Origin of the sequence: Petrotoga sp. 9T1HF07.CasAA.8.2 (assembly GCF_002895585.1) — a bacterium.
In the GTDB taxonomy this organism is placed as follows: Bacteria; Thermotogota; Thermotogae; order Petrotogales; family Petrotogaceae; genus Petrotoga; species Petrotoga mobilis.
In genome coordinates this window covers 57672-115342 of the sequence record NZ_AZRI01000010.1, presented here as the reverse complement: position 1 = coordinate 115342, position 57671 = coordinate 57672, and the positions used below count along the sequence as shown (strand labels likewise).

At 35.0% G+C, this 57671-nt stretch carries 66 protein-coding genes, 3 tRNA genes and 1 other RNA gene (2 of these 70 cut by a window edge); 56 read left to right on the top strand and 14 right to left on the bottom strand.

The window, feature by feature from the left end; translation table 11 throughout:
• The 3 genes from X925_RS02100 to X925_RS02090 all read left to right on the top strand — a co-directional run.
• A protein-coding gene (locus X925_RS02100) for a carbohydrate ABC transporter permease (protein WP_121514896.1) crosses the window boundary here: on the top strand, nt 1-513 show its 3' portion. Its footprint begins 378 nt before the window's first position; only the last 513 of its 891 coding nucleotides appear in the window; the start codon falls outside the window, past its left edge; its stop codon occupies nt 511-513.
• Nucleotides 510-1322 (top strand): carbohydrate ABC transporter permease, encoded by an 813-nt coding sequence (locus X925_RS02095; protein WP_012208653.1) that lies wholly within the window; start codon nt 510-512, stop codon nt 1320-1322. The genes X925_RS02100 and X925_RS02095 overlap by 4 nt, the downstream gene beginning before the upstream one ends.
• Nucleotides 1323-1572: 250 nt before the next feature.
• On the top strand, nt 1573-3711 hold the full coding sequence (locus tag X925_RS02090) for an alpha-galactosidase (protein ID WP_121958989.1): 2139 nt from the start codon (nt 1573-1575) through the stop codon (nt 3709-3711).
• An 89-nt stretch (nt 3712-3800) separates the two neighbouring features.
• On the opposite strand, the gene X925_RS02085 is transcribed toward X925_RS02090, so the two are convergent.
• From X925_RS02085 to X925_RS02075, 3 genes are all read right to left on the bottom strand, one after another.
• Nucleotides 3801-3877 (bottom strand) — tRNA-Met (locus tag X925_RS02085).
• Nucleotides 3878-3887: 10 nt separating this feature from the next.
• Nucleotides 3888-3964 (bottom strand) — tRNA-Met (locus X925_RS02080).
• 32 nt (nt 3965-3996) lie between these two features.
• Nucleotides 3997-4082, bottom strand: a tRNA-Leu gene (locus X925_RS02075).
• Nucleotides 4083-4209: 127 nt separating this feature from the next.
• On the opposite strand from X925_RS02075, the gene X925_RS02070 reads away from it, so the two are divergent.
• On the top strand, nt 4210-6654 hold the full coding sequence (locus X925_RS02070; protein WP_121958988.1) for a hypothetical protein: 2445 nt from the start codon (nt 4210-4212) through the stop codon (nt 6652-6654).
• Between the two features lie 5 nt (nt 6655-6659).
• Here X925_RS02070 and X925_RS02065 read toward each other — a convergent pair whose 3' ends face one another.
• The 5 genes from X925_RS02065 to ftsH form a co-directional block, all read right to left on the bottom strand.
• Nucleotides 6660-9056 carry an RND family transporter gene (locus X925_RS02065; RefSeq protein ID WP_158245385.1) on the bottom strand — a complete coding sequence of 799 codons (2397 nt, stop codon included), beginning with the start codon at nt 9054-9056 and terminating at the stop codon, nt 6660-6662.
• A 438-nt stretch (nt 9057-9494) separates the two neighbouring features.
• Nucleotides 9495-10184, bottom strand: a complete 690-nt coding sequence (locus tag X925_RS02055; protein ID WP_121958985.1) for a hypothetical protein — start codon at nt 10182-10184, stop codon at nt 9495-9497.
• Between the two features lies 1 nt (nt 10185).
• Nucleotides 10186-11466, bottom strand: a complete 1281-nt coding sequence (locus X925_RS02050; protein ID WP_121958984.1) for a S41 family peptidase — start codon at nt 11464-11466, stop codon at nt 10186-10188.
• Between the two features lie 40 nt (nt 11467-11506).
• Nucleotides 11507-11776: a metal-sensitive transcriptional regulator gene (locus X925_RS02045; RefSeq protein WP_012208646.1), complete on the bottom strand. Its 270-nt coding sequence runs from the start codon at nt 11774-11776 to the stop codon at nt 11507-11509.
• A 36-nt stretch (nt 11777-11812) separates the two neighbouring features.
• Entirely contained in the window at nt 11813-13705 is a 1893-nt protein-coding gene (gene ftsH / locus X925_RS02040) for an ATP-dependent zinc metalloprotease FtsH (RefSeq protein WP_121958983.1), read from the bottom strand.
• Nucleotides 13706-13959: 254 nt separating this feature from the next.
• On the opposite strand from ftsH, the gene X925_RS02035 reads away from it, so the two are divergent.
• The 6 genes from X925_RS02035 to X925_RS02010 are packed head-to-tail and all read left to right on the top strand — an operon-like array spanning nt 13960 to nt 20424.
• Nucleotides 13960-14961: a TolC family protein gene (locus X925_RS02035; RefSeq protein WP_121958982.1), complete on the top strand. Its 1002-nt coding sequence runs from the start codon at nt 13960-13962 to the stop codon at nt 14959-14961.
• Complete coding sequence (locus X925_RS02030; protein WP_121958981.1) at nt 14958-16316, top strand: TolC family protein; 1359 nt, start codon at nt 14958-14960, stop codon at nt 16314-16316. The genes X925_RS02035 and X925_RS02030 overlap by 4 nt, the downstream gene beginning before the upstream one ends.
• Nucleotides 16313-17392: an efflux RND transporter periplasmic adaptor subunit gene (locus X925_RS02025; RefSeq protein ID WP_012208642.1), complete on the top strand. Its 1080-nt coding sequence runs from the start codon at nt 16313-16315 to the stop codon at nt 17390-17392. Before X925_RS02030 ends, X925_RS02025 begins: the two co-directional genes overlap by 4 nt.
• Nucleotides 17389-18087, top strand: a complete 699-nt coding sequence (locus X925_RS02020) for an ABC transporter ATP-binding protein (RefSeq protein WP_103065594.1) — start codon at nt 17389-17391, stop codon at nt 18085-18087. Before X925_RS02025 ends, X925_RS02020 begins: the two co-directional genes overlap by 4 nt.
• On the top strand, nt 18074-19282 hold the full coding sequence (locus X925_RS02015) for an ABC transporter permease (protein ID WP_103065593.1): 1209 nt from the start codon (nt 18074-18076) through the stop codon (nt 19280-19282). The genes X925_RS02020 and X925_RS02015 overlap by 14 nt, the downstream gene beginning before the upstream one ends.
• Nucleotides 19283-19296: 14 nt before the next feature.
• Nucleotides 19297-20424, top strand: a complete 1128-nt coding sequence (locus X925_RS02010) for a family 1 glycosylhydrolase (RefSeq protein ID WP_158245384.1) — start codon at nt 19297-19299, stop codon at nt 20422-20424.
• A gap of 12 nt (nt 20425-20436) precedes the next feature.
• Here the strand turns inward: X925_RS02010 and X925_RS02005 are convergent, their stop codons facing one another.
• The 5 genes from X925_RS02005 to X925_RS01985 all read right to left on the bottom strand — a co-directional run bounded on the left by X925_RS02005 (nt 20437) and on the right by X925_RS01985 (nt 24690).
• Nucleotides 20437-20904: a metallophosphoesterase gene (locus X925_RS02005; RefSeq protein WP_121958979.1), complete on the bottom strand. Its 468-nt coding sequence runs from the start codon at nt 20902-20904 to the stop codon at nt 20437-20439.
• Nucleotides 20901-21956, bottom strand: coding sequence for an S-methyl-5-thioribose-1-phosphate isomerase (gene mtnA / locus X925_RS02000; RefSeq protein ID WP_121958978.1), 1056 nt, complete (start codon nt 21954-21956; stop codon nt 20901-20903). The genes X925_RS02005 and mtnA overlap by 4 nt, the downstream gene beginning before the upstream one ends.
• Before the next feature lie 314 nt (nt 21957-22270).
• The gene (locus tag X925_RS01995) at nt 22271-23080 is read right to left on the bottom strand and encodes a protein-glutamate O-methyltransferase CheR (protein WP_121958977.1); all 810 of its coding nucleotides are present in this window, start codon (nt 23078-23080) and stop codon (nt 22271-22273) included.
• A 15-nt stretch (nt 23081-23095) separates the two neighbouring features.
• Nucleotides 23096-23863: a hypothetical protein gene (locus X925_RS01990; RefSeq protein WP_121958976.1), complete on the bottom strand. Its 768-nt coding sequence runs from the start codon at nt 23861-23863 to the stop codon at nt 23096-23098.
• Between the two features lie 71 nt (nt 23864-23934).
• Nucleotides 23935-24690 carry a YebC/PmpR family DNA-binding transcriptional regulator gene (locus tag X925_RS01985; RefSeq protein ID WP_103065587.1) on the bottom strand — a complete coding sequence of 252 codons (756 nt, stop codon included), beginning with the start codon at nt 24688-24690 and terminating at the stop codon, nt 23935-23937.
• A 483-nt stretch (nt 24691-25173) separates the two neighbouring features.
• On the opposite strand from X925_RS01985, the gene X925_RS01980 reads away from it, so the two are divergent.
• From X925_RS01980 to rplQ, 46 genes are all read left to right on the top strand, one after another.
• Complete coding sequence (locus X925_RS01980; RefSeq protein ID WP_121958975.1) at nt 25174-27219, top strand: transglycosylase domain-containing protein; 2046 nt, start codon at nt 25174-25176, stop codon at nt 27217-27219.
• A gap of 115 nt (nt 27220-27334) precedes the next feature.
• The gene (gene rplU, locus X925_RS01975; RefSeq protein WP_012208632.1) at nt 27335-27649 is read left to right on the top strand and encodes a 50S ribosomal protein L21; all 315 of its coding nucleotides are present in this window, start codon (nt 27335-27337) and stop codon (nt 27647-27649) included.
• A gap of 5 nt (nt 27650-27654) precedes the next feature.
• A complete protein-coding gene (locus X925_RS01970; RefSeq protein WP_121958974.1) occupies nt 27655-27951 on the top strand; it encodes a ribosomal-processing cysteine protease Prp in 297 nt (98 codons plus the stop codon).
• A gap of 4 nt (nt 27952-27955) precedes the next feature.
• Nucleotides 27956-28225, top strand: coding sequence for a 50S ribosomal protein L27 (gene rpmA / locus X925_RS01965; RefSeq protein ID WP_121958973.1), 270 nt, complete (start codon nt 27956-27958; stop codon nt 28223-28225).
• Between the two features lie 7 nt (nt 28226-28232).
• Nucleotides 28233-28793, top strand: a complete 561-nt coding sequence (locus X925_RS01960; protein ID WP_121958972.1) for an ECF transporter S component — start codon at nt 28233-28235, stop codon at nt 28791-28793.
• A gap of 13 nt (nt 28794-28806) precedes the next feature.
• Nucleotides 28807-29262, top strand: a complete 456-nt coding sequence (rplM, locus tag X925_RS01955; protein ID WP_012208628.1) for a 50S ribosomal protein L13 — start codon at nt 28807-28809, stop codon at nt 29260-29262.
• Nucleotides 29263-29277: 15 nt separating this feature from the next.
• Complete coding sequence (rpsI, locus tag X925_RS01950) at nt 29278-29685, top strand: 30S ribosomal protein S9 (protein ID WP_012208627.1); 408 nt, start codon at nt 29278-29280, stop codon at nt 29683-29685.
• 44 nt (nt 29686-29729) lie between these two features.
• Nucleotides 29730-31469 carry a DNA primase gene (gene dnaG / locus X925_RS01945; RefSeq protein WP_121958971.1) on the top strand — a complete coding sequence of 580 codons (1740 nt, stop codon included), beginning with the start codon at nt 29730-29732 and terminating at the stop codon, nt 31467-31469.
• Between the two features lie 322 nt (nt 31470-31791).
• The gene (iscB, locus tag X925_RS01940; protein WP_012208625.1) at nt 31792-33108 is read left to right on the top strand and encodes an RNA-guided endonuclease IscB; all 1317 of its coding nucleotides are present in this window, start codon (nt 31792-31794) and stop codon (nt 33106-33108) included.
• Nucleotides 33109-33170: 62 nt separating this feature from the next.
• Nucleotides 33171-34415 carry a sigma-70 family RNA polymerase sigma factor gene (locus X925_RS01935; RefSeq protein ID WP_012208624.1) on the top strand — a complete coding sequence of 415 codons (1245 nt, stop codon included), beginning with the start codon at nt 33171-33173 and terminating at the stop codon, nt 34413-34415.
• 15 nt (nt 34416-34430) lie between these two features.
• Entirely contained in the window at nt 34431-36551 is a 2121-nt protein-coding gene (locus tag X925_RS01930) for an ATP-dependent helicase (RefSeq protein WP_121958970.1), read from the top strand.
• A 204-nt stretch (nt 36552-36755) separates the two neighbouring features.
• Nucleotides 36756-37130: a 30S ribosomal protein S12 gene (gene rpsL / locus X925_RS01925; RefSeq protein ID WP_012208622.1), complete on the top strand. Its 375-nt coding sequence runs from the start codon at nt 36756-36758 to the stop codon at nt 37128-37130.
• Nucleotides 37131-37149: 19 nt separating this feature from the next.
• Nucleotides 37150-37617 (top strand): 30S ribosomal protein S7, encoded by a 468-nt coding sequence (gene rpsG / locus X925_RS01920; RefSeq protein WP_012208621.1) that lies wholly within the window; start codon nt 37150-37152, stop codon nt 37615-37617.
• 27 nt (nt 37618-37644) lie between these two features.
• Nucleotides 37645-39732 carry an elongation factor G gene (gene fusA / locus X925_RS01915; RefSeq protein ID WP_121958969.1) on the top strand — a complete coding sequence of 696 codons (2088 nt, stop codon included), beginning with the start codon at nt 37645-37647 and terminating at the stop codon, nt 39730-39732.
• 191 nt (nt 39733-39923) lie between these two features.
• Nucleotides 39924-41123, top strand: coding sequence for an elongation factor Tu (tuf, locus tag X925_RS01910; RefSeq protein WP_121958968.1), 1200 nt, complete (start codon nt 39924-39926; stop codon nt 41121-41123).
• Nucleotides 41124-41199: 76 nt separating this feature from the next.
• Nucleotides 41200-41511 (top strand): 30S ribosomal protein S10, encoded by a 312-nt coding sequence (rpsJ, locus tag X925_RS01905; RefSeq protein ID WP_121514869.1) that lies wholly within the window; start codon nt 41200-41202, stop codon nt 41509-41511.
• Between the two features lie 59 nt (nt 41512-41570).
• Nucleotides 41571-42212: a 50S ribosomal protein L3 gene (gene rplC, locus X925_RS01900; protein ID WP_121958967.1), complete on the top strand. Its 642-nt coding sequence runs from the start codon at nt 41571-41573 to the stop codon at nt 42210-42212.
• Between the two features lie 16 nt (nt 42213-42228).
• A complete protein-coding gene (gene rplD / locus X925_RS01895) occupies nt 42229-42894 on the top strand; it encodes a 50S ribosomal protein L4 (protein WP_121514867.1) in 666 nt (221 codons plus the stop codon).
• Nucleotides 42894-43190: a 50S ribosomal protein L23 gene (gene rplW / locus X925_RS01890; RefSeq protein ID WP_012208615.1), complete on the top strand. Its 297-nt coding sequence runs from the start codon at nt 42894-42896 to the stop codon at nt 43188-43190. Before rplD ends, rplW begins: the two co-directional genes overlap by 1 nt.
• A 16-nt stretch (nt 43191-43206) precedes the next feature.
• Nucleotides 43207-44031 (top strand): 50S ribosomal protein L2, encoded by an 825-nt coding sequence (rplB, locus tag X925_RS01885; RefSeq protein ID WP_103065578.1) that lies wholly within the window; start codon nt 43207-43209, stop codon nt 44029-44031.
• Between the two features lie 146 nt (nt 44032-44177).
• Nucleotides 44178-44471, top strand: a complete 294-nt coding sequence (rpsS, locus tag X925_RS01880; protein ID WP_012208613.1) for a 30S ribosomal protein S19 — start codon at nt 44178-44180, stop codon at nt 44469-44471.
• 12 nt (nt 44472-44483) lie between these two features.
• Nucleotides 44484-44933 carry a 50S ribosomal protein L22 gene (rplV, locus tag X925_RS01875; protein ID WP_103065577.1) on the top strand — a complete coding sequence of 150 codons (450 nt, stop codon included), beginning with the start codon at nt 44484-44486 and terminating at the stop codon, nt 44931-44933.
• A gap of 15 nt (nt 44934-44948) precedes the next feature.
• Nucleotides 44949-45581, top strand: a complete 633-nt coding sequence (rpsC, locus tag X925_RS01870) for a 30S ribosomal protein S3 (RefSeq protein ID WP_012208611.1) — start codon at nt 44949-44951, stop codon at nt 45579-45581.
• 169 nt (nt 45582-45750) lie between these two features.
• A complete protein-coding gene (rplP, locus tag X925_RS01865; RefSeq protein WP_012208610.1) occupies nt 45751-46176 on the top strand; it encodes a 50S ribosomal protein L16 in 426 nt (141 codons plus the stop codon).
• A complete protein-coding gene (rpmC, locus tag X925_RS01860; RefSeq protein WP_012208609.1) occupies nt 46176-46376 on the top strand; it encodes a 50S ribosomal protein L29 in 201 nt (66 codons plus the stop codon). The genes rplP and rpmC overlap by 1 nt, the downstream gene beginning before the upstream one ends.
• A 5-nt stretch (nt 46377-46381) precedes the next feature.
• Nucleotides 46382-46714 (top strand): 30S ribosomal protein S17, encoded by a 333-nt coding sequence (gene rpsQ / locus X925_RS01855; RefSeq protein ID WP_012208608.1) that lies wholly within the window; start codon nt 46382-46384, stop codon nt 46712-46714.
• The gene (gene rplN, locus X925_RS01850) at nt 46695-47063 is read left to right on the top strand and encodes a 50S ribosomal protein L14 (RefSeq protein ID WP_012208607.1); all 369 of its coding nucleotides are present in this window, start codon (nt 46695-46697) and stop codon (nt 47061-47063) included. The genes rpsQ and rplN overlap by 20 nt, the downstream gene beginning before the upstream one ends.
• Nucleotides 47064-47072: 9 nt before the next feature.
• Nucleotides 47073-47393, top strand: a complete 321-nt coding sequence (rplX, locus tag X925_RS01845) for a 50S ribosomal protein L24 (RefSeq protein ID WP_012208606.1) — start codon at nt 47073-47075, stop codon at nt 47391-47393.
• 68 nt (nt 47394-47461) lie between these two features.
• A complete protein-coding gene (gene rplE / locus X925_RS01840; protein ID WP_012208605.1) occupies nt 47462-48019 on the top strand; it encodes a 50S ribosomal protein L5 in 558 nt (185 codons plus the stop codon).
• A gap of 16 nt (nt 48020-48035) precedes the next feature.
• Nucleotides 48036-48221, top strand: a complete 186-nt coding sequence (locus tag X925_RS01835) for a type Z 30S ribosomal protein S14 (RefSeq protein ID WP_012208604.1) — start codon at nt 48036-48038, stop codon at nt 48219-48221.
• 14 nt (nt 48222-48235) lie between these two features.
• Nucleotides 48236-48640 (top strand): 30S ribosomal protein S8, encoded by a 405-nt coding sequence (gene rpsH / locus X925_RS01830; protein WP_012208603.1) that lies wholly within the window; start codon nt 48236-48238, stop codon nt 48638-48640.
• A gap of 12 nt (nt 48641-48652) precedes the next feature.
• Nucleotides 48653-49213 (top strand): 50S ribosomal protein L6, encoded by a 561-nt coding sequence (gene rplF, locus X925_RS01825; RefSeq protein ID WP_103065575.1) that lies wholly within the window; start codon nt 48653-48655, stop codon nt 49211-49213.
• Between the two features lie 30 nt (nt 49214-49243).
• The gene (rplR, locus tag X925_RS01820) at nt 49244-49612 is read left to right on the top strand and encodes a 50S ribosomal protein L18 (protein ID WP_121958966.1); all 369 of its coding nucleotides are present in this window, start codon (nt 49244-49246) and stop codon (nt 49610-49612) included.
• Between the two features lie 16 nt (nt 49613-49628).
• The gene (gene rpsE, locus X925_RS01815; protein ID WP_012208600.1) at nt 49629-50162 is read left to right on the top strand and encodes a 30S ribosomal protein S5; all 534 of its coding nucleotides are present in this window, start codon (nt 49629-49631) and stop codon (nt 50160-50162) included.
• A 3-nt stretch (nt 50163-50165) separates the two neighbouring features.
• The gene (rpmD, locus tag X925_RS01810) at nt 50166-50351 is read left to right on the top strand and encodes a 50S ribosomal protein L30 (RefSeq protein WP_121958965.1); all 186 of its coding nucleotides are present in this window, start codon (nt 50166-50168) and stop codon (nt 50349-50351) included.
• 32 nt (nt 50352-50383) lie between these two features.
• Nucleotides 50384-50839 carry a 50S ribosomal protein L15 gene (gene rplO / locus X925_RS01805; protein ID WP_121958964.1) on the top strand — a complete coding sequence of 152 codons (456 nt, stop codon included), beginning with the start codon at nt 50384-50386 and terminating at the stop codon, nt 50837-50839.
• Between the two features lies 1 nt (nt 50840).
• A complete protein-coding gene (gene secY, locus X925_RS01800) occupies nt 50841-52121 on the top strand; it encodes a preprotein translocase subunit SecY (protein WP_012208597.1) in 1281 nt (426 codons plus the stop codon).
• A 7-nt stretch (nt 52122-52128) separates the two neighbouring features.
• Nucleotides 52129-52776, top strand: coding sequence for an adenylate kinase (locus tag X925_RS01795; RefSeq protein WP_012208596.1), 648 nt, complete (start codon nt 52129-52131; stop codon nt 52774-52776).
• Nucleotides 52773-53525 (top strand): type I methionyl aminopeptidase, encoded by a 753-nt coding sequence (gene map / locus X925_RS01790; RefSeq protein WP_121958963.1) that lies wholly within the window; start codon nt 52773-52775, stop codon nt 53523-53525. The genes X925_RS01795 and map overlap by 4 nt, the downstream gene beginning before the upstream one ends.
• A 523-nt stretch (nt 53526-54048) precedes the next feature.
• Entirely contained in the window at nt 54049-54279 is a 231-nt protein-coding gene (gene infA / locus X925_RS01785; RefSeq protein ID WP_041534284.1) for a translation initiation factor IF-1, read from the top strand.
• Nucleotides 54280-54328: 49 nt separating this feature from the next.
• Nucleotides 54329-54445, top strand: coding sequence for a 50S ribosomal protein L36 (gene rpmJ, locus X925_RS01780; RefSeq protein ID WP_012208593.1), 117 nt, complete (start codon nt 54329-54331; stop codon nt 54443-54445).
• 30 nt (nt 54446-54475) lie between these two features.
• Nucleotides 54476-54841 (top strand): 30S ribosomal protein S13, encoded by a 366-nt coding sequence (gene rpsM / locus X925_RS01775; protein ID WP_103065573.1) that lies wholly within the window; start codon nt 54476-54478, stop codon nt 54839-54841.
• A 183-nt stretch (nt 54842-55024) separates the two neighbouring features.
• Nucleotides 55025-55414, top strand: coding sequence for a 30S ribosomal protein S11 (rpsK, locus tag X925_RS01770; RefSeq protein ID WP_103065137.1), 390 nt, complete (start codon nt 55025-55027; stop codon nt 55412-55414).
• Between the two features lie 19 nt (nt 55415-55433).
• Nucleotides 55434-56069, top strand: a complete 636-nt coding sequence (gene rpsD, locus X925_RS01765; RefSeq protein ID WP_103065136.1) for a 30S ribosomal protein S4 — start codon at nt 55434-55436, stop codon at nt 56067-56069.
• Between the two features lie 95 nt (nt 56070-56164).
• Complete coding sequence (locus X925_RS01760) at nt 56165-57226, top strand: DNA-directed RNA polymerase subunit alpha (RefSeq protein WP_103065139.1); 1062 nt, start codon at nt 56165-56167, stop codon at nt 57224-57226.
• Nucleotides 57216-57602: a 50S ribosomal protein L17 gene (gene rplQ / locus X925_RS01755; RefSeq protein ID WP_012208588.1), complete on the top strand. Its 387-nt coding sequence runs from the start codon at nt 57216-57218 to the stop codon at nt 57600-57602. The genes X925_RS01760 and rplQ overlap by 11 nt, the downstream gene beginning before the upstream one ends.
• 38 nt (nt 57603-57640) lie before the next feature.
• Here rplQ and rnpB read toward each other — a convergent pair.
• An RNA gene (gene rnpB, locus X925_RS01750) (RNase P RNA component class A) lies at nt 57641-57671 on the bottom strand; it runs 300 nt beyond the window's last position.

Genomic DNA, 57671 nt, shown 5'->3' with positions numbered 1-57671 from the left:
ACTGAAGGCCTTATTAACAATGTTTTATTAAGCCTTAATATAATTAAAGAACCCATCAGATGGTTGTTAGACCCAGTTTGGGCAAAAATCACATTAATAATTGCCATGACTTGGCGTTGGACAGGGTATAATATGATGTTATATTTAGCGGGACTTCAAAATATACCTCAAGAAATATATGAAGCCGCTGAAATAGATGGAGCGAGTAAAATTACCCAGTTTTTTAGAATTACCATTCCTTTGTTGAAACCTATAATTCTTTTTACTACTATTTTATCAACAATAGGAACCTTACAACTCTTTGATGAACCGATGATGTTAGCTTCAGGGGTGACAACGGGTTCAAGCGTTGGTCCTGGTAATTCTTTGCTTACACCATCAGTTTATATCTATAACGTAAGTTTTAAGTATGTTCCGAATTTTGGATATGCCTCTGCAATTTCGTGGGTTATAGTTCTAATAGCTGTAATTTTAACTTTGATGCAATTTAGAGTGGCAGGTGAGGAAAAATGAGTAGAAAAATCAGATACGCTTTAATATACTTGTTTTTAGCGATTGCGGCTTTTATTTCGGTGTTTCCTTTTTACTGGATGGTAGTTGGCAGCACAAATACATCTTTAGATGTCAATAAAGGAAAACTAACATTCGGAAATCAATTTTTCGTAAACATCCAAAATCTTATAACCAATTTTGATTTGGGTCGAGTTTTCTGGAACTCTATCCAAATATCTTTTTTCGTCGTTATTTTGTCTGTTGTTGCGTCTTCTATGGCAGGTTACGGGTTTGAAATGTATAAATCAAAAGGAATGAAATATATTTATGGTGGGACTTTGTTAACATTGATGGTTCCTTTTGCCGCTTTGATGGTTCCTGTTTTCAGGTTGATGACATATTTGAATTTAATAGATTCGCTTTGGGGAGTTATTTTGCCAATGATCCCATCAGTGTTTTTAATCTTTTTTTTCAAACAAAATTTTCAAACATATCCAAGGGAAATTATCATGGCGGCACGTGTTGATGGAGCAAGTGAATTAAGAATTTTTTTCTCCATAGTAATGCCTTCAATGAAAGCTACATATGCAGCCGCAGCAATTTATTCCTTTTTAACAAGTTGGAACGCATATCTACAGCCTTTAGTTATTATTCAAAGCCAAGAAAAGCGTACTATGGCTTTATTTATAGCTAATTTAGCCTCAGGTTACCAGCCTGATTTTGGTTTGGTTATGACAGCAGTAGTGGTTGCAACGGTACCAGCCCTAATTCTATTTTTTATGCTTCAGAGGTATTTTGTCCAAGGTGTTTTAGGTTCTGTAAAACAATAAGAATTTTATTTCGAAAAGTTAATTCAAATGTGGGAAAAAGTTCCCCACTTTCTTTCAAGAGTTTATTTTAGCAACTAGTAAATGCCTGTCACAAATTAAAAATCCGGGTTAATGTATTTTTTGAAGTTTATATAATGTGTGAATATGATAAAATTACAAGGTATTAGGAAGCGAAAATTATTGGGGGGGAAGCAGAAAGTTGAATTCTGCAAAAAAACGAAATCAAAAAACTTATTAAGGTGGTAATTAAATGCCTATAAATTTTGATAAAAAAACGAAGAGATGGTTTTTGGAAACAGAAAATATGGGTTACGTTTTTGGATTAGATGATCAAGGGAAAATTAAAAATTTGTACTGGGGATCAAAGTTGCCAAGGGTTCAAGACTACCCAGAAGTTAAAGATCTAATTTTAATGGACAGATACACGTGGAACGATGAGTTTTCTGTAAGAGGAGAAAAGAACAATGTAGAGCATTGTTTGAAAGTTGAGTATTCCGATGGTGTTAGGGATGTTGTGTTGAATTACAAAAGTTTTGAAGTGAGTGGTAATGATCTAGTAATCAGGTTAAGCGATGATCATTATAATTTGAGCGTAAATCTTTTCTACAAAGTCATAGAAAAGTACGATATCATAGAAAGATGGGTTGAAATCGAAAACAATTCTAATCAAGAAATAAAGATAGAAGATATGAAATCTGTCTCGTTGTATGTTGAAAATGATGAAAAAGCAAAATTAAATTATCTTACAGGTATGTGGGGGAGTGAATTTCATTTAAGAAGGGAAGAAATAAACGAGGGAAGCAAAGTTTTGGAAAGTAGGGTTGGGAAAACAAGCGCCTATCTAAATCCTTTTTTTGCGATCGATTACTCTGCTGATGAAGATCATGGAAAGGTATATTTTGGTGAATTAGCCTGGAGTGGTAATTGGAAGATAGTAGTGCAAAAACGTATATACGAAAGAATAGCTATAATCGGAGGTATAAACGACTGGGATTTTAGTTATATATTAGAACCCTCAGAAAAGCTTACTGCTCCTAAATTCGTGTTTGGTTTTTCAGACGAGGGTTTTACAAAGGCTAGCCAGAATATACATCATTACCAGCTCGATTATATACTGCCAAAAGATAAAGCACACAAATTAAGGAAGGTTTTATACAATTCTTGGGAAGCCACGACGTTCAATGTGAACGAAGAAAATCAAAAAATATTGGCTGAAAAGGCTGCAAAGATTGGTGTGGAACTTTTTGTTATAGACGATGGATGGTTTGGGGAAAGAAACGACGATCACGCTGGACTAGGCGATTGGTATGTGAACGAAGAAAAATTTCCAAATGGTTTGAAACCTTTAATAAGCTATGTTAAGTCCTTAGGAATGGATTTTGGCATATGGGTAGAACCAGAGATGGTTAATCCTGATAGCGAATTGTATAGGAAACACCCTGACTGGGTTATTAGTTTTCCAAATAGACCAAAATCACTTCAACGGAATCAATTGATGCTTAATTTGGCAAGAGAAGATGTGAAAAAGTTCATCATAGATTTCATGGATAATCTTTTAACACAGAACGATATAGATTTTGTCAAATGGGATATGAACAGACATGTTTTTGAGTCGGGATGGATGCAAGTGGAACCACGAAAACAAAGAGAAATATGGGTTAAATACGTGTGGAACTTATACGACATTTGGAAATATTTAAGAGAAAAACATCCACACGTTACTTTTGAAAACTGTTCCAGCGGTGGGGGAAGAGTGGATATAGGCTTAATGCAATATGCGGATCAAGTATGGACAAGCGACAACACGGACCCATTTGATAGGTTAGAGATCCAAGAGGGTTTTTCATATGCATATGCACCAAAAGTAATGATGGGATGGGTAACTGACTGGGGAGGAAAAGATACTTATCCTTTAACATACAGATTTCATTCATCAATGATGGGATCTTTAGGAATCGGTGCGGATTTAAATAAATTCTCTGAAAGAGATTTCGATTTAGCAAGGTATCAGGTTCAGTTGTATAAAGAGATAAGAGAGATAGTACAAGAAGGCTATCAATTCAGGCTTTCTTCCGTTACGAATGATAGATATTTTGCGGTGGAATATTTGAATAAAAGCAAAGATGAAGGTGTTTTGTTCTATTTAAGAAATCCCAGAAGGTTTGGTTTATTCGATAGGGTAAATGTCAAGCTAAAAGGTTTGGAAAACAATACCGTATACACTGTTTATGAAGGACTACAGGAAGAAGAAAAAGAGATAGTTAAATTATCAGGACTGGCTTTGAAAGAAAGAGGAATTATAGTTGAGGATTCCTCTAAAGATTTTTTCGAAAGTGGAAAGGTAACTCATTTTTATAGTCGGATATTGAGGCTTAGAAGGAGTAATTAATAATTCTCTAAAATATTATTTAAAATAAAACAAAAAAGATGGGGCTATTGAATAAATTACCCCATCTTTTCATTTAAATAATACATTTGTGGTGGCGGCGAAGAGATTCGAACTCTTGACACTACGGGTATGAACCGTATGCTCTAGCCAACTGAGCTACGCCGCCATATAACAAATGGTAGCGGGGGTAGGATTTGAACCTACGACCTTCGGGTTATGAGCCCGACGAGCTACCAGACTGCTCCACCCCGCACCAAGTAAGGTAGTATAATTAATTTAAAAGGGTGCCGAGAGTCGGACTCGAACCGACACGGGTATCTCTACCCAGCGGATTTTAAGTCCGCAGCGTCTACCAATTCCGCCATCTCGGCATTAATTCCAAAAATAAGTCTATCATAAAAAGGAAAGTTTGTCAATACCTCATCGACCATTTTAATTTTTTAAAAAATTATATTATAATTGAATGAGTATTTAAAAAATCAAAGGAGTGATTTGGGGATGACAATTAAAGGATTTAGAAAATTGTTTGTATTGATCTTTTGTTTATCGCTTTCTTTAACGATTTTTTCTTCTTCTGTTTATACACCACCTAAAGATCTTTATCAAGTAGAAACAGAGAATTATAGGTTTGTTTTTGAGAAGGACCTTTATTATTTTTACGAAGAGATCGCTGATACCGCGGAAGAATTGTATACAAAGTACACTTATTTTTATGGTTCAAATCCTGGTAAAATAACGGTTTATATTTTAGATGATGTTGATTTTACAAACTCTTTTGCCTCCACAGGTACCAATGTCTTAAGGCTTTACGTTAATCCTCCAGAAGATTTTTTGGCGTTGGGAGGAAACGTAGAAGATTGGAGTAAATTTGTTTTTTCGCATGAGTTGAATCACATTTTTTATGGGAGTGATGTTAGAGATCCTTTTATATCTTGGGTTCCTAGTAAATTGATTAAAAACACGCTTAACATGTATCATCAGCCGAGCTATTTGCATGAAGGTCTCTCTATTTACATGGAAAGTAAAGAGTTTGGAGGAAGATTTGAAGATGATCTTTTCAATATGTACCTAAGATCTGAGATACTGAGTAATAACTTCCCAAGATATTATTTGGGTTCAGGTTCTTCAATTGATATATGGAGCCCTGCTGGTTTTAACTATATGTATGGAACAATTTTGGTGAAAGAAATAGTGGATAATTACGGAGAAGGTGCTTTAAGACAGATAATAAGAGCCTTAAATACCAACGTTTTTTTGAATTTGGATGAAGCGTTTTATTGGGTAACGGGGAATAGTTGGAATAGATTTTTGATCGATATTAAGCAAAAATATCTTAAGGAATACGATCAATTAAAAGAAAAAGGTTACAAATTATCTTGGTTAAAAATCGATGATACTTATCAAGATACGGGGAATCTTAAAACTGATGGGGTTTCTCTTTACGGATATTTGGTTATGCCTGATCAAGCAAAGGGTATATACAAAGATAACGAGTTAATTAAAAAAGGAGTAAGTTCATTCGATGTAAATGCAAGAAGCGATCTTTTGTACTTAGTGACTACCTACAACATGGGATATTACACAAATAAGTTGTATTATGATTGTGACTGTCTAAACGGGGAAAGGCTCATAGATGAGAGGGTTAAAGCTTTTGGTTTTGTAGGAGACGATAAGATAGCTTATTCAAAATTAGACAAAGGCTTGACAGCTTTGTATTTGTACGATTTAAGGACTAACGAGACTAAAAAGTTAATAGATTATGGTAAGTATGTTTTTAACGATATTGTAGGAGAAGAAGATATAATTTATTTTTCTGCTAATTATAAGAACCAAACGGATATCTTTTCATATGATCTATCATCAGAAAAGATTTATCAAGTTACCAATGATGAAGTTAAAGAGCTTGGTTTATTTATCGATAATGATTTTATTTATTATTCAGCTAATTACGAAGATGGTATATACAATATTTATAGATTAAACACAACCAACAAAATAGTTGAGCGCTTGACAAATTATTTAAGCGGAGGTTTTGAACCAGTAGTTTTGAACGATAAGTTGTACCATTTAGTTTACGATCATGAGGGATACCATTTGAGTTATTTAGATTTAGAAAGTGCGGTTAAAGAAAGTTTTGTTTTACAAAGTCCAGTTGCACAAGTTAATTTTGAAAGTTATGAAATGAGTTATCCTGAAGATGTTGAAGTGAAAGAATATGCGTTTGAAAAGCCTTATATATTGCCGTTTCCAATTTTAGCCGTTGATATGGATGATAATATTTTATACGGAGCTGGAGCATTTTTTATCAGCGAGGCTATGAACTACATAGGGCTCGTAGATGCGTATTCAGACGGTAACGAAATTTACGGGGATTTATCTTTGACCTTTGATTATTATACGACTAACAGTATAACTCTGAGTTTGGACAAAGAAGATGTTTCGACAAGTTTCTATATTTCTAATAATTATCTTTGGTATTTGGGAAATACGATAAGCACATACCTGGGAGGTGGAATTTCATTTAAAAACACAACTTTTGAATCGTACGTATTAGATTCTGTTTTCCAAATAGGTCCCTACTCTGTTAACAATTACGATATTTATGAATTGGGGTTAGGAATCACGTATGATTCAAGTTCTGGTATAAAAGCAAATTTAGATAAGCCTTTTGTAGTATTTGATACGAAGATAGATCCTTACATTGGTTATGAGAATGAATCTATATACGCTGGAACCAACGTAGAAAAAATATTATGGAGGCCATATATATCCTTTGAATCAGGAAAGTATAGATTCGATGGAATAAAGGCAGGAGGAGATATCGAGTATAATTTTGGACAAGAAGAATTTGATTATCTCGCTTACGTTCAATTCGATCTGAGTATCTTTTATTGGTTGAATGTACCGTTGCAGATAAACAGTGATATGTTCAAACCAAAATAAGTTAATTACTTTTTTCTTTTCCAGAATTTCCTGAGCATTTCCCTGTTCACAATGAACATAACGGCTGTGAATAGCCAGGTAAAACCTAAGGACATAGACATCGTCAAACTAAATTCCTTTAAAAGTTCTCCTCTAGAAAATTGAAAACTCAAGAAAGAGAGCGCTGTTGTAGAAAGTGAAAAGGTTATAGATTTTAATATATTCCAAAAGTTTATCTTGTTATTACTGAACGTGTGGTATAGATGGAGAAATCCATCTATACCTATACCAAAGATTAAGGGAAAAGTTAGAACGGTTACGAAAGTAGCCCTTATACCTATTAAATACGACACACCAAAAGTAGCCAATACAGAAATTATAAGGCTAAACATGGCTTCTGACGGTTGAACAACATTTTTTCTAACAATGGCAGTTATAACCCATATGGAGATGAAAGATAGAAATAATGGTATATAAAATCTCTGTCTGATCATCTCCATTATTTTATATGTGGCTTTTGGTAAGCCTAGAATGTTTTCTCCCTTTTCCCCCAATGCGTCAAAGAAAATTTTTATTCCATTGTTACTCCAAAGGCTGAATTTGGGAGTTACTTCCAGAATAAGATATTTTTGACCATTCTTCTCTATTAAAAAGTTGCCTCTGAGGTCCTCAGGGAAAATATCCATTATGTTCAAAGTAAAATGGTAGAGGTCAGAAGAGCGTGCGGCTGCATCTATCAGTTTTAGACTGTCAGAATATAGATTATACTTTTTTAAAACGGATATCATTATTGGATTATTTATAACTTGAGATAAACCTTCTAACTGTGTTTTTATCTTAGAAAATTCTCCAAGATTTTCTTGAATTATGTCTGGCAAACTGTTGACAGATTCCACAACCCCCGTATCTAATAATTCTTTTTTGACTGTTTCAATATCTTCGTCAACTCTCATTAGATATTGCAATGTATCAAAGGAAATATTTCCAAAATGATCCAAAATTTGTTCTCCGACCTTCACAGATTCTGAATTGGAAGATATTAGTCCTGGAGGCGTATACGAAAAATTTGTGTAATTAATTAGACCCAAAACGCTTAATATCGAAACAGTTGGAATCGCTATAATAAAAATCATTTTTGAGTTTTTTGAAATAAAGTGAGGAAATTTTTTAAAAGCATTGTCTATTTTGACCGTAAAAGGTGAGATTTTTATGTTTACTTTTAAGGCGTAAATTAATGTTGGAACAAAAAAAATCATTATAATGAAAAAAACCAATAAACCCATTGAGCTAACGATTGCTAACTCGTTAAAAGCTGGTAATCCCATGAAAAAAAGCGTCAAGAAAACTATGACAGTAGTTATCATTCCAAAAAAGAGAGGTAAAAGAAGTCCTTTATAAGTTGAAGCCAATGCTGTAGTGAAGTCACCAATATCCTCAATTTCTTTTGAAAATCTCGTCATCACATGAATTCCATAGGCTATTCCCAAGCCTAGAGTTATTGCCATGACAAAAGAAGTCACTATATTCAATTCTCCAAAAGTTAACGTGATGAGCCCCATCGTTAAAAGTGTAGATACTATTAAACCTAGAAGTACTATTATAGTAGAAGTGAAATTACCGAATGCGAAAGCAAATAAAATAGTTATAAATATAATCGATAAGGTTGTTGTTAATCTAAAATCTTCCATGACGGTACGATTAGATTCGTATTCTGTGACGTAAGAATTAGTCAAACCTGTTTTTATGTTGAAAGTCTTTTCGATCTCCGTCAAAATTGAATCCACTTTTGGAACAATATAGTTGACATAATCTAAATCAGAGGAAGGTTTGTTGAAAGTAAGTCCCATAATCATAACTTTCCCATCAGGGGATAAAGTGTAGTAGGAACTGATTAAATCATTATTTCCATCAGTTTGAAGAATATTTTCTAAACCATAAATATCTTCCAAAAAACTATCCAATTTTTCAAATAATTCAAAGTTGTAGGTGAAATTTGTACTTAATAAACTGCCGAAACTTTGTAAGTTCTCATACATTGTGTATATCAAATCCGTTTGGCTTAAGTTTATGATGCCATATGAAAAAAGGAAGGATAGATCCGTTTGAACGAAACTCAAAAAGGTAGGTTCATTTAGCATCAAATCGTGAAAGGTTTCTGCAATTTGTGAAGGTTGGACACTATCGTTGATAAAAAATGCAGTAACCATAATATCTGAGCCTTCAAGAAATGATTGTTCTTCAAGAAGTTCAACAACGACTTCTGAGTCTTGAGGCAGTATTTTCAACAAGTCTGAATTAACCTTCAATTTTGTTGAAAAAAATCCAAAAATAACTGTAAAGACCAAAACTATCGCTATTATGTAATAAGCATTTCGGGTGATAAAATTTGCAAGTTTTAAAAAGAAGTCCCTTTTTTCTCTCACAGCAACCACCATACGAGGAAAAAGTCAAAAGCAACACCTATAATTAGAGAATAATAATTCTTCTTTTTTAAATCTATATAAAATCTTAAAATGATTACCCATAAAACAGAGAAATAGAGAAAAGGCTTTCCTAATAGACCTAATATAATAGGGGAAACGGAAGAAATATATGCATATAGTAAATTAGAATCAGAACAGAAAAGCATTCTTATACCGGAACTTAAATAAGAAAAAAGAAAAATAAAGATAAGTAATTTAAGTTTGGAAACGTCAAAACGTCCCACTTCAAGTAACTGCATATTTCTCAAAAATATCGGAGAGAAAATGTAAAATAGGGTTATAAGAAATGGGATAAAAAAGGATTTTTTTGTGACATTGAAAATATTTTTTGGGCTTATAAGAGAATCGAAAAAGTCTAAAAAAATATTTGGCATTTTTTCATCCTTCGAAGACAAGAACTGAAACATTTGGTTCAATATCTATATTCTCCTGTCTAAAAACATCCAATAGAGGGTTCACTGCGGGATTGTTAAGTAAATCCTCATCTACGATAACCCCACCGTATTCGTTCAACGAATTCAAAATATCCCTATTGAAAGAATATGATCTATAATCCTGTTGTGTGAATAAGTTATACCTGGATTTCATTATGTTTATTGTGTTTTCATCAAAGTTATCAAGGTTCAAAACATATATCTTTGGAGTTAATTCTAGGTATAAATTATCAGTTATAAGTTGGTAGTAAGCTAAAGTTAAACCATATAATGCATATTCGTTTCTTGATTCTTTGTATCTAACCCCTGTGGAGATAATCAAACTTCTGAAATCGTCGTAAGCGTTTTTAGTAACAGGTTTGATAGTTAGCTTGTTGTTTCTAAAATCAAAATTTAGAGTTCCTACAAAAACTCCATCATCCATTATATTACGAGTAATGATGGAAAGATCGTTTATATCATTTAATTGATCGTTTAAAAAAGAAATATCATAATTGACATTTTTTACTGTGAATTTGGGAGATTTTTCTATGTTGTAATTGGTACTTTCTATTCGACCCATTGTGAGGTATAAACCAATTGACAAAGAAAAGAATAATAAAAAAATAGATATAACCCATCCATAAAAACGCAACTTAGTTACCTCCAGTTAAAAAGTCCAAGGCAGTCTTCAGTTGCAGATCTTCTTCTATATTTAGTACAGGTTTTTCTGTAGTCGTATAGAAAGCCTCAGTTGCTTCTTCTTCAGATATTTCAGTCATAGAGATTACTTCCCTTTCTGGATTGCTTACCTCTATATCAGGTTTTATCCCTTTTAAATGAATATCTGCTCCGCTTGGTGTGAAATAATGAGCTATAGGTAACCAAATCTCTCCTCCCGTGGATAAGCTAAATGTGTTCTGTACTGCAGCTTTCCCATAAGTTGTTTCTCCAATGACGGTTGCTGCACCATTATCTTTAAGTGCCCCGGTTAAGATTTCAGATGCAGATGCAGAACCTCCATTCACTAACAAAACAATAGGGATATTTTGTAAAAAACTGTAATAATTACCAGGAATAGTTGGAATTGTTTCTTTTGTGCCATCAAAATACTTAACACTAACTACTTCACCGCTCTTTAAAAACATGGAAGTAATATCAACAGCTGATTGTAAAAGTCCACCCGGGTTATTTCTTAAATCGATTATTAATCCTTCTATGTTCTGATTTGATAGATTATTTAAAGCTTCACTCATTTCTTGAGAGCTAGTTTTAGCAAAATTGGTGAGTAATATGTAGCCTAAATTTTTATTTTTGTAATTTATCGTATTAAATTTTACCGTCTTAGTTTCGATTATTTCTCTTATTAACGTAATATTTTTTGGCTCTGTCCAAGAGTCTCGGTATATTTCTAAGGTAACTTCCGTTCCGGGTTCGCCCCTCATTAACGAAGCTGATTTGTTAAGGCCGAGTTCAGATGTGGGGGTACCGTCAACGGATAAAATGTAATCGTTAGGCATTATTCCCGCCCTTTGTGCAGGAGTTCCATTCATCGGTGAAACGATAATAACTGCATCCATTTCATAATCGTATCTAATAGTTAAGCCTACCCCACCGTATTTAGCTTCTATGTCTATTTGACTTTCTTCTGTCTCAACGGAATCAAGATACCAGGCAAAAGGATCATCAAGCCCTTTCATCATCCCTTCGATTGCAGAATCCACTATTTTGTCATAATCAACGTTATCTTTGTCATAATAATAATTGACGATGTAGTATAGCGTTGAGTAAATAGGTTCTTCGAACTTATCTAAATAGATCTGTGTTACAGAATCTTTTTGATAACTGTTAGAAACAGTGTCTGCAAAGATCCAGGAAGTAATAAATAAACCAAAAATTATTATTACGGATAGTAATTTTTTCTTTTTTTTACTCATTTAAGTCTCTCCTTGATAAAAATTTTTATATGGTCCACAATCATATTTCTCTAAATTTGGATAAAACTTGTATTAATTCGTCTAACATCTTTTCATTTCCAGATTCTTCATACTCTAATATACAACTTTTCGTGTAACCTTTCATTATTTCTTCAGCGGTTTTATTTAAAGCCCCCTTCACAGCAGATAACTGCGTTAAAATATCTGCACATCTCCTCTCTTCTTCCAACATTTTTTGAAGGCCCCTAACCTGACCTTCTATTCTTTTTAATCGTCTGATTAAATTATCTTTGTCGTAGTTTGAAGACATGAACACACCTCTCAAAATTAAAATGTCTATAAATATTTAGGCATAAGAAACAAAAAGATTCGTTTCTTTTACATCTTTATCTTTTAAAACGTAGTCATTAAGCTCCTCTATATCCATTTCCATCATTTTTTTGAACTCTTTTCCAGAGATATTCTCTTTATTGTACAGATAAATAGCTAAAAGGTCAAGTCTTTTCCTATTTTCTGACAGTAAGTTCTTAGCTTTTTCATAACTGCTAAGAATAAAATTCTTGATTTCTGAATCAATTTCTTTAGCCGTCTCTTGGGAAAAATTCTTCATTCGAGTTATTTCTCTTCCCAGAAATATTTCTCCTTCTTCTTCACCCCAAGCGATGGGGCCGATCTTTTCACTCATACCTAATTGGGCAACCATTTCCCTTACTAGCTCTGTGGCTCTCTTTAAATCGTTTCCTGCTCCTGTCGTGATTTCGTTGAATACAATTTCTTCAGCAGCTCTTCCACCTAACATACCGACTATTTTATCCTTTATTTCTGGTTCTGTGATTAAAAATCTATCTTCAGTCGGAAGTTGCATCGTGTAACCTAAAGCCGCTTGTCCGCGAGGAACTATAGTGATTTTGTGAACAGGATCCGCATAAGGTAAAAGATAACCTAATAAAGCATGGCCCAATTCGTGATAGGTAATAACTTTCTTCTCTTTTGGTGTTATCTTGCGTGATTTACGAGCAGGGCCAACGATCACCCTTTCTATTGCCTCTTGGAAATCATCGTTAGTTATGTGATCTCTGCTGTCTCTCGCTGCTAGTAAAGCTGCTTCATTTACCATATTTTCTAAATCAGCTCCGACAAAACCAGGGGTACTTTGAGCCAAACTTTTAACGTCTATATCGTCTGCGATTCTTTTTCCCCTTAGGTGGATCTTTATAATTTCTTCTCTTGCTCTCAAATCAGGTACATCTAAGAATATTTTTTTGTCGAACCTTCCTGGCCTTAAGAGGGCTTTATCTAAGATATCAGGCCTATTTGTTGCTGCCATTACAACTATGCCTTCTCGTGGATCAAAACCGTCCATTTCAACCAACAAAGCGTTCAAAGTTTGTTCCCTTTCATCATGGCCTCCACCTAACCCTGTTCCTCTTTGCCTTCCAACGGCGTCCAGTTCGTCGATGAAAATTATTGCAGGGCTATTCTCTTTTGCTTCTTTAAAAAGATCTCTGACTCGGGCCGCTCCCACACCTACAAATAATTCTACGAAATCGGAACCCGACATAAAATAAAATGGGACATCGGCCTCCCCGGCAACGGCTCTAGCTACCAAAGTTTTTCCTGTACCCGGAGGTCCTGACAAGAGAACACCTTTAGGCATTTTTGCCCCCAATGCACTGAAGTTTTTAGGGTCTTTTAGAAAATTAACTATATCTTCCAATTCTTCCTTAACTTCGTCGATTCCAGCTACGTCGTTGAAAGTAATTTTGTTTCTTTTAGAATCGTATCTTCTAGCAGGATTTCTCCTATAATTGGCTCCAGGTATTCCTTCTCCTGTTCCAGATCTTCTGAACATCCAAAACCAAAAAAACATTAGTATTATTAATGGCAACATATAGATAAGCATGGTAACCCACCAACTTGCTCCGGTGTTTTGAATATACTCAACCTTAATGCCATCATTTGCCAATGCCCTTACGTAAGCTTGATCCATAAGCAAAGTGGGGGCGTAAACCTGAAAAAGCTGCCCGTTTTTGGCTTTTGCTTGGATTAACCCACTTGTGTCGATCTGCAAACTAATGATTGTATCTTGATTTATTAAATTCACGAGATCGGTGTAACTTATCTCAGTTATGTTCGAAGTATTCAACTGAGAAATACTCATAAAGATAAGCATAGCTAAAATAAAATATATAAACAACGGTCCAATTAGGGACCCTCTTCTGTTTGGATTGTTATTCATGAAAGCCTCCTTATAAAAAATAGAATTTTATTTCACTTATATTTTATAATAATATTATAACATTTGCAAATGTTATAAAAAAATTTTCTCGTACTAACTTTTGAAGAAACGAATTGTCTACAATTAGAAGCTGTTAAAGAATTCATTATATTCTAAAAAAATGGATTTTTTAAGCTATATTTAAGTGAAAAATTATATACTAAAAAGACTTCGTGAATTTATTATTTTAAAAAATAACCAAAGGAGGAAAAAAGATGAAGAAAGTCGTATTGATAGCATTTACACTGATTTTAGTGACGGGGATGTTTTCAGCGGGTTTAACAGAGGTGTTTGATACAGCCAAAGCAAGTAGTACAATATACAAAACTGCGCAGCTCGATCTCGAAAAGACTAACCTCGACTACAACAAGGCTAAGATAGAGGCAACGAACAGAAAGTTAGAATTAAGTGGGGAATTAAGTTATTACTCAGGTCTTTCAAACTACAATGCTTCTATGAAAGATTACTACGGTGACATAGTAGACAGAGTGTTGGATGTTTACGTAGAGGAAATAAATGTAAAAACTGCGGATTTGCAGTTAAAAAACGCCCAGATAACTTACGATAATAACTCTGAATTGTTCAACAACGGATTGATCTCAGAAGATGATCTTAAAAGTTCTGAACTTGATGTAAGTGATGCACAGAACAATTTGGAAAGTGCAAAATTAAATTTAGAAACCGCCCAAGATAACTTAAAAGAATTATACGAAGGAGATTATAGCCAAATAGAAATAAACATTCCTACGTATGAAGGCATATTCGTGAGTGATCAAGAATATTTAAACAACAACTACAACTTAAAACTTGCACAAATAAACGTAGATATTTCACAATACGATCTCAACAACTTACCTGCCAACGCATCATCTTACGATAAAAGGATAACAGAGATAACCCACCAAAAAAATATCTTAACTTTGCAAGACACTCAAGATACATTGATTGAGGCACATAAAACAACAAAAAATAGTATCGAAACTCTTTACAAAAATCTGAAGAACTCAGAAGAAAGAATGAGCTTAACTCAAAGTACATACAAAGACACAATGGATAGATTCAATAAAGGATTGGTATCTGAATTGGAGTTAAACACTGCGAACATAAACTATCTAACAACACAAAAGAATTATTATGAAAGTGTGAGAAGTTACATAAAAGCATACATCAACTACGTAATAGACACAGGAAGGAGCCTTGAGGAGGTAGGATTGTGAAAAAACTTATAGTTTTAGTAATAACCCTTCTCGTAGGAATCCTGAGCATATTTGGGATGACGTTCGAAGAGTTATACGAACAAAACTTAGAGAAAAGTTCATCATATATGCAAGCAGAGTTGAACTTAAGAAGCGCGCAATTAGAGATGAATAAAATAGATAACTTCTTTGTTCCATATTTAGGAATATCTGTTGATACAATAGAAACAACGATAGATCCCTCTGGAACAGGAATAACCGTTGGTGGGTTGGTTTTTGATTTTAAAGAAGAAGAGGAAGGATATATAAAAAGTTACGTAATTTCTTTGGATGTAAACTTCTTAGAAGTATGGGGAGCAAAGGTAGGTGCCTCGTTTCCTTTTACTTTAAATACAGATGAATGGACGATAGACACTCCTCAAGCAACAGAGATAGCAATCTCCTTATCGCGTGATCTAACAATCATTGACAGGGCGGAAAGGTTGAAAACTGAAAGCAGTTACTACGATGCACTCTCTAGATACTACATGGCTCAAACAAATGAACTCATAACTACGATCGAAGATATATTCACCAGACATTACAACGAAGAGATGATTCAAACGTACCAAGATGAAATAGAAATATTGAACCAACAGTACAATTTATCAACCGATGAAGACGAAAAAGAAGGCTTAGAAAAACAGATACTAACTGCACAGAAGAATTTAGAAACTCTAAGGGCAAGCAACGCACCCTTAGAATATTTTGAATACACAGATGATTTGTATCTTCAAACAAAAGATACGGTAGAAAGAATAATAAACGAAAATCAAAACTACCCAACGAATGTTGAAGAAAGGTTAGATTTAAAATCGTTGCAACTCCAAGAAGAGGCATCGGAAATAGAAAGTAATTTCTGGTTCATTCCTTACCTGCCTTTCAATACGATAAGTGTGTCTATGAATCCATTTTTTGAAGAAGGAGAAAATTTGATTGATAATTTGAGTATAAGTGTAGGATTTCAATTAGCTATATTAGATAAAGGAGAAAGAAAGTTGGCGTCTGATACGATGAAAACAAACGTTTCTGCTTTGACATACGACGAAAGTATAATAGAAACTGAAAATGCGATAAGAAATTTGGAAACAACAAGAAAAACTTTGAATTATGACGTTAAAATAAAACAAATAGATTTAGAAAACGCTATGGAAGATTACGATAGAAATAAAGAATTAAATGATCAAGGATACATAACGAAAGAAGAATTAAAATTATCAGAAATATCGTTGAGAAGGGCACAATTAGCTAGTGAAAAGGTGGAAAACGACATTCTGACAAACGAATTAAGAATAATGCAGCAATACTATGTGGACATATGGGGTGATATAAATTGAAAAAAAGAGGAAAGGTAACGATATGGACAATAGTGATAGTAGCTATAGTCGTAGTAGTTGGGATAATATTTTTCCCAAGGCAAAGCTCACTTACAACTTCTGAATCAAGTGGATTACCTTCAATATACTTAGAATATGAGGTAAAATCAGATGGTGTAGGAGATTCGATCGAAGTGGTGGGAAACATAACCGCTGAGATTGAATCAGTGATTCCAAAAGTTTCTGGGGAGATAGTTGAGGTATACGTAGAAAAAGGAGACGAGGTTGAAGAAGGGCAGATATTAGCTAAAATAGACGATCTTGACTATCAAATAGCATATTTGAATGCCTTAAATGATTACGAATCATCAACCAACGTAGGTGAACGGATGAAAGAAGTAAAGAGATTACAGTTGGAAAAAGCAAAGAAGAATTTGGAAGAAACTGAAATAAAATCTCCCGTTTCAGGGATAGTAAACACAGTAAATATTTCGAAGGGAGATATGGTTGGGACAACATCCGCTATTTTGACGATAGTGGACAGAAGTACAATAAAAGTTGAAACTGCTGTTGATGAAATAGACTTCCCGCTTATAAATGAAGGGATGGATGCAACGATAAGAATAGATCCTTTGAATCTAGAAGAACCGGGCAAAATAACATGGATTAGTCCAACTACTCAAACGGATATGGGCGTAGTTGTTATACCCATTGAGATTGAATTTACACAAAATAATGCTCAAAATCTCTTAACTCCAGGAATAACGGCGGATGTCGAAATAGTTACCTTAAAATTGGAAAACACTGTGGCAGTACCTAAAGATGCCATTCACGAAGGGGCTAATGGAACAAAAATAGTATACAAAAAAACTTCAGAAGGTGGTATGGAACCTGTTCAAGTACAAACTGGGAAAGAATCGGATAGCATGATAGAAATAACCCAAGGTTTAAAACCGGGAGATAAGGTATTGATATTGCCATCTCAAGAGGAAGCACAAAGAATAATGCAAAATTATGGTATTCCAATGGGGATACCCATGGCTCCAGGTACCGTACCACAAGGCCCTGGCGGAGGTACTGGAAGAGGTGGATTTTGATGGCGGTAATGGAACTGAAAGAGGTATGGAAGATATACGATGTAGGAGAAGTGAAAGTTGAGGCACTACGTGGTGTATCTTTTGGTGTTGAAGATGGCGAATATGCAATAATAATTGGACCTTCAGGAAGCGGTAAATCAACTTTGTTACAACTGCTAGGTTGTTTGGATAAACCTTCGAAAGGACAGATATACATCGAAAATGTGGAAGTGTCCAAAATGAAAGATAGAGAATTGGCAAGGGTAAGAAACAAAAAGATAGGATTTGTATTTCAAAGTTTCAATTTACTGCCAAAATTGAGTGCATTAGAAAATGTTGAACTTCCTTTAATATATGCAGGTGTACCTCAGAAAAAAAGAAGGGAGATAGCAAAAGAGCAATTAGAGTTAGTAGGGCTAGGTGACAGAATAAATCATAGGCCAACTCAACTATCGGGTGGGCAACAACAAAGAGTAGCAATAGCAAGGGCTTTAGCTAACGATCCAGCATTTCTTTTGGCGGATGAACCGACTGGGAATCTTGATACTAAAAGTGGAGAAGAAATTCTTCAAATATTTAGGAAGTTAAACGATATGGGTAAAACGTTAGTCGTTGTTACTCATGACTTAAAAATGTTGGATGAAGGTTCCAAAATAATAAGATTGTTGGATGGGAAGATCCAAGCGATTGAGGTGAACACAGTTGGAAATACTTAAAGAGACCTTTAGATCTTTGCGTTCTAACAAGTTGAGAACGTTTCTTTCAATGTTGGGAATAATAATAGGTGTTGGTGCGGTAATGACGATAATTGCCATAGGTGATGGGGCAAGGCAAGAAATAAACAATACCGTTTCTTCTCTTGGATCAAACATTATTATGGTTAACTCAACTGTGTATTCCAGATTTTCATCCCAGCCACTTGAATTTCAGGATGCTATTAACATTAAAAATATGGTTCCACAAGTAAAAGATGCCACGGGTGTTTTGAATTCAAATCTGACAGTAGAAAGTGGTGGTGAAACCACTTCTGGATCGGTATTTGGAGTTATGACTAGTTTTTTTGATATAATGAATTTAGAGGTTGCTTCTGGAAGAAGGTTAGAGGAAACTGATGAAGAAGAGTTAAATTCAGTTGCCGTTATAGGTTATAATATAGCTAATGAATTATTTGGTAGTCAAAATGTTGTTGGTGAACGAATCAATGTTATTCAAAGTGGAGATTCTGGTAGTAGAAAAGTTTCTTTTGAAATAGTTGGCGTTTTGGAAAAAACAGGCAGCAGATTGTTGTTTAATGTTGATGATATGATAATACTCCCACATAATGTAGCAGATTATAGGCTGTTTCATATGAATGGAAGAACGAGTTCTATTTTTGTATCAGCAGTGGATGAAAACTCTGCACAGTTGGCAACTATGGGGACCGATTTTTATCTTTATAGAAAATTTGGAGATTCTGATAAGTACAGTATATTAAGTCAAGATGCTATTTTAGAAGCTGTAAACCAAATAACTGGTATAATGAATGTGATACTTGTGGGAATAGCGGCAATTTCTTTAGTTGTAGGTGGAATAGGAATAATGAATATTATGCTCGTCACCGTTAAAGAAAGAACCAGAGAGATAGGTATAAAGATGGCTATTGGAGCCACAAGACATAGGATTTTGATGGAATTTTTAGTTGAGAGTATAGTTTTAACGGTCGTAGCTGGTATAATAGGTATGATATTAGGTGGGTTCCTTTCTGGTTTGATAGCATACTTTGGTAGAGCTTTTGGATTAACGGCGGTTATTACCTGGAAATCGATCGCTTTATCATTTGGGATATCTGCAGGAATAGGTCTATTCTTTGGTATATACCCAGCAAATCAGGCATCAAAGTTGAGTCCAATAGAAGCGTTAAGATACGAGTAAAGAAGGTGTTTTATGTGGAAGATGTAAATTTTCCGAAAGCGTTTTTGTGGGGAGTAAACTCCCCTTTCTTTCCTCTTTTGGAAAATTCAAGGGAAGAAACGAAACAACGAATATTTGAAAATGCAGAAAAAGACTTAAGCGAACAATTATCCTTCTTGAAGAGTTTGAAAATTAACTCTTTTAGATTCAATTTAAATTGGGATTTGTTGTATCTTGATCCTTTTTATTCTTGCACCATGTATGATAATTTTATAGAACAACTACGTCAAAGGGAAATTGAACCTATAGTAAATCTCATCGACTTTGATGTTCTTTCGTACAATCAAAAAGAAATTATTGATACTATAGAAAACGAAGAAAATATCTCGAAATTTATAGAAATTATAGAAAAGATTGTCTTCTCTTTTAAATACAAGGTTCAATATTACATTATTTTGAATCATACAACCAAATACCTAAAAAGAAGATTTTTCAAAGGTACAGATGTTGATAAGACCGAATTAAATGAAACGGTTCAAAATCTTTTAAATTTTTACGATAAGAGTGTTCGTATTATAAAAAGTATTAACCCTTACGCTAAAGTATCGGTAAGTGAGGAATTCAATGTCGAGGAAGAAGAACAGTTAGATTTTGTTTTTTCTTTTATCGATGTAGTTGTTAAGGGGAAAAGCCCTTTTTTTGAAAACATGGCTTTTAAAAAGTCTGAAATAGATTTTATCGGGATAGATTTCAATGATTTAACTTCAAATTCAGAAGAATATGCTTCTTTAATAAAAGAGCTTTCAAAAGAGAAGAATAACATTGATCTTGATGAAGTAATAAAAAGATTTTCTTCTAAATATTACCTGCCTTTTCTAATAACTGAGAATATATCAACTGTTGAGGACGATAGTTTAAAAAGCCGTTATTTAGTTAATAATTTATACAAGATTAATCAATCTTTGGAAAGTAATGTGAAAATTTTCGGATACATCTACAATTCCTTAAGTGATATTAAAATCAATAATCGTCTTTTAAAAACAGGTCTGTACAGAATAGACGATAAAAATAATTATATCAGTTTAAGAAACTTTGCAAAAGTCTATTCCAATATCATAGAAGATAATAGCATAAACGAAAGATACCTAAAATATATTGATTAGCTTATCGTAAAATTACAGATGCAGTAACTTGATTTCAAGGATACTATCATTCAATTCTATTTCTGCATATTCACCTTCGCAAAAAGCCCCTGGATTCAATATCAAAGTATCCTCTATTTCATATTTCTCTTGATAATGCGAGTGTCCAAAGACCATCAAATCGATCTTTTTATTAAAATATTTCAACAGTTTTTCAGGTATTGCACGACCAGTTTGATGACCGTGGATAAGACCTATTTTTTTGTCAAATAATTCTAAATACAATTTTTCGGGGAGTCGATTTTTTATATAAAAATCGTCCATATTTCCATACACAGCATGAAGTATGGGCTTTTGATTTTCTAAGTAATTCAGTACTTCGATATCTACGATGTCTCCAAGTAAAAATATTTGATCATAAAACCCAAAGTTTAATTTGTCTAGGCTTTTCAAGTCTGATTTTATAGGAATATGTAGATCGCTAATTACAAGTATTTTCAAAGGGTGACCACTTCCACTATATTTTTCTCATATGGAGGTCTTAGGACTTTCTTTTCGGTAATTATCGCTGTAACTAATTCATTTGGAGTTACATCAAAAGCAGGGTTGTATACATTTACATCGTCTGTCACTAAACGAGTTTTATGGCAAAATCTGACCTCATTATGATTCCTTTCTTCGATGGGAATACCTTCCCCATTTTTTGTTTCTATGTCTATAGTTGAAAGTGGAGCTGCAACATAAAAAGGAATACCATGCTTTTTTGCAAGAACAGCTACAGAATAAGTTCCAATTTTATTAGCAACATCCCCATTACGTGCGATTCTATCGGCTCCTACTATTACAGCATTTATTTTTCCTTGTTTCATTACCCAACCTGCCATGTTATCTGTAATTAGTGTAGTTTTGATACCACTTTTAACCAATTCCCAAACGGTTAATCTAGCTCCTTGAAGGTATGGTCTGGTTTCATCTGCATAGACCTGTATATCTTTTCCATTTTCAACAGCTGCTCTAATAACCCCTAAAGCGGTTCCATAATCAACTGTTGCTAATGCTCCTGCATTGCAATGTGTCAAAATGGTGTCCCCGTCGTTTAACAAAGACTCTCCGTTCTTACCGATCTGTTTATTTATTTCAATATCTTCGTAGGCGATTTTCAGTGCTTCTTCTTCTAATATGGTGACAAGGTCATTTATTTCTTTTGTGGGAAGATTATCTTTTAAAAGTTTATCCATCCTGTTCAACGCCCAAAATAAGTTTACGGCAGTGGGGCGAGTTTTAGATAAACTGTTTTTTACTTCTTCTAATTTGTTTAAAAATAGATTTTTGTCAGAAAGATAGGAAAACTCTTTTGCCCCTAAAACAAAGCCAAATGCTGCGGTTGCTCCAATAGCAGGAGCTCCTCTTACTACCATGTCTTTTATTGAATTGGCAACGTCGAGATAATTTCGACATTCTACATACTTTTCTTCAATAGGTAAATACCTCTGATCTATCAAAATTAGACTGTTACCTGTCCATTCCATTGTCATAGTTTTTATTTTTTCCATTTGTTGCCTCCTAAACATTTTGATTTTAAAATCTCTAAAGCTTCTTTCAGCGCTCCTTTGCCGAACGTTAAGGGGCAAGCCCCTTAAGAACCCCAAAACCTAATTTTGTTTTAAAAAAATTTTTTTGCACAGAACAGCAAAAGGGCAAGCCCCTTAAGAACCCCAAAACCTAATTTTGTTTTAAAAAAATTTTTTTGCACAGAACAGCAAACGGGTAAACCCCTTAAAACCCCAAATCCAAAATCAAAGTTTTTTGCATAAAACGGCAAACACTCCCCACCCATAAGGAAGAACAGAAAGCTTTAGCCCCTTAACTAAATAATTTTTTTGTAAAAAAAAGGGGCAATGGAAGTAAAACCAAAGGCTTTATGATTGAAAATTCTTTCCGTGGAACCAACAAATAATACTCCGCCAGGATTCAAAGCATCATAAAATTTTTTGTATAATTTTTCTTTAGCGTCGTTGTCAAAGTATATGACAACATTTCTACATATAATTAAATCAAAATTCTTTTCAAATTCGTCAAATAGGAGGTTTATTTTATTGAAAGTAACGTTATTTTTGATGGAATCTTTTATTTCGTATTTATCTTCTCCTGTTTTTGTGAAGTACTTTCTTATGTATTCGTCGTTTAAGTTTATTAAACTTTTTTCATTATATATACCACGTTTGGCTTGCTTTAAAGCTCCCTCGTCAAAATCTGAAGCGATTATTGTTGATTTGCTAGAGATGCCTAATTCATTTAATATAATAGCAAGTGTGTACGGTTCCTCCCCTGTAGAACAACCAGCGCTCCAGAGTTTTATCTTTGGCTTGTGGTTTTTGATGAATTCGGGTATTATTTCTTGTTTTAAAAATTCCCACTTCTCTGGGTTCCTAAAAAATTCCGTGACATTGATTGTGAGCTTATCTAAAAATTCGAGCCATTTGTCCTTATTTTTCTGTAATAATTCTAGATACTCCGAATACGAATTGACACCATATTTTTTGAGTAATATATCCGTTCTCCGTCTTACTCTGTGTTGTTTGTATCCAGAAAGATCTAGATTGAAATGGGTTACCAACTTTTTCAAGAATAATTTATAGTCTTCGTCATCAAAAGGGGAAGAATAAAATTCTGACATCTTTTTCCTCCAAATTTAGTTATTTTCACCTAAAAGTTCTACATAGAAAGAAACTCCTATTCCAAGATTGGAATAAGTAAAAAATAAATTTTTGGTAACAGGTATTCGAAAATAGAAATTTTCATCATTTTTATCGAAATATATCGAATCAACCCAAAGAGATTGGGTGCTTGCATTGTACTCCAATAAAAAATCTTGGTTCAAAATATAAACAGAGTCAAGAGCATTATCATCTAAAGAAAAAAGTAAATCTCCGGCTCTAAAATAATACTTCATAATATCTTCAAATCCTAGAGATATGCCCAAGTTGTTTGGAGTTGCTAAAGTCATGGCAACTTTTGATTGAGAAAGGTCTGTAACCTCAGTCCAAAAGGACATGTTAAAAAGGGATTCTTTAAAGATAATCCCAATTTTCAAATCATTGAAGGTTAGTACAAAATAATCGTCCAATACCATGCTAAAACTATCAAAACTTTCTGTTAAAAAGTATGGGTCTTTTCTATTTCCGGGATTTCTATACGAAAATTCGAAGCCTGCTTGATCAAATTTGAAATAATTAATTACGTTATCTACGTTCGATAATTTAACTTCGTTTTCTAAAGATTCAAAGTCAAAACTAAACCTAGTTTCGTAAATATCTTCAAACTTTAAATCAAAAATTAATTCGTTTTTTAAAGATTGAGTAAAATCACTTAGAAAAAGTACCTTAGAGGGACTAGAGGCAAAATTCAAGGTGGAGAATATTAATGTAATTAATATAAGTACTAAGGGAAATCTTTTCATTTGCAATTATCCTTTCCCAAATAATTACCAAATAATTTAAAATGGGGACTTTCGTCCCCATTTATGGGCTCTTAAATATTTGCAGCAAGTCTTTCCATTACTTCATCGTCGATCTCGTAATTTCCGAATACTTCTTGGACGTCATCCATATCATCCAAGGCGTTTAACAATTTTAATAACTTTTCAGCGTCTTCATCAGAAAGCTTAACGGTTGTTTTAGGCAAAAAGGTTAATTTTTCAGAGACGGTATAACCTGCTTCTTTTAAAGCATTTCTCACCTGAGTCAGATTTTCCGGGGCGGTTATAATTTCTAAAGGATCGGTGTTTTCATCTAAATCTTCTGCGCCAGCTTCAACCGAAAGTAACATTAGCTCGTCAATATCTTCAACTTCTTCTTTGGGGATGGTTATTAGTCCTTTTCGTTCGAAATTCCATGAAACAGAACCTGATTCTGCCAAAGCTCCTCCCCATTTTGAAAGAACATGGCGAACTTCTTGAGCAGTTCGATTCTTGTTATCGGTTACAACTGAAATTAGGAGTGCAACTCCGCCTGGACCGTATGCCTCGTACATTATTTCGGTGAGTTCTTCACCCTCTAATTCACCGGTTCCTTTTTTGATAGCTGATTCGATCTTGTCTTTAGGCATGTTAGCTGCTTTGGCGTTTTCTACCGCGGTTCTTAAGCGTGGATTAGATTCTGGATCTCCTCCGCCTTCTCTAGCAGCTATTGTAAGCTCTCTGATGAGTTTCGTAAACATTTGGGATCTTTTTGCATCTTGTGCGCCCTTTCTGTGTTTAATATTTGCCCATTTATTATGTCCTGACATAATATTCAACCTCCTCACAAACAATGAATAAATTATTTTTATTGCGGTTCTTTGAGCCAATTAAATTTTTGACAAAAACTATTATACTTTTAAGGATTACATAAGCATTTTTGTTTTTTATCAATTTAATTGCTATTTTTTAACTTTTATGAGAAATTTGTTGTACTTATAAATTCTTTCACCATTATTTTAACATTTTTTATTTGGAAAAACAAGCAAAATATTTTTTATAATATAATTTATTACTCAAATTTTCAAAAAATATAAATCAAAATATGGTATGATATCCTCAGACGTTAAGGGGTGACCCCCTTAAGATTCCCGTACATCATTTGCTTCGCAAATGAGAATTTGGAAGTTAGTTCTAAGGCATTATAAAGAACCATTTTGCATAAAGCATCAAAAAAACATCGTTTGCACAATACAGCAAACAAGTGGAGGTGTTTTTTTATAAAGAGTTTCATTATAGGCTTTTTTACCGGAATGGTAATTTTTTTAGCTTTATTCTTCTATGTATACGATTATTACAACGATTCTACATCTATTTTTCTTGTTGATCCAAAGTACAACACTTATCTATTCGATAATGGAGAACAAATACTTTCTACAAAATACAAGTATGTTAAGTTAGACGAGATGCCTCCAGAATTAATATACTTCCTTTTGTGGACGGAAGATAGGGAGTTTTACGAACATAATGGAATCAATGTTAAGTCTTTAACCAGAGCAGCATTAACAAACATAAAGAACTTTTCTATAGTCCAAGGTGGGAGCACCCTGACTCAACAGCTTGCCAAAACTGTTTATCTCACAAATGAAAGAACTATTAAGAGAAAAATAATGGATATTATGCTTGCTTTTTTTCTGGAACGGTCTTATACTAAAGAAGAAATTTTGGAAGCTTATATGAACAGTATTTATTTGGGGAACGACATTTCAGGATTTGGGGCTGCAGCAGAAAGATATTACGGAAAAGAGCTACAAAATTTAAGTTATGAAGAGATGCTAGTTTTAATAGGGATCATAAACGGACCAGAAGTTTACAATCCCTATAAATACCCAGAAAGAGCTAAAAATCAGGGGATGATAGTTTTAAATTCCTTGCCTAATAATTTCGTAATAGAAGAAAAAGAGGTCATTAAGGAAAAAATAGAAAAGATGGTTTTTTACCCTCAGACCTACGATGAAAGGTATTTAAATTTAATTTATAGAATAAAAGCAGAGGAAGAAGATATAGGTTTAAAAGGTGGTGGTTATACTATAAAAACCACCTTTAATAAGAATCTATTTGATACTGTTACTGTAGACTCATCAACGTCTGCAATTGTTATCAACAACAAAACAGGTGAGATATTAAGTTTTTGGGGTGGAGAATACGATGTTTTTTATTCTCAACAACAGGTTGGTTCTGCTATTAAACCATTTTATTATCTTTTGGCTTTGGAAAATGGCTATGATAAAGATACAACACTTCCCGATCAGCCTATGAAATTTGGTGATTGGGCTCCAGAAAACTTTGATAAAACATATAGAGGAACGGTCACTTTAGAAGAAGCGTTAGTCGATTCTATAAACATTCCATCGATCTACCTTGCTTCTCATATAGATATATCTCCTCAAAGGTCTATAGAAACTATTAAAAATTTTCTTTCAAATGTAGTAGGAGTTCAAGGTAAATATCCGAATGATTTAACTTTAGCGTTGGGAACTTTAGAGACAAGTCCATACGAGTTCACAAAAGCTTATTCAATCTTCCCAAATTACGGTATCATTCCATCATCGTACATAATTTCAGAAGTTTACGATAAGAAAGGGAATTTAATATATAAAAGATATCCAAATGTTGAAAGAAAAATTGAAGGTTTTTCCAATGATTCATATGCCACAATGAATACTTTGATGAGAAAAGTCGTACTGGAAGGAACAGGTCAAAGAGCAAACGTCTTAGATTTGGATTTACATGGTAAAACTGGAACTTCTGATTTATCAGCATGGTTTATGGGTTACACCGGTAGTGAGGTGTTGTCCACTATGGTTAAAGGAGAAGATCTTCTATCTTCGTACAACGCTGTTCCCTGGGCAAGAGAAATTGCCACTTCTTTACTTTATTATGGTCAAAGTGAAGAGGTTTATGTTTATCTGAGTTTAGAAAGTATACAAGAAAGTATTTCTTTTTTTGAAAGTCCTATTGATTTCGTTTCCACAGGAGGAAACATTGTGGGATATTTAAATTCGGTCAAGTTAGATTATCCGTTTAAAGAACTTGAAAAAAAGATAAATGAAGCCTTGAGAGAAATTCAATATCTTTATCCTGATGTGGCGAAAGAAATCGAGCAATGGAAAAAAGAGAATCTGACGGATTTCTTCCAAGAACCATTTTCCTTCATTCAAAACGGTTACGATTTGGAAAGTTACTTGAACGGCATCAATATTGATAAAGATGTGCAAGCACAATTACGGGAGATTTATAATCAAATAAAATATATTTATCCGGATCAAGCTGAAGTAATTAAAAAGTTCTTACAGTAAAAAATGTCTAGTTTTATTTTTTTAAAATTAACAATTAATTAATACTACCCGTTTATTTAGATGGTAAAATAGGCAAATGGATTTTAGAAAATTTTGAGAGATCGGAGGTGCAAAAGTGTACGCTATAGTTTATTTTAATGGTAAACAATACAAGGTAGAAAAAGATCAAGTGATTTACACTGAAAAAGTAAAAGATGTGGATCCAGGTAACGAGGTAGTATTAGACAAAGTTATTTATCTAAGTAAAGAAGAAGAAAAGAAAGCTGGGAAACCTTATGTTGAGGGAGCAAAAGTGATTACCGAAGTTGTAGAGCATGGAAAAGATAGGAAGGTAAAAATAATCAAATTTGAAGGAAGAAAAAATTACAGAAGAGAAAAAGGTCATAGACAGGAGTATACTGCTCTAAAAATAAAAGAAATTGAAGGATAACGCCAATGATTACGGCAATTTATAACAATTCCGAAAAACCCAGTGTAGAAATATTTGGACATGCCGAATTTTCTTCTTTTGGTAACGATATAGTTTGTAGTGCTGTCAGTGTATTAACTCAATTTGTTGCTGAAATTCTAAAAAATGAAAGTTTAGGTCATATCGAGAAAAGAGAGGGTTATTTAAAGATTACGCTCAAGCAAGAAACTCACCTCTCCAATTTGTTATTAGATTACTTGCTAAAAAGTTTGGTTGCCATATCTAAAGATTACCCAAGAAATCTCAAAGTGGAGGTTAGATAAGATTATGAAAATAGATTTACAACTTTTTGCCAAAAAAAGTTCTGATGTAAATAAAAAAGATAGCAACCCCAAGTATCTTGGTGTGAAGGCTTCTGACGGTAAAAAAATTAGGGCCGGTACCATAATTGTTAGACAAAGAGGCACTAAGATTCATCCTGGGGAAAACGTTGGAATAGGAAGAGACTTCACAATATTTGCTAAAACTGACGGTGTCGTTAAGTTCAAAACTAAAAACAACAGGAAGTTCGTAGATGTTTATGCCCTAAAGGACTGATTCGTTTATGCATGGTAGAAGGGTAGCAATTGTCGGGATTTTTGGGGCACTCTCATTTCTTTTGACTTTTATAGAATTTCCAATAATACCTTTATTGCCGTTTTTAAAATTTGACCCCAGTGACAGTTTGATTATTTTGGTTACAATGGGCTATGGGTTTTTCCCGGGTTTCTTCACTCTTGTAATAAAAAGCTTTTTATTTATTTTCAGAGCCGGTGATGGTGGCTTAATTGGCATATTGATGAATTTTATTGCTGGAACCGCCTTTATAACCACTTTGTATGTATTAAAAAATTTTGTTAAGTTGAACAACTGGATTAATTACGTAATTTCTTCTTTACTGACGGGGGTTGTAGCGTACGGGTTGAATTATTTTGTAGCGATACCAGTTTATACTAATCAACCAACATCACAATTCGTTAGCAACATAGGCATAAGTTTGCAATTGTTTTTTTTACTAGTTCTATTGTTTAATTTCATTAAGTTTTTTGTGGATTCGTCTATTTCGCATTTTTTATTGAAAAAAACTAAAATAACAAGTTTCGCTCAAACAAAATCAGAAGAATGAGGAGGTTTTTGAAATGAATTCTAAATTAGTGCAGCCTTCATATACCGCTAAGAAAGAAGATATAAAAAGAGAATGGTTCTTGATCGATGCAAAAGACTACACACTAGGAAGACTGGCATCGAGGATTGCAAAAATACTACAGGGGAAACACAAACCGACCTATACACCATATATAGATAGTGGGGATTTTGTTGTTGTAGTGAATGCGGAAAAAATAAAACTTTCGAAGGACAAAAAAGAAAACAAAATATACAGAAGATACAGTGGTTATCCTGGAGGGCTCAAGGAAATTTCTTTTGAACAGATGCAAAGTAAGCACCCTGAAAGGATAATTCAGCTAGCTGTAAAAGGTATGATGCCCAAAACTATTTTAGCCAAGCATATGATGAAGAAACTAAAGGTATATGTTGGTCCTGATCATCCACACCAAGCTCAGAATCCAAAAGAGATAAAAATAGAAAATATTTAATCAGGAGGTATTCGAATGGCAGAACTTATCGAATATTACGGTACCGGGAGAAGAAAAACAGCCGTGGCAAGGGTACATTTAAGGCCAGGCAACGGTAAGATAAAAATAAATGGAAAAGAATACAAAAGTTTGGTAGAATATTTAAGAGGCAACGAGGTATGGGAAATAGAAGCTTTAAAACCACTCACCGTCACATCTACAAATGGACAATTTGATTTAGTTATAAGGGTTAATGGTGGAGGATTGAGTGGCCAAGCTGGTGCCATTAGACTTGGAATTGCCAGGGCTTTACTTTCCTACGATGAATCCTTCAGACCTATTTTGAAGAAAGAAGGTCTCTTAACTAGAGATCCAAGAGAAGTAGAAAGAAAGAAATATGGTTTGAGAAAAGCTAGAAAAAGAGCTCAATTTTCAAAAAGATGAGTACTGTTTTATCTGTTTCGTATTTTTAAGGAATAGTGAAGTTTATGAGCAGAAATTATGATAGTCTGAAAAAAGTAATTGACGAAATTAAAAATAAAGTTGATATAGTTGATTTCGTCAATTCTTATTTGTCTCTTTCTAAAAGGGGAAAAAATTACACAGCTTTATGCCCCTTTCATGCAGAAGATACCCCATCTTTTTATATATTTCCTGAAACCCAAACCTTCCATTGCTTTGGATGTGGAGCTCATGGTGATGTGATCACTTTTTTGGAAAAGTATGAACAAATTAGTTTTTTGGATGCCTTAAAAAAAATAGCTACTTATGCGGGAATTGAATTAGATATAACTCAAAAAGAAAAACCTGTGGAGATAATTTTTAATGAAGAAGTTTCCAAACTTTATAACTATAATCTTCTCAACCTCTCTTCTAATCATAAAGTTTGGCAGTATTTGAAAAAGAGAGAGATAACTAGAGAGTTAGTAGAAGAATTTGAATTAGGGTTTGCCACGGGCTCAGAAATTCAAAAAGTGATCGAAGAGAATCTTTTTGATAAAGACATTGCAAAGAATACTGGTTTGTTGATCAATGGAGAAAAAGAGTTTTTTTATAATCGTTTAATTATCCCAATCAGGAACAATGTTGGAGAACTAGTGGGCTTCGCTGGTAGACAAATAGAGGAAGAAACGAATTCTCCTAAGTATCTGAATACTCCTGAGAATAAATTTTTTAAAAAGTCTAAAATACTTTACAGGTATTATAAAAACAAAAAATTCATAAAAGAAAATGATTTTGTAATATTGGTCGAAGGGTACTTTGATGTAATTTCCATGTACAAATTAGGTTTCAAAAATGTTGTAGGAATTTTAGGTTCTGCCTTTACAAAAGATCATGCCCTTGAATTACTGAAAGCAACTAACAAAGTAGTTACAATGTACGATATGGATGAATCTGGTCAAAAAGCCACTTTATCCACCATAGATGCTTTATTTGCTAAGGATTTCCAAATAGCAGTTTCAAAGTATCCTACTAAAGATCCTGACGAACTAACCAAGAAGCACGATAACAAATACATCGCCGAAATATTAAAAAACTCCTACAAATTTCATGAGTTCATCGTTGATTATTATTCAGAAAAATACGATTTAAGTAATGAATTTGCTTTAGAGAAATACTTAAAAGAGATGTCAAGATGGTACAAAAAATTTGAAGATGTTGGAAGAATAAGTTATTTACAAAGTTTTATTGAAAATATTTCAAAAAAAACGGGAAAAGGTACCGAGTATATTCAAAAAATACTAGAAAGAACTTCTGCACTAATACCTGTAAGCTCTGCTTCAAATGAGTCTAATTCTCAAACGAAAGATACTCTTTACGTAGAAAAGGATATAAGATACGATATTGCGAAATCTTATTTATACCTATGGATTAAATATCCTCACTATAGAGAGATACTCAAAAATTATTTCAGCGAGGAAGATTTTTCTAGTCAGTTGCTCAAAGAATTTTTTACTTTAACCTCACAAAGTTCAGATATTGGGTTTCTACTTGAAAATTCTTCAAAAGAACTAAGTGAATTGATAGTAGAGGTTTGGAAGATTGAATATTTTTTTAATCCTGAGAGGATTCTTTCTTCTTTAAAAGAAAGTATTAGGAGAACAAAAATAAATGAACAAATAGAAGAGTTGAAGAAAAAACTTCATGAAACAAAAGATCTTTCGGAAAAGACGAATATTACGTCTCAAATCATACAACTTTATTCAAAATTAAAAATAGTCAATTGAATAGTGAACTACACACTTTAAAATTAGAATTTTATTTGTTTATTAAGCGATCTAATAACGTTCCCTGTCAACTACCCCCGTCTAAAGACGGAGGCTTGAAGCCTCGGAGTTGACCAGCCTAAGTTCGAAGACAGCCTCACGGCAAATTTGAAGAACTACGTTATTCTGGTCATGACACCTTGGAATGCTGGAGCCAGTTCCAAGCCCTGTCGTTCAACATTAAACAGGTATACGGGGTTGAAACCAGTGTGTTGAATGTAAAAAGCCAGAATAACATTGGCGAGGCTCACTTTAACCCGAAAGGGAGAGGAAGGTAACTTCCATGGAAAAGGAATCTGTACAACGAGTTTTTGTATTAGATAAAAACAAACAACCACTTATGCCATGTCATCCTGCTAGGGCAAGAGAGTTATTGAAGAAAGGTAAAGCAGCAGTATTTCGATACCATCCATTCACAATTATTCTAAAAGATCGTGAAGGCGGCGACACGCAACCTATACAGGTTAAGATCGATCCTGGAAGTAAGATCACTGGAGTTACTTTAGTAGGCGATTTTAAGAACGGTAAGAAAGTAATTTGGGGTGCTGAGATTCATCACAGAGGTCAAAGTATCAAAAAAGCATTAGATACTCGTAGAGGTGTAAGACGTTCACGAAGAAACCGAAAGATAAGGTATCGTATAGCAAGGTTTGACAACAGAAAACGTTCAAAAGGTTGGTTACCACCTAGTCTTATAAGCCGTGTAGAAAATATACTCACATGGATTAAACGTATTCGACGCTTTTCACCAATTACAGGTATTTCATTGGAATTAGTACGTTTTGATACTCAAAAACTACAAGATCCAGAAATTAATGGAATAGAGTATCAACGAGGAACGTTGTATGGATACGAAATAAAAGAGTACCTTCTTGAGAAATGGGGTAGGAAATGTGTATATTGTGGTAAAGAGAATGTACCGTTAGAAATAGAACATATCGTACCTAAATCTAAAGGTGGAAGTGACAGGATAAGTAACCTTACATTAGCTTGCCACGAATGCAATCAGAAGAAAGGTAATCAATCAATTGAAGAATTTTTAACAAATAATCCAGAAAGGCTGAAACAGATCAAATCAGAATCAAAGAGACCACTCAAAGATACAGCAGCACTCAATGCTACACGTTGGTATATATTCAATCAATTACGAGGAAACAGCCTCACGGCAGGTAAGGAAGAATTACCTATTGAAGTTGGAACAGGAGGACGAACAAAGTACAATCGTGAGACACAAAACTATCCTAAAAAGCATTGGATAGATGCAGCTTGTGTTGGAGAAAGTGGTCAAAACGTTCAAATTGAACCTGATATGCAAGTTTTAGAGATCAAAGCAATGGGTCATGGAATGCGTAGAATGTGTTTTGTAGATAAATACGGATTCCCAAAAAAATATCGTCCAAAAGAACGAACATATATGGGATACAAAACAGGCGATATAGTGTTGGCAGTTATACCAAAAGGAAAAAATATGGGTATCCATATTGGACGCATTGCAATACGACATAGGCCAAGCTTTTTATTAAATGGTGTTGGTGATGTACATCCAAAATATCTTACATTACTACAAAAAAATGACGGTTATGGATATCAAATATCTTAAAAGGAGGAAAGATTCTGCGTTCCTCTCACCATTAAAGTGGTGAGTCCCCTGCAGATTTTTTTATGGAAAAGCTTGAGAAAAAGGTGGATTTTTCAGAATTAATAGAAGAAATTGAAAAAATTGAGATCGTTGATCAAGATAAAATAAGGGTTAAAAGAGACAAAGAATGTTATATAGAAGAACTTGAGAGAGGTTTAGAAAAACTTATTGAAATAGCTAAAGAGAAGAACAATACCATAACTTATCGAGATATAGATGAATGCATACCTCATAACTTATCTGATGTGATTGACGGCAGCTTTTTAGATAAGATCCATGAAAAGCTCGAATCAGAAGGGATAGAAATTATAGAATCCTCCCAAGAGGACCAAATCCAAGAGGAAGAAGAATTTTTTAACGATGGGTTAGAGGAGCTTTTTCAAGAAAGGGAATCTCAGATATTCGACAACTCTGCCGTAAATGAACCCATAAAGATTTATTTGAGAGAAATAGGGGGAATCAAACTTTTAACTCCCTCCAGGGAAAGGCAGCTTGCTATAAGAGCTAAGAAAGGCGACAAAAAAGCCAAAGACGAATTGGTGAAGGCAAATCTAAGATTGGTGATTAGTATAGCCAAAAGATACACAGGAAGAGGATTAACCTTTTTGGATTTGATTCAAGAGGGGAATATAGGTTTAATTAGAGCCGTAGAAAAATTTGACTGGAAAAGAGGCTTTAAATTCTCAACCTATGCTACTTGGTGGGTTAGGCAAGCTATCACCAGAGCTATAGCCGATCAAGCTAGAACAATTAGAATACCTGTTCATTTGGTTGAATCTATAAACAGGATGAACATAGTTATTAGAAAACACCTCCAAGAAACAGGTGAATACCCCTCTACCGAAAAGTTAGCAGAATTACTGGATAAACCTTTAGAAAAAATGGATGAAATTTTATTGGCAACTAAAGAGATCATTTCCGTTGATGCACCAATAAGTGGTTCTGATGATGAAGAAGCTTATATAGGTGATTTTTTAGAGGACTCTGAAGCTGATCAACCAGAGGAAATTGCGGTGAGAATGATACTTAAAGAAGAAATTGAAAAAGTTTTGGAATCTTTAAGGCCCAAGGAAGCTACGGTGTTAAAAATGAGATATGGCTTGCTTGACGGTAAAATGAAAACACTGGAAGAGGTTGGAAACTTCTTCAACGTAACAAGAGAAAGGATAAGGCAGATTGAAGTAAAAGCCTTAAGGAAGTTAAGGCATCCCTCCAGAAGCTTGCAATTAAAAGAAATAAGCGATATGATAGAAAAGAAGGACATATAACGGGAGTGGAAATAAATGGCGAAAAACAAGGGGAATGATTTCCTCTTTTTGGGAGAAAAAAACACCCCGAAGGGGGTTCAAGGAAACACCCCGAACGAGGTTGAGGAGAACACCCCGAAGGGAGTTCAAGGAAACACACCGAACGGGGTCAAGGAAAAATTCCCCTCCTTAAGTGGCGGAAGCCCGTCATCTTTATTCGAAAATGAGTTGGATGAAGAACAAAGAGAAGCTGTCATAAAATCAGAAGGAAGATCGATAATAGTTGCGGGTCCTGGCTCTGGTAAAACTAGAGTAATAACCTATAAAATTGCTTATTTGTTGAATAATGGAGTTGAACCTGAAAATATTTTGCTAGTTACATTTACTCGAGCTGCAGCAAGGGAAATGATAGAAAGGGTAAAAAATGTAACCAACAGAAACATGGATAAAATGTTAGCTGGTACATTCCATCATGTATGTAATACGATTCTTAGAAAGTACGCCACGCTTTTAGACTATAAAAATAATTACAGCATTCTCGACAAAGAAGATTCAAAAGATTTGTTAAAAATGGCTAAAAGCGAGTACATAAAAGAAATCAGTGATAATTACAAACTTCCAAAAGAAGAAGTAATAATGAAAATTATCAGCTATTCATGTAACACATTGACGTCTTTAAGAGAATCCATACTTGAAAGAGCCCCATATTTGTTGAATTTTGAAAGAGACATTGAGCAAATATGGAGTATGTATGCTCAATTAAAAAAAGATATGAATGCGATGGACTATGATGATCTGTTAGTAAATACTTTAGTTTTATTCAAAACTCATCCAGAAGTACTAAACAAGTGTTCAAGCCAATTTAAATATGTTTTAGTTGACGAATTTCAAGATACCAACAAAATTCAAATAGAATTGGTTGAAGCTTTATCCTCTGTTCATGGGAATCTGATAGTTGTTGGAGACGATTCTCAAAGCATATATTCATTCAGAGGAGCTTTATTTAAAAACGTAAAAGATTTTATTGAAGATGACAGAACGAAGGTTTTCAAAATACAAAGTAATTATAGAAGTACCTCTGATATAGTTGGTTTGATTAATCACCTAATACCTTCTAATTCTGTTCCTAAAGTCCTAAAACCTAAGAGAAAAAGTTATTTAAAACCTTTCGTTGTGGAAACTTTTGACGATTTAGAACAAGCAGATGCCGTAGTCAAAATCATAGAAGATAAATTAAAAGAAGGTTTAGATTACAAAGATATCGCTGTGCTATATAGATCACATTCGTTATCTATGGTGTTACAACAAAAATTGGATTCAAAAGGTATTCCTTACAGAATACTATCAGGATTGAGATTCATCGAAACAGCGCATATAAAAGATATATTGGCTTTTTTAAAGATATTAAACAATCCTTTAGATAAGATTTCGTGGATGAGGGTTTTAAAATTATTTCCTGGAATTGGTAACAAAACTGCCTCTAAGATCTATGAAGCGATTGAAACTGGAATAGGGAAAAGCCCCGAGCGGGGTCAAGGAGAAGAAAACGATAACATCTCAAATATATTGAAGGAAACTGAAATAAATAAGTTCAAAACACCCTTGGAGTTATTAACAAAACTTTTCGATAATAAAGAAAGTAGTCCTGATGAGTTGATAGATACCATTTATAAAGATTTCTACCAAGAATATTCTTTCTTAACTTATGCAGATTCTAAATCAAGGAACATGGATATTGAAAGATTCAGTGAAATTGCCAGTCGTTATGATTCAGTAAGTGCTTTTATAGAAGATTTGACGCTTAGTGAAGAGATAGGAGTAATACCTGCGAGTAGGGATAAAGATGAGAATAAGTTAACGCTCACAACGATTCATGGGGCTAAGGGATTGGAATGGAAAGTAGTTATTCTCATATCGGTGAATCCAGGAGATTTTCCCAACGGACTTGCAATTAAAGAACAAAAATTAGATGAAGAAGAAAGGCTCTTCTATGTTGCCATAACAAGAGCAAAGAATGAATTATACATTTTGAAACAGCTAACCGGTACAACCAACCCGTATCTAAAAAATTCATTTTATTTTGTAAAAAAAGAAAACGATTTTATCAAAAAAATTCCGGAGGAAACGGTCAATCGTTTGAAAATCAAATATAAATAACCGTAAATTATTTAAATTGTTATATTTAATTAATTTTTAATTAAGGTCCAATAATGTAAAATATCCACTGGCGTTTTCTTATTTTTTCAAATATACGAAAAATATATATTACACTAATATAAATTAAAATAAAGCAGAAGGAGGTGAACTCTCATTTTTGAGGGCATTTATTTAATGGCTTCCCTTGAAATGAGAGAAATCTAAGTGCCAACGATTAATCAATTAATAAGGTACGGAAGAACATCTGTAAAGAAAAAGACCAAATCTCCTGCATTACGAGGTAACCCTCAAAAACGAGGTGTTTGTGTAAGGGTTTCAACTATGACCCCGAAAAAACCTAATTCAGCTTTAAGGAAGATTGCAAGGGTTAAGCTATCGAATGGAATCGAAGTAACTTGTTATATACCTGGAGAAGGTCATAACCTACAAGAACACTCTAACGTTTTGGTAAGAGGTGGAAGGGTAAAAGACTTACCTGGTGTTAGGTATAAGATAATCAGAGGGACTTTGGATGCTGCCGGTGTTGAAGGTAGAAAACAAGGTAGAAGTAAATACGGTACCAAAAAACCCAAGGCTTAATAAGGAGGCTCTTTACTGAATGAGAAGAAGAACTGCTGAAAAAAGAAACATAGTTCCAGATCCTATTTATGGGGATATTTTACTTTCCAAATTTATAAACAGGTTGATGTATGATGGAAAAAAATCTTTAGCACAACAAATAGTGTATTCTGCTTTGGAGAGGTTGGCTGAAGCTACAAAAGAAAATCCAATAGAGGCTTTTCATAAAGCGATAGATAATGTTAAACCTGTGGTAGAAGTAAGATCAAGAAGGGTGGGGGGTTCAACATATCAAGTACCTTTTGAAGTACCGGAAAACAGAGCCACATCTTTAGCAATAAGATGGATAGTTACCTCTGCACAATCAAAAAAAGGCAGAGATATGGTTAGTAAATTATCTCAAGAACTGATAGACGCCTACAACAATACGGGACCTTCTGTGAAAAAGAAAGAAGACGTTCATAGGATGGCTGAAGCAAACAGAGCTTTTGCACATTTCAGATGGTAGTTTAGCAGCTTAGTAGGAGGGATTGTTTTGAAAGAAAGATTATACCCCATAGAAAAAATAAGAAATATAGGAATAGTTGCTCATATAGATGCAGGAAAAACAACTACTACCGAAAGAATTTTATTTTATACGGGGACAAAACACAAATTAGGAAATGTTGATGAAGGCACAACCGAAACAGATTGGATGGAGCAAGAAAAAGAAAGAGGAATTACCATAACCTCTGCAGCGACTTCTGCTTTTTGGAAGGATCATAGAATAAATATAATTGACACACCAGGCCACGTTGATTTTACCGTTGAGGTAGAAAGATCATTACGTGTTTTAGATGGAGCTATTGCTGTTTTTGACGCTCAAGTTGGGGTTGAACCGCAATCTGAAACAGTGTGGCGTCAAGCTGATAGGTATAGAGTGCCGAGAATCGCCTTTATGAATAAAATGGATAAAATAGGAGCTAATTTTTTTAACGCTATACAAACAATGAAAGATAAATTGGGGGCTAATCCCGTAGCTTTGCAAGTTCCAATAGGTTCTGAGGCAGATTTTGAAGGTGTAGTTGATTTACTAACTATGGAAGCACTTTATTGGACAGATGAAAATGGTCAAATAATTGAGAAAAGGAGTATTCCGTCCAATTTGATAGATTTTTGTGAATCTAAGAGAGAGGACTTAATTGCTGCAGTTGCTGAGGTTGATGAAAATATAATGGAACTTTACATAGAAGAGGAAGAAATTCCTGTAGATAAATTAAAAGAAGCCATAAGGACATCAACCATACAAAGCAAAATAGTACCTGTTCTTTGTGGAAGTGCGTTTAAAAACAAAGGAGTTCAACCTTTGTTAGATGCAGTTATTGATTATCTGCCTTCGCCTTTAGATATGCCTCCTGTTAAGGCTTTTGATGGATCGACGGGAGAGTTCGTAAAAGACATTCTTCCACTCGAAGACGGAGACTTTTTTGCATTGGCTTTTAAAATAATGGCAGATCCCTTTATTGGTAAGTTAACTTTTGCTAGAGTTTATTCTGGTACTTTAAATAAGGGTAGCTACGTGGTGAATACAACTAAAAATAAAACAGAGAGGGTATCTAGACTTGTTTTTCTTCATGCCGACAAAAGGGAAGAAGTTGATTACATAAGGGCTGGAGACATCGTAGGATTGATCGGCTTAAAAGATACTTCCACTGGTGATACACTCTCAGATAAAGAATGCAATTTGGTTTTAGAAAAACTTGAATTCCCAGAACCTGTTATTTCTGTTTCGATAGAACCTGAAACCAAAGATGATGAAGCCAAATTGGGGAAAGCTCTAAATGCTTTGACAGAAGAAGACCCAAGCTTAAGAAGCTACGTCGACCACGATACCGGAGAAACCATATTATCTGGAATGGGAGAATTGCACCTAGAAATCATAATTGACAGAATTAAAAGAGAATATAAGGTAAACGTCAAAGTAGGTCAACCGCGTGTGGCATACAAAGAAACTATTAAACTCCCAGCCGAAGCTGAAGGCAAATATATCAGGCAAACGGGAGGTCGAGGGCAGTATGGACATGTTAAACTTAGAGTTGAACCACTGCCTTTGAATAGTGAAAAAGAATTCGAATTTGTCGATAAAATAGTAGGTGGAGTTATACCAAAAGAGTATATACCGGCCATAGAAAATGGCGTAAAAGAAAGTATGCAAGATGGAGTCTTACTAGGTTATCCAATGGTTGCTATTAGAGTCGAAGTTTTTGATGGTTCCTACCATGAAGTTGACTCTTCAGAAATGGCATTTAAAATAGCTGCATCTATGGCTTTTAAAGATGCCATAAAAAAAGCTAAGCCTGTTTTATTAGAGCCAGTCATGAAAGTGGACGTTACTACTCCAGAAGAGTATATGGGAGATATAATTGCGGATTTAAGTTCAAGAAGAGGAAGAATAGAAAGTTTTGAAAACGTTGGAGGGACGAATACCAGAGTAGTTCACGCCCAGGTTCCATTATCAGAATTATTTGGATATGCAACCATAATGAGATCTCTTTCTCAAGGAAGGGCAACAAGTTCTATTCAATTTTCTCATTACGAGGAAGTTCCGGAGCAAGTAACTCAAAAACTCTTAAGTAGAGAATAACTTTATCTCTCCCTTTCCTTATGGGTGGGGAGTGTTTGCCGCAATGGGCAAACAATGTTTTTAAATGATTTTGACCTTGATTTGGGGTTTTTACGGGGGACCCCCGTAACGTTCGGCAAAGGGGCGCTAAATAAAGTTTTCAGAGTTTCTGAAGACACTATAATAATAATTTACAAGGAGGAGATAGAACAATGGCTAAAGAGAAGTTTGTTAGGGCAAAGACTCACATGAACGTAGGGACTATCGGTCATATTGATCACGGGAAAACAACTTTAACCGCTGCTATTACCAAGGCTTTATCTTACAAAGGTGGAGCAGATTTCACACCGTTTGACATGATAGATAAAGCTCCTGAGGAAAAAGCAAGAGGAATCACCATCAACGTTTCACACGTTGAATATCAAACAGATAAAAGACATTACGCACATATAGATTGTCCAGGTCATGCGGACTACATCAAAAATATGATAACCGGAGCAGCTCAAATGGATGGAGCTATCTTAGTTGTAGCCGCAACTGATGGTGTTATGCCACAAACGAGAGAACATGTTTTGTTGGCTAGGCAGGTTAACGTTCCAGCTTTAGTTGTATTCATTAACAAAGTTGACATGGTTGACGACGAAGAATTAATTGACTTAGTAGAAATGGAAGTAAGAGATCTTCTAAGCAGCTACGAATTTCCAGGAGATGAAGTTCCTGTGATAAGGGGTTCAGCCCTAAAGGCGTTGGAAGAAGATAACCCGGATGGTCCTTGGACACAAAAAATATATGAACTTATGGATGCAGTTGATTCTTACTTCCCAGATCCAGTAAGAGAAATTGACAAACCTTTCTTAATGCCTATAGAAGATATTTTCAGTATTACTGGTAGGGGAACGGTTGTCACTGGAAGAATCGAAAGAGGAGTCGTTCACACTGGAGATCAAGTTGAAATAATTGGTTTGAGCTATGAAACAAAAAAGACTGTTGTAACTGGTGTTGAGATGTTTAGAAAGATATTGGATGAAGGTGAAGCTGGAGATAACGTTGGATGTCTCTTAAGAGGTATAGAAAAAGATGAAGTAAAAAGAGGTCAGGTTCTTGCTGCTCCAGGTTCAATCACCCCACATAAAAAATTCAAGGCTGAGGTGTACGTATTGAAAAAGGAAGAGGGAGGAAGACACACACCTTTCACTAAAGGTTACAGACCTCAATTTTATATTAGGACAGCCGACGTTACAGGGACTCTTGTAGAATTTTCCAGTGGTGCAGAGATGGTAATGCCTGGCGACAATATCAATATGACAGTAGAGTTGATATATCCTGTAGCTCTCGAAGAAGGTATGAGATTTGCTATAAGAGAGGGTGGAAGGACAGTCGGTGCTGGTGTTGTTACAGAGATAATTGAATAATAAATCTGAAAGTATAATTGTACGGGGAGCTTCAGCTCCCCTTACTAATGAGTTAAAAGGAGGCTTTTAAAAAAATATGGCCAGTAATAAGTACATAAAAATACGGCTGAAAGGATACGACCATAGATTACTCGACGAATCTTCAAAAAAAATCATCGATGCTGTAAAAGATACCGAAGCTAAAGTTTCTGGTCCAATTCCACTGCCAAATAAGAGAACCGTGTATTCAGTTATAAGGTCCCCGCACAAATATTCATATTCAATGGAACAATTTGAAAAGGTTGTTCATAAAAGAGTGATATATATATACAATGCTTCATCCGATACGGTTACTAAACTGTTGAAAGTTAATATTCCAGCGGGAGTATCTGTAGACATAAAAGCTTGATGTCATTGTAAATTTTAAAAAAATAAGACGGATATCATTCGGGCTCTGGAGGTGTAAAAATGAAAGGTATTTTAGGTAAAAAAGTTGGAATGACTCGTGTTTTTAAAGATGATAAAGCCATCCCGGTGACAGTCATCAAAGCTGGACCATGTGTGGTAGTTCAAAAGAAAACTGTAGAAACAGATGGTTACAACGCTATACAGATAGGTTTTGAAGAGATACCAGAAAGAAAAGCAAACAAGCCATTGATGGGTCATTTCAAAAAAGCACAAGTACAACCTTTAAGGTATTTAAGGGAATTTAGAGTAGACAACGTAGATGATTACGAAATCGGTCAAAAAATTGATGTAACAATTTTTTCTGAAGGAGAAAAGATTGATTTAATAGGCAATTCAAAAGGAAGAGGATACTCAGGAGTTATGAAAAGATGGAATTTTAGAGGTGGTGAAGACACACACGGTTCAAAATTTCATAGAGGTTTAGGATCTACAGGAATGGCAACATTTCCTTCAAAAGTATTCAAAGGTAAAAAGATGCCAGGTCAATACGGAAATGAAAGAGTAACCATTCAAAACTCAGAGATAGTTTACATTGATGTACAAAATAATCTAATAGCGGTCAAAGGTGGAGTTCCAGGAGCGAGGGGCGGACTGGTAACAATAAAAGAAGCCGTAAAGGCAAAACGCCCAAAAACGAAGTAGGGAGGTTGATTAGTAAATGTCGCAGATAGATATATACAATATTCAAAATGAAAAAGTTGGCACGTTAGATATTAAAGACGAAATCTTTAATATAGACCCAAATATGGATGTACTATATAGATACGTTGATATGCAATTGACGAACAAAAGGGCAGGAACAGCTTCGACAAAGACAAGAAGTGAAGTTAGTGGAGGAGGCAGAAAACCATGGCCTCAAAAGCATACAGGTAGGGCAAGAGCCGGATCAATTAGATCTCCTCTTTTCCGACACGGTGGAGTAACTTTTGGACCAAAACCTAGGGAATTTCACAAAGATCTCAACAAAAAAATGAAAAGACTAGCTTTAAAATCTGCGTTGAGTGTCAGGTATAGAGAAAACAATTTAATTGTTTTAGATGAAGTTAAATTCGAAAAGCCGAGAACGAAAGATGTAAAAAATATTTTAGCTAAATTTGGTATGGAAGATACAAAGGTCTTATTTTTATTTCCTTATCACCAGGAACAATACGAAAACTTTAAGCTATCTGCAAGAAATTTGCCAAAAGTCAAAGTAATTATAGCGGATAACCCTGGTCAAAACAAAAAGAATGTAGACGGTTTAAATGTATTTGATTTAATAAATAACGAGAAAATTGTGCTTACCAAGGAAATGGTGAATAAAATCGAGGAGGTGATCGGCTGATGGAACTTCAAAAAGCTTATGATATAATTACTAGGCCGATCTTAACAGAAAAAACCTATTCTCTCATGCAAGAACGCAAATATACATTTGAAGTCATGAAAGAAGCTACCAAGCCAGAAATAAAGGAAGCCATTGAGACAATATTCAAAGTCAAAGTAGAGAAAGTGTACGTAATGAATATGAAACCCAAACCAAAAAGATTGGGAAGAAGTGAAGGATATACAAGAGGATGGAAAAAAGCGATAGTTAAATTAGGAGAAGGATACGTAATCAGAGAATTGCAAGGCAGTCTGTAAGAGAGGTGGATAAATAATGGCGTTAAAACAATACAAACCTGTAACACCATCGCGAAGATATATGACGACATCTGATTTTTCTGAATTATCAAAAGTCGAACCCGAAAAAAGTTTACTCGAACCCTTGAAAAAAACAGGTGGAAGGAACCATTATGGTCGAGTTACAATGAGGCATCGAGGTGGTGGGCACAAAAGAAAGTACAGAATAATAGACTTTAAAAGAGACAAAATAAATATCCCTGCAAAAGTTGCTTCAATAGAATACGATCCTAACAGAAGTGCAAGGATAGCTCTATTGGTATACGCCGATGGAGAAAAAAGGTATATATTATCTCCCAAGGGATTACATGTAGGAGAAACTGTAATGAGTGGTGCAAAAGCTGAAATCAAAGTAGGTAACAGCTTACCTTTGGAGAATATTCCTCTAGGAACTCTTGTGCACAATATAGAATTTGAACCTGGTAGAGGTGGAAAAATAGCAAAATCTGCAGGGACTTATGCACAGTTAATGGCTAAAGAAGGCAAATATGCACTTTTAAAAATGCCTTCTGGTGAGTTGAGAAGAGTTCGTTTAAGTTGTATGGCTACCATCGGAGTAGTAGGGAACGAAGACCACTCCAATGAAGTTTACGGTAAAGCAGGAAAAATCAGATGGTTAGGAAGAAGACCCAAAGTAAGAGGTATGGTACAAAATCCAGTAGATCATCCAATGGGTGGTGGAGAAGGAAGAAGCAAAGGTCATATTCCTAAATCTCCTTGGGGAACCCCTGCTAAAGGGTATAAAACAAGAAGAGGAAAAAAACAATCCGATAAATTTATAGTAAGAAGAAGAGTAAAGTAAGCATTTTTATCTTTATGTGTGGGGAGCGAAGTTTAAGGAACCGCAAACCCTTTCCTTATGGGTGGGCAGCGGGGCGAAGGGGCGCTATTAACAAGCTTTTAGAGTTTCTAAAGGTACCTAGAATGAAGAGCAAGGAGGTGCAGTAGGTGGGAAGGTCTTTAAAAAAAGGTCCTTATGTTCATCCAAGTCTTATCAAAAAGATTAGAGAGATGAACGAAAAGGGTGAAAAAAAGGTTATTAAAACTTGGTCAAGGGCCTCGATGATCCTGCCAGAAATGGTTGGACATACAATAGCAGTTCATAACGGAATGAAACACATACCGGTTTATATAACTGAACAAATGATTGGTCACAGATTGGGAGAATTTTCTCCAACCAGAAGGTTTGGAGGACATCCAGACAAAAAAGCTGTTAAAGGAAAGATAGAAAAGCAAGGTTGAGGAGGGTAGTTCATGGCTACTAATACTAATGTTTCCAGAGTTCAAGAAGATGGTAGAAAAGTAAAAAGATCTGTATATCACAGAATGAGAAAAGAGAAAGAAGCCTCTGAACCAATTGTTGAAGCTAGAGCAGTCACAAAATATGTAAGAATATCACCTAGAAAAGCTAGATCTATGGCAAACTCAATAAGGAATAAAGATATAAGTGAAGCACTTCAAATACTCACTTTTAGTCCAAAAAAATCCGCACGTATACTATATAAAACTTTGATGTCCGCAATTGCGAATGCTGAAAATAATTTTGGATTAAACGCTGAAAATCTCTATGTTTCTGAGATAATGGTGAATGAAGGTCCTAGACTCAAAAGATTATGGCCAAGGTCTCATGGAAGAGCAGATATTCTTCAAAAAAGAATGAGCCATATTTATATAACCTTAAGAGACAAAAGTGCTGATAAATAAAGTGAGGTGAAATAAGTGGGATCAAAAGTGCACCCAAACGGTTTCAGGTTAGGAAACAATAAAACTTGGAAATCTGTATGGTTTAACGAAAAGAATTATTCTGATTATTTGCATGAAGATGAAAAAATAAGAGATTATATAAAATCCAATTACGAAGCTGCTGGAATTTCAGAGATATTAATTGAAAGACCCAGTGATTCGTCAATAAGAATAGATATTTATGGTGCCAGATTAGGAATTTTGATTGGACGAAAAGGCGCAGAAATGAAAAAAATTAGAGATGATTTGAAAAACATTGTAGGGGATAAAAATATTAAGGTCTACGCTGAAGAAGTAAAAAATCCTTACGTTGTTGCTCAACTCATAGCTGAAGATGTATCCGGTCAACTGCAAAGAAGGGTTTCGCACAAAGTTGCAATGAAAAGAGCTATAACCAACGCCATGAGAAGAGGAGCTAAAGGTGTGAAAATAATGGTTTCTGGTAGACTCGGTGGTGCCGAAATAGCGAGAACAGAATGGTATATGGAGGGAAGATTGCCTCTTCAAACCTTGAGATCAAACATAGATTACGCTGTTGTTCATTCTCAAACTAAATATGGTACCATAGGGATAAAAGTTTGGGTCTATCATGGTGATACGCTGATTTAATAATCTTTCCAAATGGATAGAGAGCGTAGTGAAGATCTCCTTCTTCCATCCTTATAGGTGGGGAACGTAGTGAAGATCTCCTTCTTCCATCCTGATGGGTGGGGAGCGGGGCGAAGGGGCGCTAAGCAAGTTAAAGATCGTAGAAATGGTAAAAAGGAGGAAATCCTAAATGTTGATGCCTAAAAGAGTAAAATACAGAAAACAACAACGCGGAACAGTCAGGGGAATGACAAAAGGTGCTAGTTTGGTGCATTTCGGCGACTGGGGATTAAAAGCGATGGAAAGCTCATGGATAACCGCTCAACAGATAGAAGCATGTAGGTTATCTATGGTAAGGACATTAAAAAGAACGGGAAATATATGGATTAACATTTTTCCCGATAAGCCAATAACTTCTAAAGGAATTGGAACAAGGCAAGGAAAAGGTAAAGGTGATGTGGAAGGTTGGGTAGCGGTTGTAAAGAAAGGAAGAGTGATGTTTGAAATAGGTGGAGTCGATGAAGCAACTGCCAAAAGGGCCTTAGAGTATGCCGCCTCCAAGCTACCGATAAGGACTAAGATAGTTCAAAGATATGAAATAGGAGGGGAGCTCTGATGAGAATAACTGAGATGAGAGAATTAACAGACGAAGAGCTCAATCAAGAATTAAACAATTTGAAGGAAAAATTATTTCAATTGAGGTTTCAACTCGAACTTGGACAACTAAAAAATTCTTCAAGTATCAAGCAAGTTAAGAAAGATATAGCTCGAATAAAGACCATCCTCAAAGAAAGGGAACTCGGAATAAGGAGGTAAATTTCATGTCTAAAAAGATAATAACTGGAAAAGTTGTAAGCAATGCGATGGACAAAACGATAACAGTTGAAACAGATAGACTTACAAAACATCCCAAATACCACAAATTTGTCAGAAAAACCAGAAGATACCATGCACATGATGAAAATAACGAATGTGAGATTGGAGATATTGTTGAAATAGAAGAATCCAGGAAGCTTTCCAAAACAAAGGCTTTTGTTTTAAAAAGAATTGTGAGAAAAAATATTTTATCGGAAGAAGTTGAAACACCAGACTCAGTTGAAGAAGAATTAAAAGAAGCCTTTGGAGGTGAGGTTGATGGTACAACTAGAGAGTAAAATCAGAGTTGCTGATAACTCTGGAGCAAAAGTATTAAGAGTTATCAAAGTACTCGGTGGGTTTCATAAATCAAAAGGAACCGTCGGAGACACCGTTGTTTGCTCCGTTAGGGAAGCCATACCTCACACAGATTTGAAAAAAGGTCAAGTAGTTCAAGCCGTTATTGTCAGAACGAAAAAAGAGATAAGAAGGAAAGATGGAACCTATATTAGATTTGATGACAATGCTGCGGTACTGATTGATAAAAATAAGTTACCTTTAGGAACGAGGGTTTTTGGTCCAGTAGCCAGAGAAGTACGGGAAAAAGGCTACGCGAAGATAGCATCGTTAGCAAAAGAAGTTTGGTGAGGTGAAAATATGTATAAAATAAAGAGAGACGACACAGTAGTAGTGATCTCTGGAAAAGATAAAGGAAAGAGAAGCAAAGTTTTGAGGGTTATTCCAAAGGACAAAAAAGTCATTGTGGATAACGTAAACGTCGTCAAGAAGCATCAAAGGCCCACTCAAAAGATGAGGGAAGGCGGAATTATTGAGCAACCCAGTCCTATTGATATTTCAAACGTTATGTTAGTCTGTCCAAACTGCAATCAAAAAACCAGAGTGGGATTTAAATTTCTTGAAGATGGAAGCAAAGTAAGATATTGCAAAAAATGTGGTGAAATAGTAGAAAAATCTTAATCCATTCAAATTTTGAAAACTTGTAAAAATCAAGTAGGTATGGTAAGAAGTAAAAAGGAGGACTATCAATGGAGAAAGTTCAGTATATACCTCTGAAAGACAGGTACAAAGAAGTAGTAATACCTTCAATGATGAAAGAATTTAACTACAAAAACGAATTACAAGTGCCGAAACTTGTAAAGATAGTTGTTAATATGGGAGTTGGAGAAGGTTCCAGGAACAGAGCAGTTGTTGAAAAACATGCCCAAGAGTTAACGAAGATAGTCGGACAAAAAGCCTTAATAGCCAGGGCAAAGAAAAGTGTTGCCAATTTTAAGGTTAGAGAGGGTATGCCGATAGGTGTGAAAGTTACCTTGAGAGGATGGAAAATGTATAATTTCTTGTATAAATTAAACCATGTTGTGCTCCCAAAATTGAGGGATTTTAGAGGGCTACCCGCCGACTCTTTCGATGGAAGAGGCAATTATACCTTCGGAATTCCTGAACAACTAATTTTTCCTGAAATCAGGCCTGATGATATAAGTAGAATTCAAGGCATGGATATAACAATCGTAACCACAGCTAAAACTGATGAAGAAGCCAGGAAATTATTAGAATATTTTGGTTTCCCGTTACAAAAAAAATAAATGGAGGGTGTGAGTAATGGCAAAAAAGGCACTTATAGAAAAATCTAAAAGAACTCCGAAGTATAAAACAAGAGAATACTCACGATGTAAAGTATGTGGTAGACCAAGAGCTGTTTATAGAGAATTTGGTTTATGCAGAATATGTTTCAGAGAACAAGCTCTGGAAGGTAAACTTCCTGGAGTTAAGAAGGCTAGCTGGTAAGGAGGGAAAAACGAATGTGGAGCGATCCGGTAGCTGATATGCTAACCAGAATAAGGAACGCCAATTCGGTGTTCAAAGAAAGTGTTGAAATACCCGCTTCAAACTTAAAAAAAGACATTTTAGAAATAATGAAAAAAGAAGGATTTATCAATGATTATAAATTCATAGACGATGGTAAACAAGGAATACTCAAAGTCTATTTGAAGTACAAAGGTACAAGAAGAGATAAAAAACCTATAATGGAAGGGATCATAAGGGTTTCAAAAAGCGGAAGAAGAGTGTATGTTAATACCCGTAACATACCAAAAGTCAAGGGTGGATTAGGTATAGCTATACTCTCAACATCCCAAGGAGTAATGACCGATAAAGAAGCAAGAGAGAAAAAAGTTGGTGGAGAAGTAATCTGTTATGTATGGTGAGGAGGTGCCTAGATGCCACAATCGAGAATAGCTGATAAACCAACAATTATTCCTGATGGTGTAGAATTATCTGTGGATGGACAAACAATAAAAATCAAAGGTAAAAATGGTGAATTAAGTCTCAATTTACCCGAATATTTGGAAGTTGACAGAGATAACAACGAATTAATGATTAAAACAAAAGAAGGCGTAGTTAAAAGAAGTTCAGACGAGAAGCGATTAAAAGCGCTAAGAGGCACGTTCACCTCTCATGTGAGAAACATGATTAAAGGTGTAACTGAAGGATACAAAAAAGAATTGGAAATTGCCGGTATTGGATACAGAGCTCAGCTTCAAGGTAAAAACTTAATCTTGAATCTTGGTTATTCAAACCCCGTAGAATTTCCAGTCCCTGAAGGAATAACTATAGAAGTTCCACAACCCACAATAGTAGTCGTTAAAGGTATAGATAAATACAAAGTCGGAGAAGTCGCTGCAAGGATAAGAAGCTTAAGAAAAGTTAACGTTTACAGTGGTAAAGGTATAAAATATGTTGGAGAAAGTGTTTTAAGAAAAGAAGGAAAGAAAGTTTAAAACATTTCCGCAAAGGAGGTCCCTTTTAAATTGATAAAACAATTAGACAAAAAAGCCCTTAGACAAAAAAGGCATTTAAGAGTGAGAAAAAACGTTAGAGGAACACCAGAAAAACCAAGATTGACAGTTTTTAAAAGTCAAAAGCACATATATGCTCAAATTATAGACGACACTAAAGGTGTTACTTTGGTGTCAGCTTCAACAACCCAAAAACAACTGAAAGAAAAATTAGAAAAAACATGGGATGAAAACGCTGCAAAAGAAGTAGGGAAACTCATAGCCGAAAAAGCAAAAGAAAAAGGTATAACAGAAATTGTTTTTGATAGAAGCGGTTACAAATACCATGGAAAAGTAAAAGCTCTTGCTGAAGCAGCAAGAGAAACGGGCTTAAAGTTTTAGGAGGTGTTGGTAATTTATGCCGAACGATCAGAAAGTAAAAGCTACTGATGCTGCAAATGAATTAGAAGAAAGAGTAATCGAAATTCGAAGGGTCAGCAAAGTAACTAAAGGTGGAAAAACCATTTCGTTTCGTGCAGTTTCGGTAGTAGGTAATCGAAATGGAAAAGTAGGATTAGGAATCGGGAATGCCCGAGAAGTTCCACAAGCCATAAGAAAATCAATTGAAAATGCAAAGAACAATATGATAGAAGTCCCCGTTAAAAACGGAACTATTCCTTACGAAATAATCGGTGAACAAGATGCTTCCACTGTATTACTGTTCCCAGCAGGCCCAGGTACCGGTGTTATAGCCAGTTCAGCTGTAAGAGCTGTTGTTGAATTAGCCGGAATAGATAATATTCTAAGTAAATCCATTAGTTCAACGAACGTATTAAATTTAGCTAAAGCCACTTACAATGGATTAAAAAAGTTGAGATCTCCTCAAGAAATTGCAAAGTTGAGAGATTTAACTGTTAAACAAGTATTTTTTGGCGCTCACAAGGGGGTATAAGTAATGTCAAGTCTAAAGATAAAGTTAGTAAGAGGAAGAGCAGGAAAGAATAAAAGACAATTAGCTACTCTCGATGCTTTAGATTTAACTAGAAAAGATAAAGTAGTAATAAAACCTGACAATCCCCAAATTAGAGGAATGATAAGGACTGTACATCACTTAGTTGAATGGGAAGAAATTGAATCTTAAAAAAACAAACCGTAAATAAGGAGGCTATATACATGCCACTTAAAATAGAAGATCTAAAACCTACACCAGGATCAAGAAAACCAAAAAAAAGGTTAGGAAGAGGAATAGGTTCAGGATTAGGAAAAACATCCGGAAAAGGACACAAAGGTCAAAAGGCTAGAGGAAGAGGTAAAATTGGCAAAGTCTTTGAGGGTGGACAAACAAACATTATTAGAAGAACTCCAAAATTTGGATTTTCTAATAAACCATTCAAAAAGGTATATTCTGTTGTAAACGTAGAAACATTGGAAAAATATTTCTCGGAAAATGAAGAAGTAACTCCAGATGCACTCCTAGAAAAGAAAGTAATAAAAAAATTGAACGATGGAGTAAAAATATTAGGAAAAGGAGAAATATCAAAACCTCTTGTTGTCAAAGCTAACATTTTCTCTCAAACCGCTAGAGAGAAAATTGAAGCTGTTGGCGGGAAAATAGAGGTGATTGAATAACATGTTCAAAGCCTTTAGAAACGTTTTTAGGATTCCTGAATTAAGGGATAGAGTTATATTCACCTTTTTAGCGTTGATAGGGTTTAGAATAGGTATATACATCCCCATTCCGGGAATAAATGTAGAAGCCTGGCAAGCTGCTTTAAGTGGAGCATCCCAAGGAGCGGTTGGAGGATTCATAGGTTTTTTTGATGTCTTTGCTGGAGGGGCGTTAAGCAATTTATCAATATTTGTTCTCTCAGTGACACCCTATATTACGGCTTCGATCATTTTTCAACTTCTCTCTTCTATAATACCTAGTTTGAAAGAGATGTTGAGAGAAGGTGAAAGTGGGAGAAAAAAATTCGCTCACTACACGAGGATGTTAACGTTAGTATTAGCTTTTGGACAAGGATTACTAATGTCCATAGCTGCCAACAATTACAGATCCCCCAATCTATCACCAGTTCTCTTTGTAACTTTAGCAACCGTTTCTATAGCTGCAGGAACGATGTTTTTACTATGGATAGGTGAATTAATCACCGAAAAAGGAATAGGAAACGGGGTATCTGTTTTAATATTTGCTGGTATAGTATCCAGATACCCTACATATGCAGCCGAAGCTCTCATAGGTTTAACCCCATTAGAATGGATACTCTTAGCCGCTGTTGCTATATTTATAGTAATAGCTGTAGTAGCGGTTCAAACATCTGAAAGAAGGATTAATATTCAATATGCAAAAAGAGTAGTCGGTACAAAAATTTATGGAGGTTCCTCAACATATTTACCTATTAAGGTAAATGGTGGAGGGGTAATTCCCATAATCTTTGCCTCCGCTATTATGACCCTACCCAGTATGATTGCTGGGGTAACAAACACTACCGTAGACGATAGACTATTTGCCATAGGTTCTCCACTTTATCTTGTGTTGTATGGTTTGTTGGTTTTCTTTTTTACATACTTCTACAGTTCTGTTGTTATGGATCCAAACGACGTAGCAAATAACATACAAAATTATGGTGGGTTCATACCAGGTTTAAGACCAGGAAAACCGACTGTTAATTACATCACTTCAGTCATGACCAGGGTAACTTTCATAGGAGCGATCTTTTTAGTTGTAATTGCCTTGGTTCCCTACTTTATCAGAGGCGCTTCAGGGATGCAGCAAATCTGGATAGGTGGTACCAGCACACTAATAGCCGTTGGAGTTGCTTTAGATATTGTCCAACAGATGGAGCAACACATGATAGTTAGACAATATGAAGGCTTCATGAAAAAAGGAAGGTTACGAGGAAGGAGATGAATTTTCTTTGAGACTTTTATTTTTCGGACCCCCTGGTGCAGGTAAAGGAACCCAAGCCAAAAAAGTTGCCCAGGAGTTTCAAATTGTACACATATCCACCGGAGATATTTTAAGGGATGCTGTTAGCAAAGGTACAGAATTAGGTAAAATGGCTAAAGCAATTATGGATCGTGGAGAATTAGTTTCGGATGAAATAATGAACAGTTTGGTAAAAGAAAGATTGGAAGAATTAGATTCTTTTATTCTTGACGGTTACCCCAGAACTTTAGACCAAGCAAAATTTTTAGACCAAGCAACAAAAGAGTTACAAAAAGAAATAGATGCGGCAGTACTAATTGACGTTTCCGAAGAAGAAATAGTAAAAAGGATAAGTAATAGAAGAGTCTGTCCAAACTGTGGAAAAGTATATAATTTGATTACCCTTCAACCAAAAGAAGACGAAAAATGTGATGTATGTGGTACAAAATTAATTCAAAGAGACGATGACAAAGAAGAAGTAGTCAGAGAAAGATACAAAGTATATAAGAAAAATACCGAGCCCGTAATAGAATATTATAGAAAAAATAACAAAATAATTACAATAGACGGTGCCCAAAATGTTGAAGACGTTACAAAAGAATTGTTTAATATACTAAGGAGTTTTAACAAACAATGATAATAATTAAGACTGATCAAGAAATAGAAATGATGAGACGGGCTGGAAAGAAGCTTGCCCGTCTTCTTGACGCTTTACTTCCTGAAATAGTAAAAGAAGGCGTTAACGGAGAAAGTATTGAAAAATATGTTTTAGAATACATGGAAAAGGAAGATGCTATACCCACCTTCAAAGGTTATAATGGTTACAAATATGCGATCAACTTTTCTGTAAATGAAGAAGTTGTCCATGGATTTCCATTGAGAAGTAAAGTTTTAAAAAATGGAGATATTGTATCTGTAGATTGTGGTTTAACTTACAAAGGATACATAGCAGATTCAGCCAGAACCTACATAATTGGACAAGTTTCTGAAAGGGAAAAAGAATTGGTTGAAGCGACCAAAGAGTCTTTGTACATGGGTATAAAAAAAGCTGTTGTTGGTAATACCATTGGTGACATTGGTTACGAAGTTCAAACTTACATTGAAAGTAAAGGTTTTTCTGTAATAAGGGAATACGTAGGTCACGGGGTAGGAAGAAAATTGCATGAAGATCCCCAAATTCCAAATTATGGAAGGCAAGGAAGGGGTCCAAAAATAAGAAAAAACATGACCCTTGCAATAGAACCAATGGTATCTATGGGAAGCTATGAAGTAGATATTTTAGAAGACGGTTGGACAGCGGTAACCAGAGATAGATCAAAAGCAGCACATTTTGAACACACAATTGCCGTGACAGAAAATGGCCCGGAAATACTAACACAACTATAATTTAAGGGTTTATTTTTGTGGTCAACATGGAGAATCCTTACTTTATCCCTTTTATCCTTGTGGGTGGGCTGCGGTTTGCAAATGGATAAAAAGCCTTTTATCCTTATGGGTGGGGAGCGGGGGAAGGGCGCTAATAAAGGCTAAGCGCAGCTTACGAGAAAACGATGCTAACTATTAACTCACAAAAAACGTTCTACTTTTAAAAGGGTCACAGGGTGAAGCCCTTTTGCGGTCTTGTGCAAAATGGTTTTGCAGCCTTATGCAAAAAGTTTTTTGCTGCTTCGTGCAAAACGTCTTTTTGTAATTGTTTTAGAATAATTTCCATACCCTCATTTGCTTCGCAAATGACGTATGCAAATGATGATACACGAATTTGGGGTTTTTAAGGGGCTTGCCCCTTAACGAATGGGTCTAAGGGACCGCAGGTCTCCCTTCCACATGGGTGGGGAGCGGGGGTAGGGCGCTAAATCGTACTTTACAGTTTCTAATGACAGTAAAAATCCCTGAAAAAGGAGGGATTGTATTGGCTAAAAAAGACGTCGTTGTTATGCAAGGATACATCATTGAAGCTTTACCTAATGCAAATTTTAAAGTTAAATTAGATAATGGGCATGAAATATTAGCCCATATTTCTGGGCGAATGAGAAAAAATTTCATCAAAATACTTCCCGGAGACCGAGTTACTGTGGAAGTTTCCGTTTACGATTTAAACAAAGGAAGAATTGTTAAAAGGGAAAAAGTCAACAAAGATTGAAAAAATGGATTAATATAGATGATGAGAATCAAGAAGGAGGAAATAAATAATGAAGGTGAGGGCTTCTGTAAAAAAACGATGTGAGCACTGTAAAATAGTAAAAAGAGGCGGAAAGGTTTGGGTTGTCTGTTCTAAAAATCCAAAGCATAAGCAAAGACAAGGATAATATGAATTTCTTTATAAGGAGGATAAAAGGATGGCGCGTATTTTAGGTGTGGAAGTACCAGATAATAAAGCATTATTTGTAGGATTAACATATATTTATGGAATAGGAAGAAAAACAGCACTTGATATATTAAATACCTTAGAGATTGACCCAAACAAAAAAGCAAAAGAACTAACCGACGATGAAATTTCAAAACTAAGTCACCACATTAACGAAAATTATAAAGTTGAAGGTGAACTAAGGCAAGAAATTAACAAAAATATTAAGCGTTTGATAGACATCGGCAGTTACAGGGGGAAAAGGCACAAAGCGGGGTTACCCGTTAGAGGGCAGAAAACCCACTCCAACGCAAGAACCAGAAAGGGACCAAGACTAACCAAGATCAAAAAGAGATAACAAAAATGGAACCTCACATCATCCTTATAAGTATGTAGTAGGGTTTAAGGGACCGCAGGTCCCTCTTCCACATGGGTGGGAAGCTATGTAAATGGATAAAAATTAATTTAACCTTATGGGTGGGGAGCGGGGCGAAGGGGCGCTAACACAATAAACAAAATTTTTAAGGAGGCTTTTAAATAAATGGCAAAAGGTGGAGCAAAGCAAAGAACCAAAAAAAAGAAAGCTGCTCCTGAAAAAGCAGCAATACACATTCATTCAACCTTCAACAACACAATCGTTACATTAACAGATACTGAAGGTAGGCCAATAATATGGTCTAGTGGTGGAAATGTTGGATTCAAAGGAGCCAAAAAAGGGACTCCATTTTCAGCTCAAATGGCCTCAGATAAAGTAGCAAAAGAAGCTATAAATCTGGGAGTTAAAAGAGTTGATGTATATGTTAAAGGACCTGGTTCAGGAAGAGAATCTGCGATTAGAGCTTTACAAGCTGCTGGTCTAAGTGTAGAAAGTATAAAAGATGTTACCCCTATACCTCACAACGGTTGTAGGCCAAAAAAGAAAAGATTCTAATTAAGGAGGGAAAGAATTAATGGCGAGGTACATAGGACCACTAGAAAAATTATCTCGACGCGAAGGAATAAACCTTTATTTAAAAGGGAAAAGAAGCTACACCGAGAAATCAGCCCTTAGAAAAAGGAATTATGTTCCGGGGCAACATGGAAGACAAAAGCAAAAGTTGACTCAATACGCTGTGCAATTAAGGTCTAAGCAAGCCTTAAAAAGAATGTATGGCTTAATGGAAAGACAATTCAGAAACACTTTTGAAGAAGCGGAAAGATCTAGAAGTGGAGAAACTGGAGAAGTTTTGATGCAGCTCTTAGAAAGAAGGCTAGATTCAGTAGTTTATCAAATGGGGTTCGCACCAAACAGAAGAACCGCAAGGCAAATAGTAACTCACGGACATATATTAGTTAATGGAAAAAAAGTGAATATTCCTTCTTACAGAGTTAAAGTAGGGGATGTAATAGAAGTCAAAGAAAAGAGCCGTAACATACAACAAGTACGCGAAGGATTAGAACTAGTGCAAGAAGGGTATAGAAATATTCCCAATTGGTTAAACGTTGAAATTGAAAATTTTAGAGGAACTTTCCAAAGACTACCAAAGATTGATGAAATGGATGTTCCTGTACCTTTGACTAACATCATAGAGCTTTACTCTAAGTAATAAAGTATTATTTATTTGGACCACAAAATATCACCTCGCTCATAAGGGCAGGAAAGGAGGTGTGCTCTGATTCCCTAATAAGGATCAGAGATAGTATGGAGATATTAATTAAACCAGAAAAATTTAGGATAGTACAAAAAGAAGAGCAAGATGAATATAACTACTCAAAATACGAATTATTTCCTCTGGAAAAGGGGTACGCTATAACTCTAGGTAATGCTTTAAGGAGGGTGCTTTTGTCGTCCATTCCATCTTTGGCTATAACCGGGCTACGTATCCCAGGAAAATTACATGAATACGACACAGTTGAGGGTATAAAAGAAGACATCATAGAAATAACTTTAAACTTGAAAAAGGTTCAATTAAAGGTCGACGACATTGAAAAAATTAATGAGATTGATTATCCAATTTTATTAAGTTTAAGAAAGAAGTACAAAGCAGGCCAAGTCATAAAAAGTGGAGACATAAAAACTCCGGCAGAATTAGAGGTTGCTAACCCAGATTTCGTCATAGCCCATGTGAACAAAGATATGGAAGTAGACTTTGAACTGTACGCTCAAGCAGGAAAAGGTTTCATCCCTGCCCAAGAATTGACATTTCAAAGTGACATCGAATACATATTCATAGATGGAGTGTTCAGCCCCGTTCTTAAAGTTAACTATTTAACCGAAAATATCCGTGTTGGAAGAAGAACCGACTACGATAAACTAATACTTGAAATTTGGACGAAAAAAAACATCACCCCCACTGAAGCATTGAAAGAAGCAACAAAAATTTTGATGGAACATTTTGACTTCATTTCCAGACTTTGGGAAAGAGAAGGACAAGTCGGCGCTATAGAACAAATGGAAGTTTCGGTTGAAAAAGAAGAGGAAGAGGAAGAAGAGGAAGAAAATATTTTTGGATTGCCAAAGGATTTAATGGAAACGCAGCTTGATTCTTTGGATTTAACGAAAAGAGCCAAAAACTGTTTAAAAAGAGAAAAAATAGACACCATTGGAGAGCTATTAAAAAGAAAACCCGCCGACCTTCTCAAAATCAAAAACTTTGGTAGAAAATCTTTAGATGAGATAAAAAATGAGCTAAAAGAGAAATTTGATATAGATTACGAAAAATTATACCAAGAAGAAAGGGGGAACACCTTCGATGAGGCATAGAGTCAAAACTAAAAAATTAAATAGATATGCTTCCCATAGAAAAGCTTTGTTGAACAATTTGGCAAGAAGTGTATTTGAATCTGAAAGCATAATTACTACTACCGCGAAAGCAAAAGCCGTAAGGCCCCTTGTTGAAAGAATAATCACCAAGGCAAAGGAAGCTAATTCAACCGATCTCCCAGAAAGAAGAGTAGCTTTAAATAGAGACATAAACAAACACTTCAACGACAGAAAACTAGTCTACAAAATAGTACATGAGATCGCACCCCGATACGAAAATAGAAACGGTGGTTACACAAGAATATTAAAAATCGGTTATAGAAAAGGTGACGCTTCGGAATTATCTATACTCCAATTACTCCCAAAAGAAGAATAACTTAAAAAATGACGCCCAGCAAGGGCGTCATTGTTAAATATATCAGTAGGACTATAAGCCGGATTCTGT

Excerpts from the sequence above, each read along its gene's own strand:
- X925_RS02095 (WP_012208653.1), top strand. The coding sequence starts at position 510 with ATGAGTAGAAAAATCAGATACGCTTTAATATACTTGTTTTTAGCGATT.
- X925_RS02090 (WP_121958989.1), top strand. The coding sequence starts at position 1,573 with ATGCCTATAAATTTTGATAAAAAAACGAAGAGATGGTTTTTGGAAACA.
- X925_RS02070 (WP_121958988.1), top strand. The coding sequence starts at position 4,210 with ATGACAATTAAAGGATTTAGAAAATTGTTTGTATTGATCTTTTGTTTA.
- X925_RS02050 (WP_121958984.1), bottom strand. The coding sequence starts at position 11,466 with ATGAGTAAAAAAAAGAAAAAATTACTATCCGTAATAATAATTTTTGGT.
- X925_RS02045 (WP_012208646.1), bottom strand. The coding sequence starts at position 11,776 with ATGTCTTCAAACTACGACAAAGATAATTTAATCAGACGATTAAAAAGA.
- ftsH (WP_121958983.1), bottom strand. The coding sequence starts at position 13,705 with ATGAATAACAATCCAAACAGAAGAGGGTCCCTAATTGGACCGTTGTTT.
- X925_RS02035 (WP_121958982.1), top strand. The coding sequence starts at position 13,960 with ATGAAGAAAGTCGTATTGATAGCATTTACACTGATTTTAGTGACGGGG.
- mtnA (WP_121958978.1), bottom strand. The coding sequence starts at position 21,956 with ATGGAAAAAATAAAAACTATGACAATGGAATGGACAGGTAACAGTCTA.
- X925_RS01995 (WP_121958977.1), bottom strand. The coding sequence starts at position 23,080 with ATGTCAGAATTTTATTCTTCCCCTTTTGATGACGAAGACTATAAATTA.
- X925_RS01990 (WP_121958976.1), bottom strand. The coding sequence starts at position 23,863 with ATGAAAAGATTTCCCTTAGTACTTATATTAATTACATTAATATTCTCC.
- X925_RS01985 (WP_103065587.1), bottom strand. The coding sequence starts at position 24,690 with ATGTCAGGACATAATAAATGGGCAAATATTAAACACAGAAAGGGCGCA.
- X925_RS01980 (WP_121958975.1), top strand. The coding sequence starts at position 25,174 with ATGGTAATTTTTTTAGCTTTATTCTTCTATGTATACGATTATTACAAC.
- X925_RS01970 (WP_121958974.1), top strand. The coding sequence starts at position 27,655 with ATGATTACGGCAATTTATAACAATTCCGAAAAACCCAGTGTAGAAATA.
- rpmA (WP_121958973.1), top strand. The coding sequence starts at position 27,956 with ATGAAAATAGATTTACAACTTTTTGCCAAAAAAAGTTCTGATGTAAAT.
- X925_RS01960 (WP_121958972.1), top strand. The coding sequence starts at position 28,233 with ATGCATGGTAGAAGGGTAGCAATTGTCGGGATTTTTGGGGCACTCTCA.
- rplM (WP_012208628.1), top strand. The coding sequence starts at position 28,807 with ATGAATTCTAAATTAGTGCAGCCTTCATATACCGCTAAGAAAGAAGAT.
- rpsI (WP_012208627.1), top strand. The coding sequence starts at position 29,278 with ATGGCAGAACTTATCGAATATTACGGTACCGGGAGAAGAAAAACAGCC.
- dnaG (WP_121958971.1), top strand. The coding sequence starts at position 29,730 with ATGAGCAGAAATTATGATAGTCTGAAAAAAGTAATTGACGAAATTAAA.
- iscB (WP_012208625.1), top strand. The coding sequence starts at position 31,792 with ATGGAAAAGGAATCTGTACAACGAGTTTTTGTATTAGATAAAAACAAA.
- X925_RS01935 (WP_012208624.1), top strand. The coding sequence starts at position 33,171 with ATGGAAAAGCTTGAGAAAAAGGTGGATTTTTCAGAATTAATAGAAGAA.
- X925_RS01930 (WP_121958970.1), top strand. The coding sequence starts at position 34,431 with ATGGCGAAAAACAAGGGGAATGATTTCCTCTTTTTGGGAGAAAAAAAC.
- rpsG (WP_012208621.1), top strand. The coding sequence starts at position 37,150 with ATGAGAAGAAGAACTGCTGAAAAAAGAAACATAGTTCCAGATCCTATT.
- tuf (WP_121958968.1), top strand. The coding sequence starts at position 39,924 with ATGGCTAAAGAGAAGTTTGTTAGGGCAAAGACTCACATGAACGTAGGG.
- rpsJ (WP_121514869.1), top strand. The coding sequence starts at position 41,200 with ATGGCCAGTAATAAGTACATAAAAATACGGCTGAAAGGATACGACCAT.
- rplC (WP_121958967.1), top strand. The coding sequence starts at position 41,571 with ATGAAAGGTATTTTAGGTAAAAAAGTTGGAATGACTCGTGTTTTTAAA.
- rplD (WP_121514867.1), top strand. The coding sequence starts at position 42,229 with ATGTCGCAGATAGATATATACAATATTCAAAATGAAAAAGTTGGCACG.
- rplW (WP_012208615.1), top strand. The coding sequence starts at position 42,894 with ATGGAACTTCAAAAAGCTTATGATATAATTACTAGGCCGATCTTAACA.
- rplB (WP_103065578.1), top strand. The coding sequence starts at position 43,207 with ATGGCGTTAAAACAATACAAACCTGTAACACCATCGCGAAGATATATG.
- rplV (WP_103065577.1), top strand. The coding sequence starts at position 44,484 with ATGGCTACTAATACTAATGTTTCCAGAGTTCAAGAAGATGGTAGAAAA.
- rplP (WP_012208610.1), top strand. The coding sequence starts at position 45,751 with ATGTTGATGCCTAAAAGAGTAAAATACAGAAAACAACAACGCGGAACA.
- rpmC (WP_012208609.1), top strand. The coding sequence starts at position 46,176 with ATGAGAATAACTGAGATGAGAGAATTAACAGACGAAGAGCTCAATCAA.
- rpsQ (WP_012208608.1), top strand. The coding sequence starts at position 46,382 with ATGTCTAAAAAGATAATAACTGGAAAAGTTGTAAGCAATGCGATGGAC.
- rplN (WP_012208607.1), top strand. The coding sequence starts at position 46,695 with ATGGTACAACTAGAGAGTAAAATCAGAGTTGCTGATAACTCTGGAGCA.
- rplX (WP_012208606.1), top strand. The coding sequence starts at position 47,073 with ATGTATAAAATAAAGAGAGACGACACAGTAGTAGTGATCTCTGGAAAA.
- rplE (WP_012208605.1), top strand. The coding sequence starts at position 47,462 with ATGGAGAAAGTTCAGTATATACCTCTGAAAGACAGGTACAAAGAAGTA.
- X925_RS01835 (WP_012208604.1), top strand. The coding sequence starts at position 48,036 with ATGGCAAAAAAGGCACTTATAGAAAAATCTAAAAGAACTCCGAAGTAT.
- rpsH (WP_012208603.1), top strand. The coding sequence starts at position 48,236 with ATGTGGAGCGATCCGGTAGCTGATATGCTAACCAGAATAAGGAACGCC.
- rplF (WP_103065575.1), top strand. The coding sequence starts at position 48,653 with ATGCCACAATCGAGAATAGCTGATAAACCAACAATTATTCCTGATGGT.
- rpsE (WP_012208600.1), top strand. The coding sequence starts at position 49,629 with ATGCCGAACGATCAGAAAGTAAAAGCTACTGATGCTGCAAATGAATTA.
- rpmD (WP_121958965.1), top strand. The coding sequence starts at position 50,166 with ATGTCAAGTCTAAAGATAAAGTTAGTAAGAGGAAGAGCAGGAAAGAAT.
- rplO (WP_121958964.1), top strand. The coding sequence starts at position 50,384 with ATGCCACTTAAAATAGAAGATCTAAAACCTACACCAGGATCAAGAAAA.
- secY (WP_012208597.1), top strand. The coding sequence starts at position 50,841 with ATGTTCAAAGCCTTTAGAAACGTTTTTAGGATTCCTGAATTAAGGGAT.
- map (WP_121958963.1), top strand. The coding sequence starts at position 52,773 with ATGATAATAATTAAGACTGATCAAGAAATAGAAATGATGAGACGGGCT.
- rpmJ (WP_012208593.1), top strand. The coding sequence starts at position 54,329 with ATGAAGGTGAGGGCTTCTGTAAAAAAACGATGTGAGCACTGTAAAATA.
- rpsM (WP_103065573.1), top strand. The coding sequence starts at position 54,476 with ATGGCGCGTATTTTAGGTGTGGAAGTACCAGATAATAAAGCATTATTT.
- rpsK (WP_103065137.1), top strand. The coding sequence starts at position 55,025 with ATGGCAAAAGGTGGAGCAAAGCAAAGAACCAAAAAAAAGAAAGCTGCT.
- rpsD (WP_103065136.1), top strand. The coding sequence starts at position 55,434 with ATGGCGAGGTACATAGGACCACTAGAAAAATTATCTCGACGCGAAGGA.
- X925_RS01760 (WP_103065139.1), top strand. The coding sequence starts at position 56,165 with ATGGAGATATTAATTAAACCAGAAAAATTTAGGATAGTACAAAAAGAA.
- rplQ (WP_012208588.1), top strand. The coding sequence starts at position 57,216 with ATGAGGCATAGAGTCAAAACTAAAAAATTAAATAGATATGCTTCCCAT.